This is a genomic window from Vibrio orientalis CIP 102891 = ATCC 33934 (assembly GCF_000176235.1).
Classification (GTDB): domain Bacteria; phylum Pseudomonadota; class Gammaproteobacteria; order Enterobacterales; family Vibrionaceae; genus Vibrio; species Vibrio orientalis.
Genome location: NZ_ACZV01000001.1, coordinates 115,343 through 162,342 on the forward strand (window position 1 = coordinate 115,343; position 47,000 = coordinate 162,342).

A 47,000-nucleotide genomic window follows, 5' to 3' on the forward strand; every position below is an offset into this window, starting at 1 on the left:
TCATTTCCAGTACTTGTTTAAGCGTCTCAGCAAACGAGTCTTTAGTTTGTTTTGGCAGGCCGTAAATCAAATCAAGGTTGGTTGAACGGAACCCCAGCTCTTTGGCTCGAGCAACCATGGCAACGATAAATTCTTCATCTTGCTCACGGTTAACCAACTTCTGCACTTCTTTATTGAAGTCTTGAACACCAATACTCAAACGGTTGAAGCCTTCACCACGTAGATGGTCCAGCATGTCTAGCTCTATTTCACGCGGGTCGACTTCGATACTGATTTCAGCATCGCCTTCGAAGTAGAACTCACCACGAAGAATTGCCATCACGCGACTAATTTGCGCTTTGGTTAGGAAGGTTGGTGTACCGCCGCCAAAGTGAAGCTGTGTCACTTTACGACCTTGTAGTAGTGCCGCACGAGTACGGATTTCTAGCTCTAGCACATCAAGGTACTCGTCCGCTTTATGGGCATGGCGAGTGATGACCTTATTACAACCACAGTAGTAGCAAAGCTTGTGGCAGAAAGGGATGTGGATATAGAGAGAAAGCGGTCGCTCTGGATACTGAGTACACGCCATGTCGTAGTCTGCGACAGTAAACGCTTCATGGAACTCTAAAGCTGTTGGGTACGAGGTATAACGAGGACCTGAATAGTTGTACTTATCAAGAACCGCTTGATCCCAGACAATTTGTTGGCTTGCGACGACTGGCTGCGACATGATGGTATTTCCGTTTGGGCTTTAATGCTTATGTGGCCGATTGGGCCATTGTAATTAGCAGGCTATTTTGCCACACCTAAGAGTGAGTCGTTGGTGCACAAGCTGCTTTTTGAGTAGCAATACTCAGAATTGATAACTCGATCACTACCCTTTTAGTGTAAGCGATCGAGTTATAAAAGTTAGGCGCTAGATCATTTGAATGTTGATCTGGTTATTTAGCGGTTTCACTTTTTTCTGCAGACGTTTTAGTTCTTCAGTAATATCTTGCTGAAGACGTGACTCTGCTTTATGGCGCTCAAGATTTTGCTTCATGCGCTGTTGCTTAGCCAACTCCTGACGAGCTTCACCGCGCGCCATATCTTTAACGATATGGAACAGTTCTGAAGTCGCTGGGTATTCTTGGTCGAAGTCGACACGCTCTTCACCTTGGACATAGTCCATGATGTTATAAAGACGAATACTGATCTCAGATAGGTCACACTGCTCTTGAATGCCGGCTAAGCAAAGGACGTTGACGCTTTCAAAGATGTTGGCATTACGCTTTTCAATTGCCAGCTTTTGTTGCTGTAATTGCAATTCCTTTTGCTTCTTGAGCTGGAGCAGAAGGTAACCAGCATAAGAGGCTAAACCCAGAACAATTACACTGCCTGCGATAGCTAATAAGGTTACATTCATCGTGCTCTTTACCCTTTAAATTGGTTCAGATCCAAACCTTCAAACTGAGAAAGAAGCTCATCATCTGAATTCGCTTTCTTGCTCGGTTTCTGTTTTGCTACTGGCTCAACAACTTCTTCTTCCTCGAACTCTTCTTCAGGTTCTTCGTAGATACCAAGTTGCTTCATCAGTATTTCAATACGTGCAAGTTTCTCATCAACGTACTTTTGTAGACCTGCACCTAGGTTGTCACCGTTATCTAGGCGATCCAACAGCACATTCAATTGCGCGTCATTCTCAAGCATTTCAAGCTCTTTCTCAGCGCTAATACGACGCTCAGCTTTGCTCGGTTTTTTCGCTGCTTCAACAACTAAAGGAATCTTCTTCTTGCTGCCTAAGCGTGGGTCACGCTTTTGGCCTGCAGTCTGTTGCTTGTGCGTTTTTGCTTCAGAGTTGCGCCCGCCAGTCTTTAGACCTTTGCGCTTTTTGTCTTTTTTACGTAGACGTCCTTCAACGTCTGATTCAGTGCGGTTACGAACAACGATTACTTCGCTATTACCGCCTGATCTTGCTTTCTTACTACGGCTCATTACTGGGCTTTCCTCAGTAAAATTACATCATTACCAATAAATTCAAGCTCGAGCTGATCCCGCTCTGCCAAGTATTGAAACGTTTTACGACTGAAAAAGACCACATGGGTCAGATCGTTTTTATAGTGCCATGAGGCAAACGCTTCAACATCAATGACCATCTTAGTCATAAGACCAATCCAGCCACCCGGCTTAACTAAATTCAACCATTGCTGCCACACTTCATTGGGCTCATAAAGATGCTCAATGACTTCTGTGGCAGTGATAAAGTCATATGACGTGTCTAACACCGAGATATCAGGGTGATAGTAAAGGTCATACAAACTCATGGTGTGTCCTTGCTCTTCCAACATTAATGACAACGTTGGTCCTGGGCCACAACCAAAATCTAACCCGTGAGAGTTCGGTGCTATACGCGTTAATATCGGGTCAGAAACCCGCGATAAAAAGCGTCGATATCCTTCGTCATTTGGATCATTCTCATGCAGATCGTAGTGGGCTTTTTCCGCTTTTGCATCCAAACGCTGGTCTGGATTGACAAACACAAGCTCACATTGCTGGCACTGAAGATACTCTCTATGCTTATCTTCATAATAGTGCTTGATGTCTAAGCTCTGACAAAGGGGGCAATTATGCATATCGACTGCGTAAACTCATCCTCAAACAGGGATGCGAAACATACCAGAAACTGGCGTTAGAGTGGAGCACTATTGCGCAAATAATCAGCGATTTTTGAAAATTAGGAATAAAAAAAGCGATAGAGTGTCTCTATCGCTTTCTAAATGCCTTACGGCAAAACTGTGTTGCACTGATTTCAGTACACCAATAATCCATTTGTTTTTAGCGCTTTCCCTGCCAAAAGTGTTGTTTGCCACCATCCTGGTGAATTTTGGCTTTCCTTTTACTTCCTGATTTCTGGGCTAGTCCTTAGCCTGATCCTTTCCGTTGTCTTAAACCATTAGACAAATCGACCATCCGTATCAAGTAGGTGTCCTACCTACCCTGATTCCATCCTTAAACAACCAAGCATCCTTTGCTTGCGTCCTTGGAGACCTCCTGGTCTGAAATCCTTCATCAGCGCCCTGCCGATAACGATACTTTACCTTGATGGCGGGTTTGGACAATCCTCAAAACCAAATATTTACCGTTAATTTCTCGCCTCTAAATCATAGCTTTAAATTTCAACACCTTGCGGAGTCCTCACAGAAGATGGATGAGTAATGTATGGACGATCTCTTACAAACAGAGTGGCGAGAAAGAACATTGGCCCCGATTGGCGAGAGTGATCGCGATCATACGAAAAAGCCCAGACCGAAGTCTGGGCTTTTTCAATACAACTTATGCTCGAACAAATTCAAAGGGCTTAGTGTAGGCCACCAACATATTTTGAAAGAGTATCGATATCTTCATCCGTTAGCTTCTTAGCGATATCACGCATCATTTCGTTCATATCGTTGGCACGAGAACCGTCACGGAATTTTTCTAGCTGAGCTTTAATGTAATCAGCATGTTGACCTGAAACTTTCGGGAAGCCAGATAGCTCAGTACCATCACCACGAGGACCGTGACATGCGATACAAGCTGTTAAACCACGTTCAGCGTCACCAGCGGTATAAAGAACCTTACCAGCTTCAACAACATTTTCAGGTGTTGTGTTGTCCGAGATAGGTAGAGATGCGTAGTAAACCGCAAGATCTTTCATATCTTGCTCAGACAGTGGCATAGCCATACCGCCCATCACTGGGTCTACACGACCTTGTTTACCACCACTAGTCATACCCAACTTGAATTCTTTCAGCTGCTTTTCAATATATTTAGCATGCTGACCAGCAATTTTCGGGTACATTGCGAGTTGACTGTTGCCGTCAGCACCGTGGCAGGCAACACAGGTTTGAGATTTTGCTTTACCAGCTTCTATGCTGCCTTGGGCCCATACGGAGCAGCTGGCTAAAAGACTCAATATTAGCGCTAATTTCTTCATGACATTCCATTTATAATTATCAAGCTTCCAGTACCACTCATGGTACAATAGGCGACCTTATGCCGAGCACGGTTATTTTACACAATTTCACAAAAAAGTAATCAATCGACTACACAAAGTCGAGATGGAGTTAACAGTGAGCGTAAAAATTCATTATCAAAACACTCATTTCATCACAAGTGCGCCGGATATCCGCGCCTTGCCAGCAGATGAAGGTATCGAAGTTGCGTTTGCAGGACGCTCCAATGCGGGCAAATCAAGCTCTCTAAATCGCTTGACCAACCAGCGTAGCCTAGCAAAAACCAGTAAAACACCTGGTCGTACACAACTTATTAACTTATTTAAAGTGACTGACGGCTGTCACATTGTCGACCTACCTGGGTACGGCTTTGCACAAGTCCCGTTAGAAATGAAAAAGAAATGGCAAAAGTCACTAGGTGAATACCTGCAAAAACGTACATGTCTGAAAGGTCTTGTGGTACTGATGGATATCCGTCACCCGATGAAAGACCTCGACCAGCAGTTGATTTTCTGGGCAGTGGACAGCGGTATTCCAGTCCAAGTATTGCTTACGAAGGCCGACAAACTGAAAAGCGGCGCACGTAAGGCGCAAGTCTTGAAGATTAAGAAAGATGCGGTTGGCTTTGGTGGCGATGTCAGCGTTGCTGCTTTCTCTTCTCTAAAAGGCTTAGGTGTTGATGTACTGCGCAACAAGCTAGATGAATGGTTTGCACCAGCATTGGCAGAGTCAGTGGTTAAAGAGATCATTGCAGAAGAAAATATCGACGACGAACAGCAATAATAGCGATTCGATAAATCACTTCTATATAGAGAGGCCCTGCAGCAATGCGGGGCTTTTTTTATACTTGGCTTTTAATTAAGAAGGCGCAGAAACAAAACGCCCCACCATCCTGGCGGGACAACGGGAGAGAAATAGTTGTTATAAATTATTATGCGCCCTAGCTTACGAATATCTCAGTTGAGGTCAAATCGGCCTACCTCTCACTAGCGTCTAGATAAATAAAGTCATTTGTTGATATAAAACAAAACCTTAAAACAAAAAACAGCCAGCAACATCAAAGATAAATGGATTGATTTTCTATCCAAAATAACCAAACTGTGAATGGAGTAAAGTTACAAAACTCTGTGTGATGACAGAGTGGTGAATCAATGGCTTGCCATGACTAAATTATTGATAAAGAGATGGAAAAATCGAGAGAAATGCTGAAGATTAAAGCTAAGGAATTGAGTTTATTGAATTTTTCTTTGGCACAATAAAAAACGCCCCAGTCAAAAACTGACTGGGGCGGCTGAATCAGCCTAATCCAATAACGTGAAACAAAAGGTCTGAAAGATAGAACATCTTACCTCTGTACCCTACGCAGATTAATGTACAACAATTGGTCAGAAATGAAAACTACTTTTGTAAGTTTTTTTCATTAAATTTTTGTTAAACAACATTTTAACAAAATCATCAGACACTTATTTCTTGATAAAAAAAAGCCAGTGTTTGTGCACTGGCTCATACTATTTAGCCAAATCTGGCTATTTTTTGTCTAGTGCGCCTGATCCCAGTTATCACCATGACCAGCTTCAGCAACAAGAGGGACATCTAGCTCTGCAGCCGATTCCATCAATTCTTGTACTTTACTTTCAATTTCGGTCAAAGCTGACTCTTGAACTTCAAATACCAATTCATCGTGTACTTGCATCAACAGCTTAACGCGACCATCACCTTCGGTTTGGATCCATTCATCAACCAATAGCATCGCTTTCTTAATGATATCTGCCGCGGTGCCCTGCATTGGCGCGTTGATCGCCGCACGCTCAGCGGCTTTACGACGCATACCATTACGTGATTGGATTTCAGGTAGGTGTAGGCGACGACCATAGATGGTTTCAACATAGCCTTGTTCAGAGGCCGTGCTACGCGTGTCTTCCATGTATTGCATCACACCAGGGTAACGCTCAAAGTATTTGTTCATGTAATCTTGAGCTTCACCACGAGGAATGCCTAATTGTTTCGCTAGACCAAACGCACTCATACCGTAGATTAAGCCAAAGTTTACCGCTTTAGCGCGGCGACGCTGCTCTGAACTCACTTGGTCAATCGTGGTGCCCATGATTTCAGCCGCCGTTGCAGCGTGGATATCTTTACCTTGCTGGAAAGCCTCTAGGAGCGCTTTGTCTCCTGATAGGTGCGCCATAATACGTAATTCAATCTGAGAGTAATCGACCGCCATGATTTTATAACCATGTGGGGCAATAAACGCTTGGCGAATACGACGGCCTTCTTCATTACGGATTGGGATATTCTGTAAGTTTGGATCAGTCGAAGATAGGCGACCTGTCGCCGTAACTGCTTGGTGATAAGACGTATGTACACGACCCGTTTCAGGGTTAATCATCTTCGGTAACTTATCGGTGTAGGTCGATTTGAGTTTCGCCAAACCACGATATTCCAAAATCAGTTTTGGTAATGGATAATCTAACGCAAGTTCTTGCAACACTTCTTCATTGGTAGAAGGTGTACCTGATGGCGTCTTCTTAATAACCGGTAAGCCCATCTTTTCAAACAGTAGTGCTTGCAGCTGCTTCGGTGAATTCATATTGAACTCTTGCTCGGCAATTTCGTACGCCTGCTGTTCAAGCTCATCCAATCGCTGAGCAATCTCTTGCGACTGAGCGCCTAGCTTCATGTCATCAATCAAAACACCAGTACGTTCAATGCGAGAAAGAACAGGAACCAATGGTACTTCTATCTCTTGATAGATAGCTTTAAGCTTCTCGTCTTGATCGATATTTTCCATCAAACGATTGTGTAGGCGAAGCGTCACATCCGCATCTTCTGCAGCATATGGTGATGCTTCATCCAGCTCAATTTGATTGAAGGTCAGTTGCTTCTTACCTTTACCGGCAATCTGCTCAAATGAGATGCAGCTATGTTGCAAGAAGCGCAGTGCCAAGCTATCCATATCATGCTTACCACCTACGCTGTTATATACATACGAAGCCAACATGGTATCGTGCTTGATACCCTTCATTTCAATGCCGTAGCGCGCTAATACACTGGCATCATATTTGAGGTTTTGACCCACCTTCGCTTGAGCATCATCTTCTAGAATTGGTTTTAGCTGCTCTAGCACCCAATCGCGCTCAAGCTGAGCAGGCGCATCTAGGTAGTCATGAGCAACAGGAACGTACGCTGCGACCCCCTCTTCAGTTGCAAACGAAAGACCCACAAGGTTTGCGACCATGTAATCTAAGCTGTCAGTTTCAGTATCAAAAGCGAATACCTCTGCCGCTTTGAGCTTCTCTAGCCACGCGTTAAAACTCGCTTCATCTAGAATGGTGTCGTAGTGACTGCGATCAATGGTCACTGCTGAAGTGTCCATCTCTGCGCCACTTGATGCTTTCGACGCACCCGCAGCCCCGCCAGATTTTTCATCTGCCTCAACAACGCCATTGCCACCATCTAAAAGTTCATTAAGCCATGACTTAAACACCAATTGACCGTATAGCTTGATCAGTTCATCCTTGTTTGGCTCTGCTTTCAGCAGAGATTCAGGCGTTTCTTCTAGCGCAACATCCAACTTAATGGTCGCGAGTTCATAAGACAGTTTGGCATTGTCTTGGTTGTCGATAAGCTTCTTGGCCATGGTTTTAGAACCGCGGAAACCAAGTGGCGCGATATCATCGAGGTTTTCATACAGCTTATCTAAACCACCAATGCCTTGTAGCAGTGCGGTTGCTGTCTTATCGCCCACACCAGGAACACCTGGGATGTTATCGACTTTATCACCCATCAGCGCTAGGTAATCGATGATCAGTTCCGGTGGAATACCAAACTTCTCAATCACACCCTCACGATCCATCACCACGTTGGTCATGGTGTTGATCAGAGTTACGTTATCATCCACCAGCTGAGCCATATCTTTATCACCAGTACTGATCAGCACTGGCATACCCGCTTGGGAGGCTTGATACGCTAAGGTACCGATCACGTCATCGGCTTCTACGCCAGGAATACAGATCAGCGGTAAACCCATTGCACGAATCACATTGTGTAGTGGCTCGATCTGACAACGAAGATCATCAGGCATAGGTGGTCGGTTTGCCTTGTACTCTGGATACATGTCATCGCGGAAGGTTTTTCCTTTCGCATCAAAGACCACTGCAATACGATCCGACGCAAATTGACGCATCATGCTACGTAGCATGTTAACCACACCGTAGACCGCATTAGTTGGAATATCGCCATTACTCATCGTGCCAGGGTAGGCATGAAATGCGCGATATAGGTAAGAAGAACCATCGATAAGAATCAACGGATTATCAGGAATATTGGCCATAGTCTTTACGTATCCAAAGAAAATGCAAAAAAGATCTGCTTAGGATGCCATGAGTCCGTCAGTGAATCCATTTTAACTCTCTTAACTCGACTCACACATTTGATTATTCTTATACCAACGGCTAGCCCCACCTGTGGATAACTCTGTTTATATTATTTATACACAGGATATAAAAATGGAATAGAAGCACGATAAAAACTTCATAAAGCGCTGTAATAAAAGAACATTAACAGAGATCGATCATATACAGATCGATCTTGAAACGATCTTGCGTTGTGGAAAAGACTATTGGTGTCCTTTTATTCGATCCTAAATTGCAGGCATAAAAAAAGCGACATCTTTCGATGTCGCCTAGCAAAAAGGGGTCAAAGCAATTCAGGTGAATGAGGTGCTTTGCCATAAAGCTATAAATTACACTGGAAGCAATGTGAGCAATGTCGTGTCAAAAAGAATTCGTGCAAGTTCGATTAAATTCAGTGTCATCACCGTCTCCATATTGAATCTGGTAACTCAACGTCCTTGTGAACTTCTCTCATTCCCTAAGACGAGATAAATAATAACCATTCTCATTTAATGCGTCAACAGTTAAATGAGAAAAAATCTCATTTAATTTTTATGACAATGCTATATCGACTTTACGAAGTGAATTCGACTTTCAATAATAGGCTGCTTTTGTTCAAAACTTTCAATCAGGTAACCATTTCTAATCAGCAGTCTTAACATCGCAGGAAACTGATTTCGCGATTTAACTTTCAGTTGCTTATAACCCTGCTCTGCTGCCCACTTTTCTTGGATTTCCAATAACGTTTGCGCCACCCCCTTATTACGCGCTAACGGTGAAACACCACCAAACCAGCTATAGAACGTTTCCTCTGTTAGTTGATAACCAATCTTGAATCCCAGCAGGTTATCTTCCTCTTGCGCTACTTGAATCAAGAAACACGCTTTACCCTCTAAGCGTGCGGCTAAGCTCTCAACCGTTTCTTTGTGGGCAAACTCTTGGATCTGTTCTACTACTTGGACACACTCTTCTAGTGTCCCCTGACGATAAACTATGCTCACGATACAGCTCCTAAACGAAAAAAGGCTGACATCCGCCAGCCTTTTCTAATCATTAACTCGTCACGACTACTCTTGTTCTTCTCGTAAGAAGGTCGCTGCTTGAGCATTTTCTTCCGCTAGCCACTCTGCCACGTCTTTGGCAAAGTAAGTCAGAATGCCATCCGCACCTGCACGCTTAAAGCACAGCAGTGATTCCATCACAGTCTCGCGCTCTTTTAACCAACCATTGGCAAACGCAGCTTTGTGCATCGCATACTCACCAGAAACTTGGTAAGCAAAAGTCGGTACTTCTAGCTCAGACTTAACGCGACGAACAATATCCAGATATGGCATACCTGGTTTAACCATCACCATATCCGCGCCTTCGTTGACGTCCATCGCCACTTCATGGATCGCTTCATCACTGTTAGCAGGATCCATTTGGTAGTTCTTCTTGTTGCCGCCTTTGAGGTTGCTCGCGCTGCCGACTGCATCACGGAACGGGCCGTAGTAGCAAGACGCGTATTTGGCAGAGTAAGCCATAATTTGGGTATTAATATGACCCGCTTGCTCTAACGCTTTGCGAATCTCACCAATTCGGCCATCCATCATATCTGAAGGTGCGACAACATCAGCGCCCGCTTCAGCATGAGACAACGCCTGCTTAACCAAAACCTTAGTGGTTTCATCATTAAGCACGTAACCCTCTTCATCAATGATGCCATCTTGACCATGGGTAGTGAATGGGTCGAGTGCCACATCAGTAATCACGCCGATTTCTGGTACATGCTCTTTCAATGAACGTACTGCACGCTGAACCAAACCTTCTGGGTTGTAAGCTTCAGCAGCACATAGACTTTTCGCATCTTGGTTTACGACAGGGAATAGAGCGATCGCTGGCACACCTAGCTGAGCCAAGTATTGCGCTTCTTCCAACATCAAGTCGATCGATAAGCGTTCGATACCCGGCATAGAATCCACGGTTTCGCGGCGATCTTTACCCATCAGGATAAACATTGGGTAGATAAGATCGTTAACAGAGAGTTGGTTTTCAGCCATTAGGCGACGGCTAAAGTCATGTTTACGCAAACGGCGCATACGACGGCCAGGGAATTGACCTTGAATCGAAACTGACACTCTATTCTCCTTGTGTGGTGAAAGTGCTTGAATTGAATAATATCACTCAATGGAAGTGACGCTAGCAACAAAACGTAAAAATGCAGAAAATGACCAAAGGCTCACACTGCCGTATACTGGGGCCAACTAGTTAAGCCCAGAATCATTTTGCCCAGAGAACAACCATGATTGATACCCACGCCCATATCTATGCCAGTGAATTTGATGCAGACCGTGACGACGTTGTTCAGCGCGCCCTCGCCCAAGGCATTGATAAGATTCTCCTGCCTAACATTGACCTAGAATCGATTGAGCCAATGTTAAAAACAGAGGCGAGCTACCCTGATGTTTGTCGCTCAATGATGGGCCTTCACCCATGCTATGTCGACGGCAACGTCAAACAGACTCTCGATGTGATCCATTCTTGGTTCGATAAGCATAACTTTATTGCCGTGGGTGAAATTGGCATCGACCTCTACTGGGATAAGACCTATAAAGCTGAGCAGGAAATGGCCTTCATCACTCAGTTAAACTGGGCCAAAGAAATGAACCTTCCGGTGGTAATTCATACTCGTGATTCGATTGAAGAAACTCTTGCCCTACTTCGCCAAGAACAAGATGGTTCACTGTCGGGGGTATTCCACTGTTTTGGTGGCAGCATTGAAGAAGCGAAGGCGATCAATGACCTCGGATTCCACTTAGGCTTAGGCGGCGTATCAACATTTAAGAATGGCGGCATGGATAAAGTGATTCCACACCTTAATATGGACTATGTCATTCTAGAGACAGATTGCCCATACCTTGCGCCAGTACCACATCGTGGTAAACGCAATGAGCCGGCCTATACTTCTCTTGTCGCTCAGCGTGTTGCAGAGCTAAGAGAGATCAGCCTTACTGAGGTTGATAACCTAACCACGGCCAATGCGTTGCAGCTATTCAAACTCTAAGCTGAGCAGATAAACAAAAAGGGGTTGATGCTTACACATCAACCCCTTGTTCATTCAAACCGCTCAGAGCTACTCTTCCACTTCTTCTTCGTCTTCATTCTTGCGTACATAGAAGCGTGCAAAGAACAAACCAACTTCAAACAGCAGACACATTGGAATCGCCAAAAGCGTCTGAGAAATCATGTCTGGTGGCGTTAGCATCATACCAACAATAAAGGCACCGACGATGATATATGGTCGCTTCTCGCTCAAGCTCTTAGGGTTCGTCGCCCCAGTCCAACAGAGCAAAATGATGGCTACTGGCACTTCAAACGCGATACCAAACGCTAAGAACAGCGCCAACACAAAGTCGAGGTAACTGGAGATGTCGGTTGCAAACTCTACCCCGCCAAGAGAAATGGCAGTAAAGAAGCCAAATACCAACGGGAATACCACAAAGTAGGCGAAAGCCACACCACAATAAAACAGCAGTGAGCTTGAGAACATCAGTGGCATGATCAAGCGACGTTCATGCTTATACAAGCCCGGCGCCACAAACGCCCACACTTGGTACAAGATAAACGGCACCGCTAGAAAAATGGCCGCGATTAAGGTCAGCTTTAACGGTGTGAAAAACGGAGACGCGACATCGGTAGCAATCATGGTTGCCCCTTCTGGTAGACGCTCTACCAAAGGTGCGGAGACAAACTCATAGATGTCATTGGAAAAATAGATCAGACCAAGAAACACCACTAGTACGGCAACAATGGCACGTAGCAAGCGGTTACGAAGTTCCAATAAGTGGCTGATCAAAGGCTGTGTCTGCTCAACAGAAGACATGGAAACCTCTACTCAAAAAGATAGAAAAAGAGCTACGGACTCTATACTTCAAGTCGTAGCTCCTCTAAATACGAGACTATTCGGCTTTTTTATCTGCCTGTGGTGTTGGTTGAGTGTTTAAACTTTCAACCTCACCAGCGGAGTCATTGGCGCTGTGAACGGATGCAGCTTGGTCATCCACAGTCTCAGTACTGTTCGTTGCTGAGTCGCTTTTGCTCGCGTAAGGACGTTGGACGTCTTGCGCAGCTTGCTTCAATTGTTCTACTGAAGACTTAAGCTCAGGAGAGAGATCTTCCATCCCCATTTGCTCTGCTTTACGCAAGTTGTCTTGCAGTTCTTGAACCTTAAGCTCGTGAGAAAGTTCATCTTTCACACTGTTTGCCATGTTTTTCGCCGCACCAACAAATTTGGAGACACTGCGAATTGCATGTGGCAAACGCTCAGGACCAAGTACTACTAGCCCAACAACAGATATTAATACCAGTTCCCAAAAACCGATATCAAACACGAGTTACGCCTGCTCTTTGTCTTTCTTAGTTTCAGCAGTTGCTTCTGTTTTCTGCTGCTCTACGCTCTTTTGCTGATCAACAGCTTTTGGCTCGAAATCTGCGTCTTTTTTGTCTTTGTCCGCATCATCTTCGCTCATTGCTTTCTTGAAGCCTTTTACTGCGCCACCAAGATCGCCACCAATACCACGTAGTTTCTTCGTACCAAATAGTAGAACCACAATGACAGCAATGATAAGAAGTTGCCAAATACTAATACCACCCATTCTTTTTACCTCGGGTCTTATTAAACAAATTTATTTTCAAGAGTTTAACGTCTATTGACGGTAAGCTCGCCAACTAAGCAACCAAAATGTGACCCCGCCGATGGCGCTGGCCAATGAAAGCTGCTCATAAGTGCTGTTTACCAATATTGCCGAGCATACGACTAATGTGGCACCAACACCAAATAAAAATTTACCCGTCGCCTGCTGACGCTTACTTGAACGATAACCTTGGTAGAGCTGATCCATACGTTGGTTCATCATCTTACCTTGGCGCAAGCTGTCATAGAGCAACTCTGGCAGTTCTGGTAGTTTCTCTGCCCAGAACGGCGCGCGATCTTTTACCGCGTTGATCACCGCTTGCGGGCCAACTTGGTTCATCATCCACTCTTCAAGGAATGGCTTAGCCGTCTCCCACAAATCAAGCTGTGGGTATAACTGACGCCCTAGCCCCTCGACATAAAGCAGTGTCTTTTGTAGCAACACCAATTGCGGTTGCACTTCCATATTGAAGCGACGCGCAGTGTTAAACAAGTTTAAAAGCACATGACCAAACGAGATCTCGCACAGCGGCTTAGCAAAAATCGGCTCACACACAATGCGAATCGCAAACTCAAACTCATCGATGTTGGTTTCACGTGGAACCCAACCCGAGTCAACATGCAGTTCAGCGACACGTCGATAGTCACGATTAAAAAACGCTAAGAAGTTTTCCGCTAAATAACGCTTATCTTCACTGTTTAACGTACCAACAATGCCGCAATCTAGACCAATCCAACGCGGATTTTCTGGATGTTCTGGTTCAACAAATACGTTGCCAGGGTGCATATCGGCATGGAAGAAGCTATCGCGAAAAACCTGAGTGAAGAACACGCTCACACCACGTTCCGCTAGGAGCTTCATGTTGGTGCCGTTGGCCTTCAAGCCTTCAATATCAGAAACTTGAATGCCGTATATTCGCTCAGAAACCATGACAGTTTGATTACTAACGTCAGTAATGACCTCTGGTACATACAATTCTTCGCTACCTTCGAAGTTGCGACGCAATTGAATTGCATTGGCCGCTTCACGACGTAGGTCGAGCTCATCCAATAATGTCTTTTCGTATTCACGTACCACTTCGACTGGTTTCAATCGACGTGCTTCAGGAAGTGCTTTGGCGACTATACGTGCCATTCGGTACATAAGTTTTAGATCTGCATCAATGACCGGGCGAATATCTGGCCTGATGACCTTTAATACCACTTCTTGGTTAGTCTGTTTCAGCTTAGCGGTATGCACCTGAGCAATCGACGCCGACGCTAGCGGTTCAATCTCAAAATCATCAAACCAAGTTTCCAGCGGACCACCTAACGCTTGCTCCATTTGCGCTTTTGCTAGCTTGCCATCAAATGGTGACACTTGGTCTTGTAGCAACGCTAATGGGTCTGCGATATGAGGTGGGAATAGATCACGACGAGTCGACATCATCTGACCAAACTTAATCCACACTGGACCAAGTTCTTGTAGCGCTAAACGCAGTCGGTCACCAAGTGGCTTTTCTGGATGTTGATTCTTAATCCAGAACAGGCTTTTTCTTAGCAGAAGAGGCGCTTTAGTTAGCTGATGTTCAGGGAGCAGTTCATCAAGCCCATATTCAAGCTGGACTCGAACGATATGATATAAACGGCGCAGCTCAGTTGGGGTCATGCAAGCTCCAACAATTTATTGAGCTTCGCTTCCACGCGCGCTGCCTGACTTTTCACATCATCAACCTGATCACAGAAATGCGCCACTTCTAGCGGTGCTGGCGCAATTTTCCACTCTTCTGTTAACACTTGCGCGAGGTGGTTTTGATGCTTACTCGCCTGAGCTTTGAGCATGTTGCCAACTCCACTAACACCTTGCACAACCGTATGCGCAACGACATCACCAGTCAGCTTAGATAACCACTCTTCAAGATCTGGTTTGCAATCGGTCATCAACTGCGAAAACTTCTGCGCCAGTTGGATATCGCCTTCTAGCACCAACTTATCTTGTTTGATCAGCTTAGTGATATTGGATTGATCACGCAGCTCAGGCAAAACTGATAGGTTGAGCGATAGATAACAATCTGGTTGCCCTTCGTAATTCGCCAGTACATCAATCTGCTGACTAAAAATGAACGTTAGGGTCTTATTGAGTTCTTTGAGGTTAACTTGAATCACTTGCCCTTTAAGGCGAGCAAGTCGACGACCCAATTCTGGATCGTCTTTAACCAATGTATTGAGCGTGGTCTCAATGACCGCAGTAACAAGAGGTTCAAATGGCATCGTCAGCAACCTTAGAACTTATAACCACGGTGCAGCGCGACAATACCACCGGTTAAGTTATAGTAACTGGTGTTATCAAAGCCCGCTTCATCCATCATGCCTTTCAAGGTTTCTTGATTCGGGTGCATACGGATAGACTCAGCAAGGTAACGGTAGCTTTCTGCATCGTTCGCCACCAGCTCACCCATCTTAGGTAACAGGTGGAATGAGTAGGTATCGTAAATTTTTGATAGCGGCTCTAGGATTGGCTTAGAAAATTCCAGCACAAGGAGACGACCACCAGGCTTTAGCACACGGTACATAGAACGCAGTGCTTTATCTTTATCTGTTACGTTACGTAGACAGAAGCTGATCGTGATGGCATCAAAGTAGTCATCTGGGAATGGCAGCTCTTCAGCGTTGGCTTGTACATAGTGAACGTTGCCAACAATGCCGTTGTCGCGCAGTTTATCACGACCAACATTGAGCATAGAGTTATTGATATCAGCCAGAATCACATGGCCTTTTTCACCTACGATGCGTGAAAACTTAGCAGTAAGGTCACCAGTACCACCACCAAGGTCTAGAATACGCTGACCAGGACGAACACCACTACAATCGATAGTGAAACGCTTCCACAGGCGGTGAATACCACCCGACATTAAGTCATTCATAATGTCGTACTTAGCCGCCACAGAGTGGAAAACTTCAGCAACTTTCGTTACTTTCTCGTCTTTTGCTACGGTTGTGAAACCAAAATGCGTGGTTTCATTTGATTCTAAAGCTGTATTCGATTGCACGCTTGTATCCGTCATGATGATTCCTCTTCGAGCAGCGCTACTAATTAATACGACCTAAGCGCTGCGGGCGATTAGTTTACTTTATCCTCATCCGGATGTCTTTCGGCGAAAGAATCATTTTTATCCAATACACTCTTTTCTGTGAGGCCATCGTGTTGAGCAAGTTGGACCAAATCACTTGAAATTGGCTTTTTCACCTCAACCCCGAGCTGTTTAAAGCTTTCAGCTTGGCGAATCACATTGCCTCGGCCACTAGCCAGCTTGTTCATCGCGCCTTGATAATTCTGGTTAGCTTTATCTAACGCGCCACCCAAACTTTCCATATCATCAACAAACAGGCGCAGCTTGTCATAAAGCTTGCTCGCTCGCTCGGCGATGATTTGTGCATTCTGGTTTTGACGTTCATTGCGCCATAAATTGTCGATAGTGCGTAGTGCCACCAGCAAAGTGGTTGGGCTGACCAAAATGATGTTTTGCTCCATCGCATCTTTGACCAAACTCGGGTCAGCTTGAATCGCCACTTGAAAGGCAGGTTCAACCGGAATAAACATCAGTACATAGTCGAGGCTTTGGATACCTTTCAGCTGATGGTAATCCTTATTGGATAAGCCTTTAATATGCGCACGCAATGCAAGTAAGTGGTCACTTAGGGCGCATTCCCTTTCTGCATCAGTTTCGGCGTTAAAGTAGCGTTCATAAGCGACCAAGGCCATCTTCGAGTCGACCACCACCTGTTTATCTTGCGGTAAGTGAACAATCACATCAGGCTGGTAACGCTTACCCGCTTCGTTTTGCAAGCTGACTTGAGTTTGATACTCATGACCTTCACGCAGACCGGATTCGGCGAGTACTCGCGCTAGAACCACTTCACCCCAGTTACCCTGCTGCTTGTTATCCCCTTTGAGCGCTTGCGTTAGGTTAAGCGCTTCTTTGGTCATCTGCTCGTTCAAACGCTGGAGGTTTTTCAGCTCATGGACTAGCGTATGACGCTCTTTGGCTTCTTGGTTAAAGCTGTCATTGACCTGCTTCTTGAAGCCTTCTAACTGTTCACGCAATGGTGATAGCAAGCCATCTAGGCTTTGGCGGTTTTGCTGATCAACTTTAGCGGTTTTCGCCTCAAACAGTTGATTGGCTAGATGCTCAAACTGCTGCTTGAGACGCTCTTCAGCTTTTTCTAGCAGTTGCAGCTTTTCTTGATTGGCTTTGTTTTGTTGTTCATGACGCGCTTCTTGCTCACGCAGTTGCGCCTCAAGCTGAGACTTATGCTCACGCACTTGGTTAAGATCGTCGGCATATTGCTGGCGCTCTTGCTTGACTGCATCGAAATAGCGCAGTTTCTCTAGTACGGCCATCAGCTTGCCATGAGATTGCTTGAGTTCATAAGCGGCTTTATCTCGCTCAGTATCAAGCTCATCCAGCTCGCTTTGCGCCTCAGCTAACTCTTTGTGTAACTGAGCGATTTGGCTAGTGGCCAACTGCTGATTTGATTCTAACTGCTGCTCTAAAAGCTGATTATCAAAGCGCATTTTCTGTTTGACCCACCAGCCAACAGCGACACCACTGGTAATTGCGCCCGCTACACCGCTGACCAACACACTTTGATGCTCAAGAATCCATTGCATAATAACGATTTAACTCTTCTTTATTTGGTATTGATAATGGTATTTTACCACTGGATAAATGTCCAGTTTGTCGGTTAGATATCGAACAGCTAGACTAGGCGCTCCGTACTCTGTACCTCTCTTGTGACCACTACACTATAAGTCGTTGGTTTTATTAAAGGAATATCATGAACGAGCGTCGCGCTTTAGGATTAGGTTTATCCGCTGTACTACTCTGGTCGACGGTAGCCACTGCTTTTAAACTCACACTGGCTGAGTTCTCTCCAATTCAAATGCTCACTGTCGCGAGTATTGTTTCTGCCATTGCTCTGATCATCATCTGTGCGGTGTCAGGCAAGTTAAAGTTACTCTCAAGTACTTTTCTTTCTAACCCTTGGTACTACCTATTACTAGGTCTTATCAACCCACTCGCTTATTACATTATTTTGTTTAAAGCCTACGATTTGTTACCCGCTTCTCAGGCACAAGCGATTAACTACAGTTGGGCGATCACCTTAACCTTAATGGCAGCGGTATTCCTCGGGCAAAAGATCCGAACCAAGGATTGGATAGCGTGTACGTTTAGCTACCTAGGCGTGATTGTGATTGCGACTAAAGGTGATGTGTTAGGACTGAACTTCGATAGCCCACTAGGTGTTGGCCTAGCGCTGTTATCGACGCTGCTTTGGGCGGGCTACTGGATTTTAAATGCTAAGAACAAGGCTGATCCAGTCGTCGGAGTCCTTCTGGGCTTTTTAGTTGCGATCCCATTTGCGATTGGTTTAACCCTTTATGAAGGGGAAAGTTTTGCTCAGATAACCACTCAAGGTTGGTTAGCGGTCACTTACGTTGGTCTGTTTGAAATGGGGGTGACGTTTGTCCTGTGGCTCAGCGCCTTAAAAGCGACGCAAAACACGGCTCGAATCAGCAACCTAATTTTTGCTTCACCCTTCATTTCATTGATGTTGCTCGCCACCATCATCGGCGAGCAGATTCATCCAGCGACGCTGGTTGGTTTGGTGTTGATAATTACCGGCCTAGTGATCCAGCAGATCAAAATCGGCAAAAAAGATCAGCCAAAGCAAGCTGCTTAACAACTTGATAACTTGGTCTATCAGCCATCAAATAGCTGGTAGGCCAATTCACTTCCCTGTCCTCTCACTCCATCAATTTTAGCCACCAGTTCTGGCGATGCGTGCAGTGCCTGCGCCGCCTTACTGTTAGCTAAATAACGCTGCTTTTCCGCCTCATCAAACATATTGTCCCAACGTTGGTGGGCATCGCGCGCTAAATACATCAAGCAAGCCAGGCGTTTCGACTCAACCGCTTTGGCTGGGTGGTTCACATTTGCAATCGCATCGACCAGTTGGTTGGGAAACATCCAGCTTTCCGCTAAAGCTGCGCCTAACTGCTGCGCATCCACCCCTAACAGCTCTCGCTGCACTTGCGCAGGGTTTTCTCCACTAGCCAGTCGGTGACTGATGATGACCGCTTTTTCTGGTTCTAACGTATGAATCATCAGCTCGCCGATATTATGCAGTATACCGGTACTGAAGGCTTCATTAGGGTCAAGCTTGATGTCTTTGGCGATAGTACTGGCAATGGTGGCGACTTCAAACGTCCCTGCCCAGTAGTCTTTAATATTTAGCGTTTCGATTTTGGGGAAAGTAGAAGCGAGAATTGAAGAAGAGATCAGATTGCGGATGGCGCCGATACCAATACGAACAATGGCATCATTGATGTTAGACACACCTTTAACGCCACCAAACTGAGCTGAGTTAGCCATCCTGAGCACTCGCGCCAACAACACCTGATCCATCGCCATTTTATGGGCTAAATCACCGAAATCGATTGATTCTCGATTGACCATTTCCAGCAGCTCTTGCAGCACACTTTCAATGCGTGGTAGCTCGTTAATGCGTGAGATTAGTGCTTGTTGGCTCATAGAGTTCACTCCTTCGATACCCTCTTAACTAGAATAAGTGTAGTACGATCGAATGAACTCCAATTAAATTTTCTTGTGCGGAATTATACCCACTGTCCGGCAACAAAACCGGAACTCCAACACCATTGGAAGTTGTAACCACCGAGCCAGCCCGTCACATCCATAACTTCACCAACAAAGTATAACCCTTTGATTTCTTTACACTCCATGGTTTTTGAAGAAAGATGATTCGTGTCGACACCTCCCAGTGTCACCTCAGCAGTACGGTAGCCTTCAGTGCCATTTGGCACAATTTGCCAGTTTTCTAAGCTGTGAGTTATCTCACTCAGTTGCTTAGCATTAAACTGCTTGAGAGGCTTATCTTGCAGCACTTTTCGATCGATGAGTACTTCGACCAAGCGTTTCGGTAATACTTTGGCTAAGGTGTTTTTGAGGCTCTGATTGGGATGTTTCTCAAGTGAGCGTTGTAGTAGCTCATCAATATCCGCTTCTGGTACCAGATTGATCGTGACCTTTTCGCCCGCTTTCCAGAATGAAGAGATCTGCAGCACCGAAGGACCAGACAGGCCACGGTGCGTAAACAGCAGTGCTTCTTTAAATACCGTACCATCTTGCGCCGTGATCTCGGCAGGAACCGCGATCCCAGACAACTCAGCAAAGGCTTCTTTGTCTTCTTTGTGCAGGGTAAATGGCACAAGTCCCGCAGTGGTCGAAATAATATCGAGACCAAATTGCTCAGCAATCTTATAACCAAATGGCGTTGCACCCAGTTTTGGCATTGATAAGCCACCTGTCGCCACAACCAAAGAATCACATTCAATCACGCTCGTATTGGTACGCAGAGTAAAGCCAGTCTCACTCTTTTCAATTTGATGGATATCTTGCTGGTAGCGCTGACTCACACTTGGGTAGTCACACTCAGCCAACATCATCTTGACGATATCTTTAGAGTCGTAGTCTCCAACACAAAACAGCTGCCCGTGGTCACGCTCTTCAAACTCGATGCCATGCTTGCTCACCATAGAGATAAAATCCCAGTTGGTGTATTGCGACAATGCCGATTTCACAAAGTGTGGGTTTTGACACAGGTAGTTGTTGGCAGAGACATCATAGTTGGTGAAGTTACAACGCCCACCACCAGCGATCAGAATTTTTCGCCCCGGCTTTTTCGCATGATCGAGTACTAATGTTTTACGACCGCGCTTACCCGCTTCTGCCGCACACATTAAACCTGCCGCGCCCGCACCGATGATGACAACATCAAACTTTTCTGTCATGAACAACTACTCATAAAAAACCAATAAAAAAGGATGTGCTTTACGCACATCCTTTGCAATTTGAAGCGATATTCTAGCGATATTTATCTAGATTGCCAATTCACTGCTTAAAGAATCATCGCCGCTAGTAACGTCACAGCCAGTAAAGAGGTCGATAAAATAAACAGCTCTCGAACCCGATCGCATTTACCGGTAAACACTTCATCATGATGATGGTGATACTCTTTACTCTTGATGTAGTGGAAAAGACGGACTTGCTTGGTCACATTACCATGGGTGGTAAAAAAACCATTACCATCAACTTGTTGATATAACAGCGGGTGAGCTTCTCGCATAATATAAATGAGAGAACGCAGTGCAGTCAGGTAACGAGCCATGTTAACTACAGTTACCATCATTAGCGCAAATAGAATGGTGTCAGCATTGATCATCTTTTCCTCCCTACATCTTCATGTTTGCCCAGAGAAAAAGACGATCTAAATTAGAGAGTCTTGCGCTGAAAATTACTCAGCAGGGGCATCCATTATTGAAGATGAACCTTCTTTTGCCAAAGCTGCCAGGTCTTTATCAATGAAGAACAGCGCTTTGCCATCTTCACCAACAAGATCCAGCTTATCTAAGATCCCTTTAAATAACTTCTCTTCCTCGTGCTGCTCTGCAACGTACCACTGTAAGAAGTTGAATGTAGAATAGTCTTGTGATGTAAACGCAACATGAGCCAGCTTATTGATTTTCTCAGTAATCATTTGCTCATGTTCAAATGTCTCGCGGAATACATCGCCTAGGCTATTGAACTCGTGCTTTGGTGCTTCGATCGCACCCAAAATTGGCATTGCACCGGTTTCACTGACGTAAGTGAATAAACGCTGCATGTGCTCCATTTCTTCTACGGCGTGTGCACGTAAAAACTCAGCTGCGCCTTCGAATCCTTTGTCTTCACACCAAGCACTCATTTGTAAGTATAGATTGGATGAGAAAAATTCGAGATTAATTTGCTCATTCAATTGTTCAACCATTGCTTGAGAAAGCATTTGCTACTCCTACTAAGTCTCTGAAGTTAAATTGACTATATCATGTTGGCAACCATAACACTTTGTCTAACAAATGTGGATCTGAGATCACTCTTGCAAAATTTATTCAACCAAGGTGCTAATCTTTAAACAGATACTTACAAGGAGATAGCATTATGAGTTATCAGCATATTCTGGTTGCCATCGACCTCTCTGAAGACAGTAAATTGTTGGTCAACAAGGCGGTATCCTTGGCCAAACCTCTCGATGCCAATATTTCGTTTGTCCATATCGATGTCAATTACGCAGAGCTCTACACAGGGCTGATTGATATCAATCTAGCAGAGACCCAACACCAGGCCATTGAAGCCTCGCAAAAGCAGCTGCAAAACCTCGCAGAACATGCAAACTATCCAATCAAACACACCTTAGTCGGCAGCGGTGACTTAAATAACGAATTGTGTGACACCATCAAGGAGTTCAATATCGACTTAGTGGTTTGTGGGCATCATCAGGATTTTTGGAGCAAACTGCTCTCTTCTACTCGACAGCTGATTAACTGCTCACCAGTCGATATGTTGGTAGTACCTCTTAAAGACTGATTCGAAATCCATATTGGTATAAACTGCGCCCATAGCTTTTGATAATGAGTCTTAATTATGGGGTATTTATCCGCTGTCACTTTATTGTGGGCATTCTCTTTTAGCCTGATCGGCGTTTATCTTGCCGGTCAGGTTGATTCGTGGTTTTCTGTATTTATCCGAGTTGCTCTCGCAAGCTTGGTGTTCCTGCCATTTTTGAAGTTCAAAGGCGTTGATAAGGGCCTAATCGCCAAGTTAATGACCGTCGGTGGCTTCCAGCTTGGTTTGATGTATTGCTTCTACTATCAGTCGTTCTTGCTGCTCTCAGTTCCGGAAGTTTTACTCTTCACTATCTTCACCCCTATTTATGTCACCTTGATCTATGACTTGCTTAAGCGTCGCTTTTCCCCTTGGTACTTAGTGACCGCCGCAATTGCCGTCGCGGGTGCAGCCGTGATCAAGTTTGCCGATATCAATGAGAATTTTATTGCCGGCTTCCTAGTGGTTCAAGGGGCCAACATCTGCTTTGCCATTGGCCAGGTCGGCTACAAATATCTTATGGAGCAATATGAGGTTGAGCTGCCACAACACGCCATCTTTGGTTACTTCTATCTAGGGGCATTGTGTGTCGCAACGGTCGCGTTCGCTCTGATGGGTAACCTAGATAAAATGCCAACCACCAGCACTCAGTGGGGAGTTCTCATTTATCTTGGCTTGATCGCGTCGGGTATCGGCTATTTTGCTTGGAATAAAGGCGCGACCATGGTCAATGCAGGCGCACTGGCGGTAATGAACAATGCGTTAGTACCTGCGGGGCTTATCGTTAACATCCTGATTTGGAATCGCGACGTCGAGCTTGTGCCACTTATGATTGGTGGGGCAATTATTTTGCTTTCACTGTGGGTCAACGAGACTTGGGTGAAACGTAAGGTCGAGCAAAGTTATCAATCGGCGTAAACGAAAAAAGCTCTCCAAGTGGAGAGCTTTTTTATATCTAGTGAATACTTGATTGATTCTGCGCTGACCTTGCTTCAGGTATTAGCGCTGCCAACTCTTTTGAGTACTCAATGCTGGCTTCAAGTTTCTTTTGACGTTTCAGCAGCTTGTTTTGCTTTTTAGCCAATTTAAGCAATTTCTTTTGCTGCTTAAATTGCTTCTTCAACGCTTTGTTGGCTTTCTTTACCGCCTTCTCATCACTTAAGTCCAGCGTGTTCAGCTCAATAGCCTCGGTAGACTTCTCTGCAATGGCGACTTTTTGCAACTGTGCTTTCTGTTTTACTTTTTCAACAACGCGACGTACAGCCTGAGTTTGTTGCTCTGTGCGTTGTGTCGGTGGCAGCGCTTCCGCTAGCAGACCACAACCCTTTTGTTCGGCCAGAGGCTTATTCTGGCAAGCTTGAGGGGGAATCGCCGCAGGTTTGCATAGTGAAGCATTATCAGCAGAAGAGCGTGCACATGAACGGCAGACAAATTTAGGCTCTACCACCAAACGATGGATATCACCTAAGTTTTCAGCAATTTGCTTGCGATTCATCTTACAAAGTCGTTTAGCCACTCTACTACTCCAGCTAATAATACGAATAGTTCTTAGTAAGATATACCCGCTAATTAACCAATAGGCAAGCTTTAAAAGTGGCTAGCAAATACAGTGTGCGCTAAGTCATTGATGCATTGACATAAACATCAAATCGATTCTTTTTGGTCTCTATTGCCATCGACGGTTTTTGCTCATTGAGCCAACTTGCGTAGTCTGGGCGCTTAACCACAACCCTTTTAGTAGCAAGGGCTAACGCGGGTTCTAGTAAACCATCTGCATCCAAATCAGCGCCAACTAACGACTGAAAAACACGCATTTCCTTTTTCACTAAGGCGCTTTTCTTTTTACTCTCTGGGTGTGGGTACATTGGGTCTAAATAGACCACATCTGGTTTCACAAAGCTTGTATCACTGGCAAGGTCATGCAGCGCATTCAGGCTTGAAGCATGAATCAGAGACATACGCTCACTCACCCACTGACCAATCTCCGCATCTTGCTTTGCGCGCTCTAAACCATCATCCAGCAACGCCGCAACCACTGGGTGTCGCTCAACCATTTGCACTTTACAGCCCAAGGAAGCCAATACAAACGCGTCGCGCCCTAGCCCAGCCGTGCCATCAAGAATCGTTGGTGTCGTACCTTTATTTAGCCCCGCCGCTTTCGCGATCGCTTGACCTTTACCGCCCCCAAACTTACGGCGGTGTGCCACAGCTCCACTAACAAGATCGACAAAAATAGCACCTAGCTTTGGCTCATCCAGCTTACGTAACTCCAATTGCTGCTCAGTCAATACCAAAGCAAACGGGCTATCTTCGCTGTGGATTAATCCCCAGCGCTGTGTGAGCTGTTGAAAACGGTCTAATTGGGTTGAGTCTTCACAATGAAGTTGTAGTTGCACGGAGTGCTCCAAAGCCTTGTAACAATATAGGGTACGCAGTGTACTGGATTTTCGATTATGGTACTAAGATTTCTGCTGGTGCATCAGCTCTTCAACTAGCTCTGCCAACGGTTTAGGTTTACCGATGATATAACCTTGCGCGTAATCGACCTGAAGCTCCATTAGCTGCTCAATAATACGGGTGTTCTCAACAAATTCCGCCACGGTTTTCTTACCCATTTGACGAGCTAAATCATTGATTGAGCGTACCATCAGGTGGTCCATTTCATTGACATCTATATCGCGTACGAACAAGCCATCAATTTTGACTATATCGACCGGTAACTTTTTAAGGTAACCAAACGAAGACAGACCAGAGCCAAAGTCATCTAGGGCGATACGACAACCGAGCTCTTTAAGTTGAGTAAAGAACTCTATCGCTTGATTCATATTACTCATCGCCGCAGTTTCAGTGATTTCCAAGCAGATTTTCTCACACGGCACAGTGCTGGTTTCGAGCTTGTTTAATAAGAAGGCGATAAACTCTTTGTTGCCCATTGAGTGGCCCGATAGGTTAATCGAACATAGGCTAAGTTGCTCTAAGGCTTTATCATTTTCGGCCAACCAATCTAAGGTCTGAGTAACGACCTGTTTATCTAGCAAATGGGCGATGTTATAGCGCTCTGATGCGGGCATAAAAATCCCCGGAGAGATGTACTCTCCTTGCGCATTTTTAATTCGAATCAAGATTTCAAAGTGCATACCTGATTCTGAATCGGTCAAACTTAAAATCTGTTGAGCAAACAGTTCAATACGCTGATTAGCTAATGCATCATGAACGAGATTGACGCTTTCCATCTCCTGCTCACGACGACGAAGTTCTTTATCATCTAGGCAGTATAAGTTGTAGCGGTTGCGTCCCTCTTCTTTGGCCACGTGACACGCGGTATCAGCCTGAGCATGGACCATTTGTGGTGAAAGCGCAGTATGGTCAATCAATCGAATACCAATCGAGCAATTTAGATTGAGGCGAATATCTTCCCATATAAAAGGATGTTCACTGAGGGTATTGATGATCGTTGATGCCAACTTCTTTGCATCGACTTCGGTACAATCTCTCAGCAGAATCGCGAATTCATCCCCACCTAGACGAGCTAAGATGGTGTTATATGGCAGTACTTCTTCTAGCATGCTGGCACAAAACTGGATCGCGGCATCGCCCGCTTCATGCCCAGCGGTATCATTGAGTACTTTGAGCTGATCAAGGTCGATATACAGCATCGCATGAGTGCGTGTATAACTTTCAACTTCGGCTAACGCTTTGACTAGCTCTGTTTCGAAATAGTTGCGACTGTAAGTTCCCGTCAATAGGTCGTGTTCTGCCTGGTATTGCAGCTGATCTGATAGCTGTCGAGTCGCCGTCACATCTTCACCGACGATAAGCAAGTGGCCTGTTTCCACCAGCGGGCGGATGTTTTCTCGAATCCATACTGTATGGCCATCACAATGACGATATTCGATCTCTCTGCGCCAAACGCCTTTTAGCGCCTGCTTAGGTTGTAACAGCACCTGCCGAGGGATAATTGCGTCATCATGAAGATAGAAGTCTCGCAGTCGATGACCGAGTAGTTGGTCCGATGTATAACCCAACAGTTGCTCAGCAAATTGATTCACCTGCTGAATTCGATTCTGGTCATCAAGTGTCAACATCATGATCGGTTGCTGATCATAGTAGTGGCTTAAATTCGCTTCGCGTTGAAACAGTCTTTCTTCTGTGATTTTTCGTGAGGTTATATCACGCGCTTCAAGTAGGAACTGTTTACCACTGTTAAGCGATGGAATCGGTTTAAACGACAGCTCTAATACCATAGAGCCAAGTTCTGCGTGCCAAATTTCCGCTTCAAACTGAGTAATGATGTCGTGAGCACCGTCAGTAAAAAACTGCTCAATCTGCTGCGCGGTATCCACTTCCCAATGATGATGCTGCCAGATTGGCCGCTCTACGGAGAAGTTGTGGTCATAGAGTAATTCTTGTAGCTTACGGTTGCTCGATACAACGGTACCTTGCTCATCCAGAACGCCGATAAAGTGATAGCTCTGATCAAAGACCATTTCAATCAAAGTTTGGCTCTCTTTTGCTAACTGTTCGCTGCGTTTAATTCGGCTGAGGTAGTAGATAAGAACAAGAATAATAACCGAAAGCACAGACACCATGCTGCCTACAATTTTAAGCTCATTCTTATAGCGCTGAGAAAAGCTGAGCGGTTTATTGAAGATAACTGAGGCCGCCTCCCCTTCAATACCTAGCCCCCATTTAAGCACCGCTTGATAGTCGAGCTTAATTTCAGGTGTGCCGACTTCTATATTTGGTAATGGTCCATCTGGGTTTTCGAGCACCTCCACCAAGATATTCGCAGCTTGCTTACCGTGCGTCTTGCCACTCTGAATAACCCCGCCAACGGCACCATAGCCAAGCCCTAAATCGTGCACCATATAGATGGGCGCGTTGGAGGTTTCATTGAGCTTTTTCCATTGATTCACATCGGTTCTCACCGTGCCATCTTTATCACGGTAATAAACCCCAAATAGAATACTACTCTTAGTATCTAGCCTTGTAACAATCTCTAGCAATTGGTTGTAGCTATCTGGTACGACTGAGGTAACAATCTCTCGATATTTGGGGTTGTTAGTTAAGAAGGCATCCATCTGAGCTCTAACCGCCTCTCCCGTGACCGAATGATCACTGATGATATAGATAGAGTCTACTTCGCCTTGAAGACGTTCAATAAGCGAGATATTACTTAATAGATCAATATCTTCAATCACCCCTGTCGCGGAGATATCTTGGTGCAGTTCAGGTGTGTAATTATTGATCCCACCAAAAATGACTGGCGTCTGTCCGAGCTCAGAGGAAAGTTTATTCATCAGCGCCAGAGCATTGTTGTCACTGACCACAATTGCGCGAAACTTCTCTTGCTCAAACTTAGTTTTATAGAGATGGTACAACTGCTGTAGATATTCATCGCTCTGTAGGCGTTTGGTATCAAGATAGAGCACACGAGTAGAAATACCCGTGGCTTTTAATTCCACATCGAGACCCCTTTGAAAGGAATCTGTCCAAAAAAAACCTTGATGGTAAGAGTGTACAACCAGTACATCTCTATTATCAGCAACAGCAAACATGCTGGTAATAGCAGACAGAAAAAGAAGGCAAAAGCGCACTAAATTTGAGTCTCGATATCTGAGGAGTGTTAGTATAATTGTATCACCAATGGTGATTATTTGTACTTATTCCATAGTGTTAACGTGAGCAATAAGGAGTTCTATGCACACGCAAAACGTAAAGCTCGATGATCTTGATAAGGCGATACTCAAAACGTTGATGGAGGATGCTCGTACTCCGTATGCCGAAATGGCCAAACAGTTCGAGGTCAGCCCTGCGACGATTCACGTCCGAATAGAGAAAATGAAGTCAGCCGATATTATCCAAGGGACGGAGGTCATCGTCGATACCAAAAAGCTTGGCTACGACGTATGTTGCTTTATTGGTATCAACCTTAACGCGGCTCGTGATTATCACTCTGCGCTAGAAAAACTAAATGCTTTGGAAGAAGTGGTTGAAGCGTATTACACCACTGGAGCATACAACATTTTCGTCAAGTTAATGTGTCGCTCGATTGAAGAACTGCAATACGTCCTAATCGATAAGCTGCAAGCAATTGATGAAGTCCAATCAACAGAAACCCTCATCTCATTGCAAAACCCGATTAACCGTAACGTTAACCCATAAAAAAACTCGCCGTAGCGAGCTTTTTTATCAGATTAGAAATCTATTTTGAGGCCAAGTACTGCTTTAAATCCTCAACAGAAATACCTTGTTGAGCGATCTCTTTAGCTAATGATTCAACTTGCTCGTCTTTGCGCGACTCAATCACCTGTTGAAACTGATAAACCATATCACGTAAAACTGGTAAAGGAACTTGCTTAGCGGCGCTTTGAATACGCTCAGCGCTTTGGTTGCCTAGCTCATTAAGAACCTTACCAAACATGAGTTTTTCTGGAGCGTCGTCTAGTTGCTCCATAACACGAGCCATCTCGTATGCTGTCATTGACATCGTTGTGATTTATCCACAGATTTCGATATAAGAAGCTCAAATATACAGCGTTTCATTTAATTAGCAAAGCGCATTTCCGCTTTGTTAGGCCGTTGCGTGATGCCATGTCTTACCTGACTTCGACCATAAGATCATCAAGGCTGGAGTCACAATGAGCATCAAGGTTGCAATCATCACTTGTGGTTCCATACCTAAGCGTTGGACACTACCAACCACCAGTCCTGAACCACTCATTTGAAATAGGCCCAATAGTGCCGCTGCAGTGCCCGCTTTGTCACCAAATGGTGCAAGCGCTTTACCTGCCGCAGCTCCTAAAATCCATGCAAAGCCAATTGACGACATAAAGATTGGTAGCATAAAGGCAAGTGGCGTCGCTTGCGTCGCTAGTGACAACATAGCCATACCAGCTAATGCTAAAGTCACGATTCCGACTGTTAGCGCCCAATGGGTGCCAAACTTGTCCATAAACTTAGGCGCACTCATACATGCTACGATATTGATTGCCGCATTAATCCCAAACCAGAAGGTGAACTCATTCATGCTTAGGCCTAAGTTTTCCATCAGAACTACTGGCGCAGAGGTCACGTAGCCAAGGATTACCGCCATTGCCAACATACATAGCGATGCATGGAACACGAACGAAGGCGTTTTAACGACATCTAAGTAACGATGAAGTTTGAAAACTGGCTCTTTACTCAATTGCGGATTGGTCTCTTTCAAACCTAGCCATAAGAACACCAACACGACCACCGCAAAGCCGGCCATAAAGCTGAAATTGGAACGCCAGCCAAATTGTTGAGTCAACCAACTACCAAGAATAGGAGCTAACGCGGGTATAAAGCAGATTGCCCCGTTGAGGTAGCTAATCATCTTGCCACTTTTTTGTGGTCCAAAAATATCGCGAACTGTTGCAAAGGCTGCTACTGATGTCGCGCATGCACCTAAGCCTTGTAGCAGTCGAGACACCAACATCCATTCAATATTTTGAGCACTCCACGCCAATAAAGCGCTCACTGCATAGATGCTGACACCGCCCAATGCAACAGTTCGACGTCCGAGTTTATCTGCTAAAGGTCCAGCAAATAGCTGGCCAACACCCATAGCAAATAGAAACCATGTGATCGTATCTTGTGCTAACGCGTGTTCCACGTGAAACGTTGATGAGATCATAGGCAATGCAGGCAGATAAATATCAATCGCTAATGGACTGAATAAAACCAACAGTGTCAGTAACACCAGTTGCGATTTCTTTGGAACATATTGGTTTGCCGTTTGCACTTACTACTCCGCTGCACAAGATGAATTTGGCGACATAGTAAGCTAAACTAGATATGCCATCCAATGACGAATAGTCATCAAAGTTATTCTATATGGGAATTTCTAATGAATATTGAAAAGCTCGCACGCCTCGACCTCAATTTGCTGGTATGTTTACGTGTCCTGCTTGAAGAACTCAATGTCACTCGGGCTGCTCACCGACTCTGCTTAAGCCAATCAGCCGTCAGTAAAAACCTCGCTAAGTTGCGTACACAATTCGATGATCCGCTGTTTGTCCGACACGCACACGGTTTGAAACCTACACCTAAAGCGCTGTTTCTCAAACCTAAGCTTGAAGTGCTCATCCATCAACTTGAGCAACTGACTCAACCTGAAGAGTTTTCACCTAGCTCAAGTGATTACCGCTATCAAATTGCCGCTGTAGAAAGTGTCTATCCGTTAATCTTGCCGCACTTTTTGCCACAGATATTTAAACGTGCACCACAAGTAACCATCGCCACCCATGCTTGGTCCGAAGAGACGTTTCGTCAGATACAACGAGGTGAAATAGATCTCGGCATCACAGGTAAAGATATCGATATTAATGATGCCAAGTTGACCATGCTGCCACCCAGCGATATTTGCGAGCAAGAGATCTATCGTGATAATCAAATGTGTTTAGTCCGAAAAGACCACCCAGCATTAGGCCAAAACTGGAATTTAGAGAACTATCTAGCTCAACGTCATGTTCAAGTGCGTTGTGATGGCAATGAACGTTGGCTGTTGGATTATCGTCTCGCGGACTACGGCAAAGAGCGTGACATTGCGATCACGGTGCCTGACTTTAATAGCGCGGCAAGCCTCTGTTCCTATACGGATTTCGTTTTCACTGCGCCAAGCCACTTCGTTAAATTGGCGTCTAAACAACTCGACCTAACCGTACTGCCATTGCCAATGGAGTTTCCTCCGATGGCTTACACGCTATTCTGGCACAGAGACCGAGAAAATGATCCCGCACTCTCTTGGTTACGTCAGATAATTAAAGATAAAACCACCGCACTGAGATAGTTTGCAGCCCGCCGGTAAAAAGAGTAGCTTATTGACATCGTCCAGGTGGCATAACGTTGTAATGGACGCCATAACCATAATGAAGGATTAACACAGATGCTAACTAATACTGAGCAGCGCCTAGCCGCAATTCGCGAGTGGCTTGCAAACAACAATATTGATGCCCTGCTTGTTCCCCATGAAGACGAGTATTTAGGTGAATACGTACCAGCGCATAACGAGCGTTTACACTGGCTAACAGGTTTTACTGGTTCTGCCGGAGCGGCCGTTATCACGCAAGATAAAGCAGCAATTTTTGTTGATGGTCGCTACACAGTACAAGTAACAAAGCAAGTTCCTGCCGATCTATTCGAGTACCGTCACCTGATTGAAGAACCTGCATTAGATTGGATTAAGGACACTCTTGAAAGCGGCGCATCTGTTGCAATCGACCCACGTATGCATAACTCAGCCTGGCTCGATATCGCGCAAGCCAAACTAGCTAGTTCACTTGAGCTAAAGATTCTAGACAGTAACCCTATAGACGAACTGTGGCACGATCGCCCTGCACCTGTGGTTTCTGATGTTCGTTTGATGGCAACCGAAGCCGTAGGTCAATCAAGCGACAGTAAACGCCAAGAAATCGCACAGCTGGTTAAAAAAGCTGGCGCAGACAGCGCAGTGATCACCGCGCTTGATTCTATCTGCTGGCTGCTCAACGTTCGTGGTCTTGATGTATCACGTCTACCAGTACTGCTTTCTCACGCGATTCTGCATTCAGATTCAACTGTTGAATATTTCTTGGATCCCGCTCGCCTACCAACAGAGTTCGATACTCACGTAGGTGCGGGTGTAACAGTACATCACCCAGAAGCATTGCAAGCACGACTTGAAACCCTAACCGGTAAAAAAGTGCTAGTTGACCCTACGACAAGCAACGCATGGTTTAAGCTGGTTCTACAAAACGCCGGAGCATCTGTAGTAAGTAAAGCGGACCCATGTCTAATGCCAAAAGCGGCGAAGAACTCAGTTGAAATCGCAGGCATGAAAGCATGTCATATCCGCGATGGCGTTGCGATGAGTAAGTTCCTGTGTTGGTTAGATGCAGAGGTCGTTGCAGGTAATCTGCATGATGAAGCAACACTGGCTGACAAACTGGAAGCATTCCGTAGCGAAGACCCTACGCTAATGGATCTCAGCTTCGATACCATTTCAGCAGCGGGCGGAAACGCCGCAATGTGTCACTACAATCACGAGAACCAACCTGAGCCAGGTCAGCTCGAGCTGAACACGCTTTACCTAGTTGATTCAGGCGGTCAATACCTAGATGGTACTACCGACATCACACGTACTATCGCGATCGGTCAGCCTTCACAAGAAATGATTAAGCAGTTCACTCTTGCTCTAAAAGGTCATATTGGGGTTGCTCGTGCACGCTTCCCGAAAGGCACTCGTGGTTACCAAATCGATACGCTAGCTCGTCAGCACCTATGGGCTGAAGGTTACGACTATGACCACGGCACGGGGCATGGCGTTGGTCACTTCCTAAGTGTTCATGAAGGCCCAGCGAGCATTTCGAAGAAGCAAATCGACGTGCCTCTAACAGAAGGTATGGTGCTGTCCAACGAGCCAGGTTACTACCGTGCAGATGCGTTTGGTATCCGTATTGAAAACCTAGAGCTTGTTGTCGAAACACCAACAAATGGTGACTTCCCTGTTCTGTCGTTTGAGTCGCTAACACGCTGCCCAATCGACAAGCGCAACATTAATGTGGATATGCTCACTCGTCCAGAGCTTGCTTGGCTGAATGATTACCATCAAAAAGTATGGGATGAAATCAGCCCACTTGTAGAAAGTGAAGTGAAAGAGTGGCTGCGTCAAGCAACACTACCTTTAGCACACAGCTAGAAGCTAGAAGCTAGAAGCTAGAAGCTAGAAGCTAGAAGCTAGAAGCTAGAAGCTAGAAAAAGTAGAGGGTTGATGTTTTACATCAACCCTCTTTTCTTTGTTTATGTTTCACGTGAAACATCGAGTTTGTCTAACCCAATATATTTTAGCCAGAATATGCCGAATGCCAATCGCGCCATACCGGGTCAAACCCTTTTGCGCGAATCATACCTTCCACTGAGCCAGCGCTGCGCTCATCACTGATTTCAAATTGCTCTAGTTCAACATCATCCATCGCGTACCCACCAGGCTGAGTTTTCGATGCAGCCGACATACTGGTCACCCCCAAAGGAAGAACATTGTCCCTAAATGTTGCCGACTCGCGAGTCGATAGTGACAGTTCAACTTCAGGGTTTAATAAGCGATAGGCGCAAATCAATTGTACCAGCTGTTTGTCACTCATGACCGACTTTGGTTGAAGACCACCTTCGCAAGGACGTAAACGCGGAAAAGAAATTGAGTAACGCGTTTGCCAATAGGTTCGTTCAAGATAATCCAAATGAGCGGCGACGTAAAAGCAGTCAGCGCGCCACTCTTCCAGTCCAATCAAGGCACCTATACCAATCTTATCAATACCTGCTTTTGCTAAACGATCTGGCGTATCCAAGCGGTATTCAAAATCCATCTTATTACCACGAAGATGGTGCTCGGCATAAGTCGAGGGGTGATAGGTTTCTTGATACACCATCACCGCATCCAAACCGAGAGTCTTAAGCTCTGCGTAATCGCTTTGGTCTAGAGGTTGAACCTCCATCGCCAAATAATTAAAACGTTGCTTAATCGTTGGCACCATGTCGCGGAAATACTTCATCCCAACTTTGGTTTCATGCTCCCCAGTTACCAATAGCACACTATCAAACTTCATGCGTTTAATGGCTTCTACTTCAGCAATAACTTCGTCTTTATTAAGCGTGCGGCGTTTGATTCTATTCTCCATCGAAAAGCCACAATACGTACAAGCGTTAGCGCACAAGTTAGAAAGGTACAATGGAATATAAAGCGACATGGTATTACCAAAACGCTTGCGAGTTGCCGAGTATGACAACTGCGCCATTTGCTCCAAGTAAGGTTCCGCAGCAGGTGAAATTAGTGCTTTAAAATCTTCCAAGTCACGCTTGGGTTTATTCAATGCGCGCACGACGTCTTGCTCGGTTTTGGCGTAAATCGACATCGAGATATCGTCCCAATTGAGCTGTTTAAACTGTTCGACGAAACTCATGAACACCTCACTTATAGCTCATCCAAAAAGGAAGTCAGTGGGCTCGATGCAACAGCGTGAGACACCTTACCAGCAAGACCCGCTTCATACGCCATACGACCTGATTCTACCGCCATCTTAAATGCCTTCGCCATCGCTACGGGATCGCTCGACGCAGCAATTGCGGTATTTACCAGTACGGCATCTGCGCCCATTTCCATCGCACGCGCCGCATGAGAAGGTGCACCAATGCCCGCATCTACAACTACTGGAACATTGGCTTGGTCGATGATGATCTCTAGGAAGTCGTGAGAAACAACGCCTTTGTTGGATCCGATAGGCGCGCCCAACGGCATTACTGCTGCACAGCCAACTTCTTCTAAGCGCTTACACAAAACTGGGTCTGCATGACAGTAAGGAAGTACAATAAACCCCTGAAGTACCAGTTGTTCTGCCGCGGCAAGAGTCTCTATTGGATCGGGCATTAAATATTTCGGATCTGGGTGAATTTCAAGTTTTAGCCAGTTGGTACCCAATGCCTCGCGCGCAAGCTGAGCAGCAAATACTGCGTCCTTGGCATTCTTTGCACCTGATGTATTGGGTAGCAAGTTAACGCCGGATTCAACTAGTGGCCGCAAAATATCATCTTGTTGGTCATTAATATCTACACGCTTCAAAGCCATGGTAGCCAGTTGCGACCCTGACACTTGAATCGCTTTAGCCATCAACTGGCTATTAGCAAATTTTCCTGTGCCCGTGAACAGTCGCGATTTGAATTGTTTATCTCCAATTTTTAGCATCGACGTTAGCCCCCTGCGATCGCTTGAAACAGAGAGATACTATCTCCCTGTGAAAGTACTGTGCTCGCCCACTCACTGCGCGGCACAACATTATTGTTGATTGCAAAAACACAGCCAATTTCAGGAAGTTCAAATTGACTGATGATTTGCTGTAGATTCGAACCAGTTGCAACTTGGTGTGATTGCTCGTTAATAGCAATGGTTATCACACCTGTATCAGCAGCAAACTCTGGTGTAGTTGATTGTTGTAACGATGATGTCATTGCTTGCGACTCTCATATTGTTCGATATTAGGTAAAGATGGATGCGGCCCTATGGCTAAGCGCAAACTTGGCATTGCTTATCTTTCTGTATCTGCATGGTTTGCCACTGCATTCGTAGCCCATCAAATAGATGCAATTGAAATGGTTTCACGTGAAACATTCCTGTCGATAGCCTTTGAATAGCAGCGAGAGCTTGGTAATTACCAAGAGTACCTACCACCGGACCAACAACACCACTATCAGTGCAACTGTTAACTTGTTTGAGCTCATCAAAAGGATAAAGGCAGCGATAACACGCCTTGTCCTCATCAGCCCCTTGATAATCAAACACAGCAAACTGCCCTTGCCAGCCAATTGCAGCAGCGGAAACTAATGGTGTACTACTTTCAAAGCAGACTTGATTGATAAGCTGTCTAGTCTGCATATTGTCACTGCAGTCGAGAACCACATCTGCCAGCATAACCTCCAATTTAAGTTGAGCTTTTTCCAGCCGTTTAGTTATCGCACGTACTCGAACCATAGGGTTGAGCTCAGCGAGATGCCTTACTGTCGCCTCGGTTTTCGCTACTTGGAGGTCTTGTTCACGATAGATCACTTGCCTCTGTAAGTTGCTGCTATCTACCTCGTCATCATCAACGACCACTAGCTTGCCGATACCAGCCGCAGCTAAATACAAACTCGCTGCGCTACCTAGCCCACCACAACCAATGATCAGCACATGCGACTTGCTCAACTGCTCTTGTCCATTTTCAGCTATTTCTGGCAAAGCTATTTGACGTCGGTATCGGAGAAATTGCTTATCCGTGAGCATGCTAGCCTCTCTTGGTATCCGCCAATTCACTATTCTGATCAGTAAACGTTAGCTGTCTTTCCTTCATCAGTTGTGCAAAAAACTCGATAACGGACTGAGCTGATTCTGCCAACGTAATAGCACGCACGACTGCCAAGCTAGAAACGCCCGTTTGCCAAACTTGGTCAGCATTAGATTGGTCAATGCCACCAATTGCGACCGTCGGAAAACCGAGTAAATCGCCACTCACTGCTTTGTCTTTTGAAGAACGGAAAGCACGCTCTGTGTTTCCATAAGGAATGCTATCAATTAACTTTTGGTACAACGCCAAGCGAACTAAACCTTGTGGTTTAGATGGCATCTGTTTTGTGGTGGTTGGGAAAATATGCCCTAGCGCGATGTAGCTAGGGTGAATTTGTACGATGCGCAGTAGCTCGTAATAACCATGAGTAGAAAGACCGAGACAGATACCGGCTTTGGTTAGCTGAGCTAAATTCGATTCTTCTATGTCTTCTTGTCCTAGGTGAACACCGTAAGCCCCATGTTTAATCGCTAACTGCCAATAGTCATTGATAAACACTTGCGCCTTGTACTGCCGACCTAGCTCAATTGCTCGAATGATCTGTTGTTCTAAATCGGCTCGCAGAGGGTTCTTGATTCGCAGTTGAATGGTACTAATACCTAAAGGTAGCAAACTCTCGATCCAAGCAACATCATCAACAACTGGGTAGAGCCCTAGACCTTGTTTGGTTAGGGTTGGAAAGTTGACGTCCTCTCCTTGTGCAGACCATCCTACTTGAATGCCAAGTCGGTTATCTTCCAATACTGGGGTTGGGAAATCATCAAATTGGTCAGCCCATAATGTAGACCTTCCTTCGTCAAGGCTGTCACTCAATAATGTTTCACGTGAAACATTCGCTTGTTGAGTTAGCATTCCTCGAGCAAGTGTTAACGCATCTTCGATAGGAAAATCGAGTACTATCAGCGTTACTATCCAAGCAAGGTGATGTTCAGGATCGAACATTGCGTTGACTTTGAACTTAACAGAAAGCGCTCTCACTTCATCATTAATTGGGTGACGCCAGATATCTAGATAAAGCGCTTCGTCCTTTTCACCGGAAACCTGGCTATCAGCAATACCAATAAAAATTGTTTTCGATGGTTGCCTTGCACACGCTTCCACCGACAACGCTGAGCGATAATAAAGCGCAAGTGAACACTCAGGTTCAGAATCATACCCATCGATAAGATCAGTCGTTATGTGTGTAATCTGTTGGTCGCGAACAAGCTGAATAGATTGAGTTGGGCTAACACCCAACTCAAAATCTTCGATGCAAAAACCCTGCTCTTTCGCCAACAACAAGCATTGTTGAACTAAACCGGTTAGTTCAATCAATGATGACGGAATAAGGATTTTGCTCATTAATCACTGACCTCGGCATGTGCTGCTGGGTGGTATAGCTCAGAGCCCGTTTCTCTAAATTCTTGCGATTTTTGACGCATACCTTCAAGTGGGTCATCAAGCATTTTGATTGAGATTGCTTGGTCCGCAGCAACTTGCTCAGTGTCTTTCGCATACTCTCTAACTTCTTGAGAGATCTTCATTGAACAGAACTTAGGACCACACATCGAACAAAAATGGGCAACCTTACCCGACTCTTGCGGTAGGGTTTCATCATGGAAAGTACGAGCGGTTTCAGGGTCGAGTGACAAGTTGAATTGATCTTCCCAACGGAACTCGAAGCGAGCTTTAGAAAGCGCGTTATCTCGAACTTGTGCACCAGGGTGTCCCTTAGCTAAATCAGCAGCGTGTGCAGCAAGCTTGTAGGTGATCATGCCTACCTTCACGTCTTCTTTGTTTGGTAAGCCTAGGTGCTCTTTTGGTGTTACATAACAAAGCATCGCACAGCCATACCAACCAATCATGGCGGCACCAATACCTGAAGTAATATGATCGTAGCCAGGAGCGACGTCTGTCGTCAGTGGACCAAGCGTGTAGAACGGTGCTTCATGACAATGCTCTAATTGCTCTTCCATGTTCTCTTTGATCATGTGCATTGGAACATGGCCAGGACCTTCGATAATGACTTGTACGTCGTATTCCCAAGCAATCTTGGTCAACTCACCAAGGGTGCGAAGCTCAGCAAATTGCGCTTCATCGTTAGCATCGGCAACCGAACCAGGACGCAGACCATCACCGAGAGAAAGTGCCACATCATACTTAGCACAGATTTCACAGATCTCTCGAAAGTGGGTGTATAAGAAGCTTTCTTGGTGATGCGCTAAACACCATTTCGCAATGATAGAACCACCACGAGAAACGATACCAGTAACGCGTTTTGCAGTCATTGGCACATAGCGAAGTAGTAAACCGGCATGGATAGTGAAATAGTCAACACCCTGCTCAGCTTGCTCAATCAGAGTATCGCGCATCACTTCCCAGTTAAGGTTTTCGGCAACACCATTCACTTTCTCAAGCGCTTGGTACATAGGTACAGTACCAATCGGAACTGGACTATTACGCAGAATCCACTCGCGAGTTTCGTGAATATTACGTCCAGTAGAAAGGTCCATAACGGTATCCCCACCCCAACGCGTCGCCCACACGAGCTTCTCTACTTCTTCCTCAATCGAAGAAGTGACCGATGAGTTACCGATGTTGGCGTTCACTTTGACCAAAAAGTTACGCCCAATGATCATTGGTTCGGATTCTGGGTGGTTAATATTAGAAGGGATAATCGCGCGACCTTCGGCGACTTCTTTACGCACAAACTCAGCGGTAATGTCTTTTGGAAGATTCGCTCCGAAGCTTTGACCCGGATGCTGTTGATTCAGCACTTCATCACGGTATTGAGCGCGCCCCATATTTTCACGCAGGGCGATATATTCCATTTCTGGGGTGATTATACCTTTGCGAGCATAGTGCAATTGAGTCACGCACTGCCCATCTTTGGCACGTCGAATACGAGGTAGATTTCCGTAACGAAGCTCGTCTAGCGTTTCATCTTCTAAGCGCTCCTTGGTGTATACCGAGCTTACCTCATCAAGTAACTCAGTATCGGCACGCTCTTCAATCCACCCTTCTCTTAGCTTAGGTAGGCCCTTGTAAAGGTCAATGGTGTGTTCTGGGTCTGTGTATACCCCAGAGGTATCGTAAACGCGTACGGGCTCATTAGGCTCGAAAATAGGCGCTTCTTTTGTGCCTCCAATAAGGCTATCAGCGAGTGATATTTCGCGCATCGGTACGCGAATATCAGAACGTGAGCCTTCAACATAGACTTTGCTTGAATTTGGGTACGGTTGTACCGAAAGAGTATCAATAAACTGTTTTGCTTCCAGTCTCGCTTGCTTGCGACTCGACATAGCATTTTTCCTTGCTTTGTTATTCTTAGATAAAAAGTAACGGGATAAAAATGCTTGGCGGAAAGATGCGACAAGAGGAATCGAATTATGAGCTAGGTTAGCTTGCGCTAATGACCCCATAACGGTATTCGATTATTTGATAGGTAAACTAGATAGAATTCTAGTGTAGATATCTTCTCTTGTTCCCTTCGCAGATATTAATCTGATCAGGTTCAACGGATCCCGAATTAACGGTCTCAGCCCTATGGCACTCCGACAAGTAGAACCAGTATATAAAATCGGCTTGGTTAAACCAAGCCGACCTGATTAAAAAAGTGTCACTTTTTAACAGTGCTAACTTTTGAGTAGCAATTGAAAGCCAATCCAAGCAGCAGAAATGCTGAGGACGACATTAAGTAGAACGTTAAGTCCCATCTTAAAAAATGCACCTTGCTGCATAAGGAGCACGTTATCCATAGAGAACGTAGAGAAGGTGGTTAAAGCGCCTAGAAAGCCAAGACCAATAATCTGACGCCAAGGTTCTGTGGCGAGCATTTCATTTTCAAAAGCTGCAATCAAAAGCCCCATAATAAATGAACCGACGACATTAACCGTTAGAGTTCCGTATGGGAATCCGCGTCCTAGTAGTAATGCGCATAGTTCAGCAACCAAATATCGTGAACACGCGCCAAAAGCTCCACCAATCGCAATGAAGCCTAATATAGAAAGCTGTCCCATCATTTTCTCCAGTTAATATTTTTGTACATCTTAGCCGTCTGCCAGCCTATTTTTACAAGTTTAAATCAACAACTAGCCCAATAAACTAATGAAAATTTAAAACGTTACAGGAGTCACTTTACTTCGATGTACCCCATAAGCCCTGTTTTCATATGCTCTATGACATGACAATGATACATCCAGCGCCCTGGGTTATCAGCAACAAATGCGGCTTTCGCACTGCCATTCTTACCAAGTAGGACAGTGTCGGTATGAAACGGCTCAGTCACTTTTCTACCATCTAACTCAAGTACAGTGAACGTATGACCATGAAGATGAATGGGATGATGGTATTGAGTGACGTTCTTGAGATTAAATATATAGGTCTTTCCGAGATCAAGCGTCGCTAGAGGTGCAGGAATATTATCTTTACTCATCCCCTCCCAAGCGCGTTTATTGGTCAGCCAGAATTTAGGTATCACTTTACCATCTTTGCCTACTGGGCTTACTGCACCTTCCCATTCAAAAACAAAGTCTATTTCTTCAGCACGATCGAGAGCTAACGCAGGAACCGGATTAAGAGGCAATATTGGGATCGGTTGCTGATCTGGAAGATCCGAGGCGATCACTTGAAAGTCGCACAAAGAAAATGGAAAGCGCCCTTTCATTTGACGTACGTATACACGCTCTCCTGCTTTCGGAGCAGTAAAAGCAATATCAACCCTCATTCCTGGTCCTATCTTGTGCTGTATGAGCTTATCGGGCGTTTTAATAGGGTTTCCATCAATTGCTATCACCCAGGCATTAACACCTTCTATAGCAATAGGGTAAGTGATTGTATTATCGACATTAGCAATTCTAAGCCGCGTTGTAGCGTTGGCCTTAAGAGTATACGTCGGCTCATGAGTGCCATTGACACTACTCCACTCACCCGGCGTTCCCATACGAGCGCTAAGACGTGGGATCATTAAGTCTTTCCACTGACCTTGCTTATCTAGGTGCCAATGTTTGAGCATCAACTCATGCTCCTCATCAAACTCAACAGGAACAACTTCTTCGACGATAATTAAACCAACTAAGCCCATACCAAGCTGCTTTACGCTATTCATATGTGGGTGGTACCAAAATGTGCCAGCGTCAGGAGGCGTAAAGCGATAGACAAAGGTTTCACCTGGCATTATCGGGGGTTGACTAAGAAATGGCACTCCATCCATTTCTATTGGGATTCTAAGTCCATGCCAGTGAATCGTCGTAGACTCAGATAGCTTATTGGTAAACCTAATCGTAACCTCTTGTCCCTGACGACAACGGATAGTTGGAGCGGGTATTTGCCCATTAAAGCCTAAGACATTGGTTTGAAAACCTGGTACGAGCTCTGCCGTTGTAGGCTCAGCGGTAAGATCATATACCAAGGAGCCATTACTACTTTCTGTTCGAGTTACTGAACACGCTGGTAAGATACTCATCGCTGAAATAGCCAAGCTAGATTTGATGAAATGACGACGTGAAATATTCATAAACTTAGAGGTTACTGAGTAGGTTATACTCGTAACTGTAACACCTTGATATTAATAATTCTCAATAAGATTAAAGTTTGAGGAGTGCCAGATCCTTAAACAAAAAAAGCCTTAGTCGAAAGACTAAGGCTTTTAATATGGTAGAGATGAAGCAACTCAATCTCCCAACACGCGCTGTTTTTTGGTAAGTCGCGGAATCCGCTGCTCTGCCAGTTGAATACTTCAACACCAGAAAGCAAAAAAGGCTCCAGCCTTTCGACTAGAGCCTTAAATATGGCAGGGGTGGAGAGATTCGAACTCCCAACACGCGGATTTGGAATCCGCTGCTCTGCCAATTGGAGCTACACCCCTGTAGAATCTTTTCAAATTGTAGATTCAAAAAAACCTCGCTATAAGCGAGGTCTTCAAATAAGTGGCGGAGCGGACGGGACTCGAACCCGCGACCCCCGGCGTGACAGGCCGGTATTCTAACCAACTGAACTACCGCTCCGCACTGGTTAGACTCTAGAGTCTAAATTTAAAGCCTGGCGATGTCCTACTCTCACATGGGGAAACCCCACACTACCATCGGCGCTAATTCGTTTCACTTCTGAGTTCGGCATGGAAGTCAGGTGGGTCCAAATCGCTATGGTCGCCAAGCAAATTCTTAAAATTCGGAAAGCTGTTTAAGTTCTTAACACATTCAATATTCTTGTATTGAGTCCATCAAAACCCTTTGGGTGTTGTATGGTTAAGCCTCACGGGCAATTAGTACAGGTTAGCTCAATGCCTCGCAGCACTTACACACCCTGCCTATCAACGTTCTAGTCTCGAACAACCCTTTAGGACCCTCAAGGGGTCAGGGAAGACTCATCTCAGGGCTCGCTTCCCGCTTAGATGCTTTCAGCGGTTATCGATTCCGAACTTAGCTACCGGGCAATGCGTCTGGCGACACAACCCGAACACCAGAGGTTCGTCCACTCCGGTCCTCTCGTACTAGGAGCAGCCCCCTTCAATCTTCCAACGCCCACGGCAGATAGGGACCGAACTGTCTCACGACGTTCTAAACCCAGCTCGCGTACCACTTTAAATGGCGAACAGCCATACCCTTGGGACCGACTTCAGCCCCAGGATGTGATGAGCCGACATCGAGGTGCCAAACACCGCCGTCGATATGAACTCTTGGGCGGTATCAGCCTGTTATCCCCGGAGTACCTTTTATCCGTTGAGCGATGGCCCTTCCATACAGAACCACCGGATCACTATGACCTGCTTTCGCACCTGCTCGAATTGTCATTCTCGCAGTCAAGCGGGCTTATGCCATTGCACTAACCACACGATGTCCAACCGTGTTTAGCCCACCTTCGTGCTCCTCCGTTACTCTTTGGGAGGAGACCGCCCCAGTCAAACTACCCACCAGGCACTGTCCACAACCCCGATTCAGGGGTCAATGTTAGAACATCAACACTACAAGGGTGGTATTTCAAGGACGGCTCCAACGATACTGGCGTACCGTCTTCAAAGCCTCCCACCTATCCTACACATGTAGGGTCAATGTTCAGTGCCAAGCTGTAGTAAAGGTTCACGGGGTCTTTCCGTCTAGCCGCGGGTACACTGCATCTTCACAGCGATTTCAATTTCACTGAGTCTCGGGTGGAGACAGCGTGGCCATCATTACGCCATTCGTGCAGGTCGGAACTTACCCGACAAGGAATTTCGCTACCTTAGGACCGTTATAGTTACGGCCGCCGTTTACCGGGGCTTCGATCAAGAGCTTCGACCGAAGTCTAACCCCATCAATTAACCTTCCGGCACCGGGCAGGCGTCACACCGTATACGTCATCTTACGATTTTGCACAGTGCTGTGTTTTTAATAAACAGTTGCAGCCACCTGGTATCTGCGACTCTCGTTAGCTCCATCCGCAAGGGACTTCACCGACAAGAGCGTACCTTCTCCCGAAGTTACGGTACCATTTTGCCTAGTTCCTTCACCCGAGTTCTCTCAAGCGCCTTGGTATTCTCTACCCGACCACCTGTGTCGGTTTGGGGTACGATTCCTTATAATCTGAAGCTTAGAGGCTTTTCCTGGAAGCATGGCATCAATGACTTCACACCCGTAGGTGCTCGACGTCGTGTCTCAGCCTTAAAAAGAGCCGGATTTACCTAACTCTTAAGCCTACGCACTTGAACCTGGACAACCGTCGCCAGGCCCACCTAGCCTTCTCCGTCCCCCCATCGCAATTATAAGAAGTACGGGAATATTAACCCGTTTCCCATCGACTACGCCTTTCGGCCTCGCCTTAGGGGTCGACTTACCCTGCCCCGATTAACGTTGGACAGGAACCCTTGGTCTTCCGGCGAGGGGGTTTTTCACCCCCTTTATCGTTACTCATGTCAGCATTCGCACTTCTGATACCTCCAGCATGCTTTACAACACACCTTCAACGGCTTACAGAACGCTCCCCTACCCAATGTAGTAAACTACATTGCCGCAGCTTCGGTTTATTACTTAGCCCCGTTACATCTTCCGCGCAGGCCGACTCGACTAGTGAGCTATTACGCTTTCTTTAAATGATGGCTGCTTCTAAGCCAACATCCTAGCTGTCTAAGCCTTCCCACATCGTTTCCCACTTAGTAATAATTTGGGACCTTAGCTGGCGGTCTGGGTTGTTTCCCTCTCCACGACGGACGTTAGCACCCGCCGTGTGTCTCCCGGATAGTACTTACTGGTATTCGGAGTTTGCAAAGGGTTGGTAAGTCGGGATGACCCCCTAGCCTTAACAGTGCTCTACCCCCAGTAGTATTCGTCCGAGGCTCTACCTAAATAGATTTCGGGGAGAACCAGCTATCTCCAGGTTTGATTGGCCTTTCACCCCTAGCCACAAGTCATCCGCTAATTTTTCAACATTAGTCGGTTCGGTCCTCCAGTTGATGTTACTCAACCTTCAACCTGCCCATGGCTAGATCACCTGGTTTCGGGTCTATATCCAGCAACTCGACGCCCAGTTAAGACTCGATTTCTCTACGGCTCCCCTAGATGGTTAACCTTGCTACTGAATATAAGTCGCTGACCCATTATACAAAAGGTACGCAGTCACACCACGAAGGTGCTCCTACTGCTTGTACGTACACGGTTTCAGGTTCTATTTCACTCCCCTCACAGGGGTTCTTTTCGCCTTTCCCTCACGGTACTGGTTCACTATCGGTCAGTCAGTAGTATTTAGCCTTGGAGGATGGTCCCCCCATATTCAGACAGGATATCACGTGTCCCGCCCTACTCGATTTCACTGAATGTGCGTTGTCGACTACGGGGCTATCACCCTGTATCGCCGGACTTTCCAGACCGTTCGTCTAACGCATATAAAGCTTAAGGGCTAGTCCAATTTCGCTCGCCGCTACTTTCGGAATCTCGGTTGATTTCTTTTCCTCGGGGTACTTAGATGTTTCAGTTCCCCCGGTTCGCCTCATTAACCTATGTATTCAGTTAATGATACGTGCTTATGCACGTGGGTTTCCCCATTCGGAAATCCCAGACTCAAGTGGTTTTTACTACCTAATCTGGGCTTATCGCAAGTTAATACGTCCTTCATCGCCTCTGACTGCCAAGGCATCCACCGTGTACGCTTAGTCACTTAACCATACAACCCCAAAGAGTTTCGCGAAGCGAATCTTGAGGATGTTGTTTAAACAACCAAAGTTGTCTGCATTTTTATACATGTGCAGACTCGATTTTGCCGGACTCAATTTTGAATAGTCACTAAAAGTGACATTCCCAAGAACACTTGAATGTGTTGTATTGGTGTTTGTCATAAAGACAAACATTGAGAACTTTACAATCAACAAATAATTTGTTGATTTGTCAGCTTTCCAAATTGTTAAAGAGCTAGATTTCTAATGAAACCATTTTTAAACACACTCGTAAGAATGCTTAAAGATGGTGGGCGATACCGGGCTCGAACCAGTGACCCCCTGCTTGTAAGGCAGGTGCTCTCCCAACTGAGCTAATCGCCCATATTAGTTTTACTTCTTATAGGAAGAAGCTTCTCGAATGGTGGAGCTATGCGGGATCGAACCGCAGACCTCCTGCGTGCAAGGCAGGCGCTCTCCCAGCTGAGCTATAGCCCCATCGAGAAAATGGTGGGTCGTGCAGGATTCGAACCTGCGACCAATTGATTAAAAGTCAACTGCTCTACCAACTGAGCTAACGACCCAATGGTATCCCGTAGGGGAGTCGAACCCCTGTTACCGCCGTGAAAGGGCGGTGTCCTAGGCCTCTAGACGAACGGGACACTAGTTGAACACCTTGGGGGGTGTTCCATCTCTTAAACTACATAAACCATCAATCTGTGTGGACACTCATCGTGAGTAATCATCGTATAAGGAGGTGATCCAGCCCCAGGTTCCCCTAGGGCTACCTTGTTACGACTTCACCCCAGTCATGAACCACAAAGTGGTAAGCGTTCTCCCGAAGGTTAAACTACCTACTTCTTTTGCAGCCCACTCCCATGGTGTGACGGGCGGTGTGTACAAGGCCCGGGAACGTATTCACCGTGGCATTCTGATCCACGATTACTAGCGATTCCGACTTCATGGAGTCGAGTTGCAGACTCCAATCCGGACTACGACGCACTTTTTGGGATTCGCTCACTCTCGCAAGTTGGCTGCCCTCTGTATGCGCCATTGTAGCACGTGTGTAGCCCTACTCGTAAGGGCCATGATGACTTGACGTCGTCCCCACCTTCCTCCGGTTTATCACCGGCAGTCTCCCTGGAGTTCCCGACATTACTCGCTGGCAAACAAGGATAAGGGTTGCGCTCGTTGCGGGACTTAACCCAACATTTCACAACACGAGCTGACGACAGCCATGCAGCACCTGTCTCAGAGTTCCCGAAGGCACACCAGAATCTCTTCCGGCTTCTCTGGATGTCAAGAGTAGGTAAGGTTCTTCGCGTTGCATCGAATTAAACCACATGCTCCACCGCTTGTGCGGGCCCCCGTCAATTCATTTGAGTTTTAATCTTGCGACCGTACTCCCCAGGCGGTCTACTTAACGCGTTAGCTCCGAAAGCCACGGCTCAAGGCCACAACCTCCAAGTAGACATCGTTTACGGCGTGGACTACCAGGGTATCTAATCCTGTTTGCTCCCCA

Annotated in this window: 41 protein-coding genes, 6 tRNA genes, 3 rRNA genes and 1 riboswitch (1 of these 51 cut by a window edge); of the genes, 8 read left to right on the plus strand and 42 right to left on the minus strand. The window is 45.8% G+C overall.

All coding sequences use genetic code 11. The features are described from left to right. The 5 genes from hemN to VIA_RS00580 form a co-directional block, all read right to left on the minus strand. A protein-coding gene (gene hemN, locus VIA_RS00560) for an oxygen-independent coproporphyrinogen III oxidase (protein WP_004409686.1) crosses the window boundary here: on the minus strand, positions 1 to 712 show its 5' portion. The gene continues 677 nt to the left of window position 1, outside the view; the window shows 712 of its 1,389 coding nt (coding positions 1–712); it begins with the start codon at positions 710 to 712; the stop codon falls past the left edge of the window. Between the two features lie 186 nt (positions 713 to 898). Continuing rightward, positions 899 to 1,387, minus strand: coding sequence for a DUF2489 domain-containing protein (locus tag VIA_RS00565; RefSeq protein WP_004409687.1), 489 nt, complete (start codon positions 1,385 to 1,387; stop codon positions 899 to 901). 8 nt (positions 1,388 to 1,395) lie between these two features. Further along, positions 1,396 to 1,956: a Der GTPase-activating protein YihI gene (yihI, locus tag VIA_RS00570; RefSeq protein WP_004409688.1), complete on the minus strand. Its 561-nt coding sequence runs from the start codon at positions 1,954 to 1,956 to the stop codon at positions 1,396 to 1,398. Beyond that, complete coding sequence (locus VIA_RS00575; protein WP_004409690.1) at positions 1,956 to 2,594, minus strand: class I SAM-dependent methyltransferase; 639 nt, start codon at positions 2,592 to 2,594, stop codon at positions 1,956 to 1,958. Before VIA_RS00575 ends, yihI begins: the two co-directional genes overlap by 1 nt. A gap of 725 nt (positions 2,595 to 3,319) precedes the next feature. Continuing rightward, the gene (locus VIA_RS00580; protein WP_004409692.1) at positions 3,320 to 3,937 is read right to left on the minus strand and encodes a c-type cytochrome; all 618 of its coding nucleotides are present in this window, start codon (positions 3,935 to 3,937) and stop codon (positions 3,320 to 3,322) included. Positions 3,938 to 4,073: 136 nt separating this feature from the next. On the opposite strand from VIA_RS00580, the gene yihA reads away from it, so the two are divergent. Beyond that, positions 4,074 to 4,739 carry a ribosome biogenesis GTP-binding protein YihA/YsxC gene (gene yihA / locus VIA_RS00585; protein WP_004409693.1) on the plus strand — a complete coding sequence of 222 codons (666 nt, stop codon included), beginning with the start codon at positions 4,074 to 4,076 and terminating at the stop codon, positions 4,737 to 4,739. A 513-nt stretch (positions 4,740 to 5,252) separates the two neighbouring features. Here the strand turns inward: yihA and spfP are convergent. From spfP to hemB, 4 genes are all read right to left on the minus strand, one after another. Next, the gene (gene spfP, locus VIA_RS22665; RefSeq protein WP_438356636.1) at positions 5,253 to 5,300 is read right to left on the minus strand and encodes a small protein SpfP; all 48 of its coding nucleotides are present in this window, start codon (positions 5,298 to 5,300) and stop codon (positions 5,253 to 5,255) included. A gap of 193 nt (positions 5,301 to 5,493) precedes the next feature. Continuing rightward, a complete protein-coding gene (gene polA / locus VIA_RS00590; RefSeq protein ID WP_004409694.1) occupies positions 5,494 to 8,289 on the minus strand; it encodes a DNA polymerase I in 2,796 nt (931 codons plus the stop codon). A gap of 624 nt (positions 8,290 to 8,913) precedes the next feature. Continuing rightward, positions 8,914 to 9,351 carry a GNAT family N-acetyltransferase gene (locus VIA_RS00595; protein ID WP_004409695.1) on the minus strand — a complete coding sequence of 146 codons (438 nt, stop codon included), beginning with the start codon at positions 9,349 to 9,351 and terminating at the stop codon, positions 8,914 to 8,916. 66 nt (positions 9,352 to 9,417) lie between these two features. Next, on the minus strand, positions 9,418 to 10,467 hold the full coding sequence (gene hemB, locus VIA_RS00600) for a porphobilinogen synthase (RefSeq protein WP_004409698.1): 1,050 nt from the start codon (positions 10,465 to 10,467) through the stop codon (positions 9,418 to 9,420). A 164-nt stretch (positions 10,468 to 10,631) separates the two neighbouring features. On the opposite strand from hemB, the gene VIA_RS00605 reads away from it, so the two are divergent. After that, entirely contained in the window at positions 10,632 to 11,393 is a 762-nt protein-coding gene (locus tag VIA_RS00605) for a TatD family hydrolase (RefSeq protein ID WP_004409700.1), read from the plus strand. Between the two features lie 69 nt (positions 11,394 to 11,462). Here the strand turns inward: VIA_RS00605 and tatC are convergent, their stop codons facing one another. The 7 genes from tatC to rmuC all read right to left on the minus strand — a co-directional run bounded on the left by tatC (position 11,463) and on the right by rmuC (position 17,673). Continuing rightward, entirely contained in the window at positions 11,463 to 12,212 is a 750-nt protein-coding gene (gene tatC / locus VIA_RS00610; protein ID WP_004409702.1) for a twin-arginine translocase subunit TatC, read from the minus strand. Between the two features lie 76 nt (positions 12,213 to 12,288). Next, on the minus strand, positions 12,289 to 12,720 hold the full coding sequence (gene tatB, locus VIA_RS00615) for a Sec-independent protein translocase protein TatB (protein WP_004409704.1): 432 nt from the start codon (positions 12,718 to 12,720) through the stop codon (positions 12,289 to 12,291). Positions 12,721 to 12,723: 3 nt separating this feature from the next. After that, positions 12,724 to 12,984, minus strand: a complete 261-nt coding sequence (gene tatA, locus VIA_RS00620; RefSeq protein ID WP_004409706.1) for a Sec-independent protein translocase subunit TatA — start codon at positions 12,982 to 12,984, stop codon at positions 12,724 to 12,726. Positions 12,985 to 13,035: 51 nt separating this feature from the next. Next, positions 13,036 to 14,670, minus strand: coding sequence for a ubiquinone biosynthesis regulatory protein kinase UbiB (ubiB, locus tag VIA_RS00625; protein ID WP_004409708.1), 1,635 nt, complete (start codon positions 14,668 to 14,670; stop codon positions 13,036 to 13,038). After that, positions 14,667 to 15,272, minus strand: coding sequence for a ubiquinone biosynthesis accessory factor UbiJ (locus VIA_RS00630; protein ID WP_004409710.1), 606 nt, complete (start codon positions 15,270 to 15,272; stop codon positions 14,667 to 14,669). Before VIA_RS00630 ends, ubiB begins: the two co-directional genes overlap by 4 nt. Before the next feature lie 11 nt (positions 15,273 to 15,283). Continuing rightward, positions 15,284 to 16,066: a bifunctional demethylmenaquinone methyltransferase/2-methoxy-6-polyprenyl-1,4-benzoquinol methylase UbiE gene (gene ubiE, locus VIA_RS00635; protein ID WP_004409713.1), complete on the minus strand. Its 783-nt coding sequence runs from the start codon at positions 16,064 to 16,066 to the stop codon at positions 15,284 to 15,286. A gap of 56 nt (positions 16,067 to 16,122) precedes the next feature. After that, positions 16,123 to 17,673: a DNA recombination protein RmuC gene (rmuC, locus tag VIA_RS00640; protein ID WP_004409714.1), complete on the minus strand. Its 1,551-nt coding sequence runs from the start codon at positions 17,671 to 17,673 to the stop codon at positions 16,123 to 16,125. A 167-nt stretch (positions 17,674 to 17,840) separates the two neighbouring features. Between rmuC and VIA_RS00645 the strand changes: the two genes are divergently transcribed. Continuing rightward, the gene (locus tag VIA_RS00645) at positions 17,841 to 18,746 is read left to right on the plus strand and encodes a DMT family transporter (protein ID WP_004409715.1); all 906 of its coding nucleotides are present in this window, start codon (positions 17,841 to 17,843) and stop codon (positions 18,744 to 18,746) included. Between the two features lie 20 nt (positions 18,747 to 18,766). Here VIA_RS00645 and VIA_RS00650 read toward each other — a convergent pair whose 3' ends face one another. The 4 genes from VIA_RS00650 to ftnA all read right to left on the minus strand — a co-directional run bounded on the left by VIA_RS00650 (position 18,767) and on the right by ftnA (position 21,905). Next, a complete protein-coding gene (locus VIA_RS00650; protein WP_004409717.1) occupies positions 18,767 to 19,597 on the minus strand; it encodes an HDOD domain-containing protein in 831 nt (276 codons plus the stop codon). Positions 19,598 to 19,680: 83 nt separating this feature from the next. Further along, positions 19,681 to 20,874, minus strand: coding sequence for a BaiN/RdsA family NAD(P)/FAD-dependent oxidoreductase (locus VIA_RS00655; RefSeq protein ID WP_004409718.1), 1,194 nt, complete (start codon positions 20,872 to 20,874; stop codon positions 19,681 to 19,683). Positions 20,875 to 20,981: 107 nt separating this feature from the next. Continuing rightward, complete coding sequence (gene uspB / locus VIA_RS00660) at positions 20,982 to 21,305, minus strand: universal stress protein UspB (RefSeq protein WP_004409720.1); 324 nt, start codon at positions 21,303 to 21,305, stop codon at positions 20,982 to 20,984. Between the two features lie 72 nt (positions 21,306 to 21,377). After that, entirely contained in the window at positions 21,378 to 21,905 is a 528-nt protein-coding gene (gene ftnA / locus VIA_RS00665; protein ID WP_004409725.1) for a non-heme ferritin, read from the minus strand. Between the two features lie 155 nt (positions 21,906 to 22,060). On the opposite strand from ftnA, the gene uspA reads away from it, so the two are divergent. Both uspA and VIA_RS00675 read left to right on the plus strand, forming a co-directional pair. Then, positions 22,061 to 22,486 (plus strand): universal stress protein UspA, encoded by a 426-nt coding sequence (gene uspA / locus VIA_RS00670; protein WP_004409727.1) that lies wholly within the window; start codon positions 22,061 to 22,063, stop codon positions 22,484 to 22,486. Positions 22,487 to 22,543: 57 nt separating this feature from the next. Next, positions 22,544 to 23,422, plus strand: coding sequence for a carboxylate/amino acid/amine transporter (locus tag VIA_RS00675; protein ID WP_004409730.1), 879 nt, complete (start codon positions 22,544 to 22,546; stop codon positions 23,420 to 23,422). 37 nt (positions 23,423 to 23,459) lie between these two features. Here the strand turns inward: VIA_RS00675 and VIA_RS00680 are convergent, their stop codons facing one another. From VIA_RS00680 to VIA_RS00690, 3 genes are all read right to left on the minus strand, one after another. Next, positions 23,460 to 24,020, minus strand: a complete 561-nt coding sequence (locus tag VIA_RS00680) for a hypothetical protein (RefSeq protein WP_174269830.1) — start codon at positions 24,018 to 24,020, stop codon at positions 23,460 to 23,462. Between the two features lie 100 nt (positions 24,021 to 24,120). Continuing rightward, the gene (locus VIA_RS00685) at positions 24,121 to 24,900 is read right to left on the minus strand and encodes a class I SAM-dependent methyltransferase (protein WP_004409734.1); all 780 of its coding nucleotides are present in this window, start codon (positions 24,898 to 24,900) and stop codon (positions 24,121 to 24,123) included. A gap of 63 nt (positions 24,901 to 24,963) precedes the next feature. Further along, positions 24,964 to 28,101 (minus strand): EAL domain-containing protein, encoded by a 3,138-nt coding sequence (locus VIA_RS00690; protein ID WP_038211260.1) that lies wholly within the window; start codon positions 28,099 to 28,101, stop codon positions 24,964 to 24,966. 103 nt (positions 28,102 to 28,204) lie between these two features. On the opposite strand from VIA_RS00690, the gene asnC reads away from it, so the two are divergent. Further along, the gene (gene asnC / locus VIA_RS00695) at positions 28,205 to 28,669 is read left to right on the plus strand and encodes a transcriptional regulator AsnC (RefSeq protein WP_004409740.1); all 465 of its coding nucleotides are present in this window, start codon (positions 28,205 to 28,207) and stop codon (positions 28,667 to 28,669) included. A gap of 40 nt (positions 28,670 to 28,709) precedes the next feature. On the opposite strand, the gene tsrA is transcribed toward asnC, so the two are convergent. Beyond that, entirely contained in the window at positions 28,710 to 28,994 is a 285-nt protein-coding gene (gene tsrA / locus VIA_RS00700) for an H-NS-like global regulator TsrA (RefSeq protein ID WP_004409741.1), read from the minus strand. Between the two features lie 84 nt (positions 28,995 to 29,078). After that, on the minus strand, positions 29,079 to 30,272 hold the full coding sequence (locus VIA_RS00705; RefSeq protein ID WP_004409742.1) for a multidrug effflux MFS transporter: 1,194 nt from the start codon (positions 30,270 to 30,272) through the stop codon (positions 29,079 to 29,081). 105 nt (positions 30,273 to 30,377) lie between these two features. On the opposite strand from VIA_RS00705, the gene VIA_RS00710 reads away from it, so the two are divergent. Continuing rightward, positions 30,378 to 31,319 carry a LysR substrate-binding domain-containing protein gene (locus tag VIA_RS00710; protein ID WP_004409744.1) on the plus strand — a complete coding sequence of 314 codons (942 nt, stop codon included), beginning with the start codon at positions 30,378 to 30,380 and terminating at the stop codon, positions 31,317 to 31,319. Between the two features lie 96 nt (positions 31,320 to 31,415). Continuing rightward, entirely contained in the window at positions 31,416 to 33,206 is a 1,791-nt protein-coding gene (locus VIA_RS00715) for an aminopeptidase P family protein (protein ID WP_004409755.1), read from the plus strand. A gap of 145 nt (positions 33,207 to 33,351) precedes the next feature. On the opposite strand, the gene thiH is transcribed toward VIA_RS00715, so the two are convergent. The 17 genes from thiH to VIA_RS00800 all read right to left on the minus strand — a co-directional run. After that, the gene (gene thiH, locus VIA_RS00720) at positions 33,352 to 34,464 is read right to left on the minus strand and encodes a 2-iminoacetate synthase ThiH (protein WP_004409758.1); all 1,113 of its coding nucleotides are present in this window, start codon (positions 34,462 to 34,464) and stop codon (positions 33,352 to 33,354) included. A gap of 11 nt (positions 34,465 to 34,475) precedes the next feature. Then, positions 34,476 to 35,243: a thiazole synthase gene (locus VIA_RS00725; protein WP_004409759.1), complete on the minus strand. Its 768-nt coding sequence runs from the start codon at positions 35,241 to 35,243 to the stop codon at positions 34,476 to 34,478. A 5-nt stretch (positions 35,244 to 35,248) separates the two neighbouring features. Continuing rightward, positions 35,249 to 35,506, minus strand: a complete 258-nt coding sequence (gene thiS, locus VIA_RS00730) for a sulfur carrier protein ThiS (protein ID WP_004409761.1) — start codon at positions 35,504 to 35,506, stop codon at positions 35,249 to 35,251. Positions 35,507 to 35,561: 55 nt separating this feature from the next. Further along, positions 35,562 to 36,317 (minus strand): HesA/MoeB/ThiF family protein, encoded by a 756-nt coding sequence (locus VIA_RS00735; protein WP_004409762.1) that lies wholly within the window; start codon positions 36,315 to 36,317, stop codon positions 35,562 to 35,564. A 1-nt stretch (position 36,318) separates the two neighbouring features. Further along, positions 36,319 to 37,719: a thiamine phosphate synthase gene (locus VIA_RS00740; RefSeq protein WP_004409764.1), complete on the minus strand. Its 1,401-nt coding sequence runs from the start codon at positions 37,717 to 37,719 to the stop codon at positions 36,319 to 36,321. After that, positions 37,719 to 39,659 (minus strand): phosphomethylpyrimidine synthase ThiC, encoded by a 1,941-nt coding sequence (gene thiC, locus VIA_RS00745; protein ID WP_004417616.1) that lies wholly within the window; start codon positions 39,657 to 39,659, stop codon positions 37,719 to 37,721. Before thiC ends, VIA_RS00740 begins: the two co-directional genes overlap by 1 nt. A 166-nt stretch (positions 39,660 to 39,825) precedes the next feature. Continuing rightward, positions 39,826 to 39,924: riboswitch (TPP riboswitch) on the minus strand. Positions 39,925 to 39,992: 68 nt separating this feature from the next. Beyond that, positions 39,993 to 40,376: a fluoride efflux transporter CrcB gene (gene crcB / locus VIA_RS00750; RefSeq protein WP_004409779.1), complete on the minus strand. Its 384-nt coding sequence runs from the start codon at positions 40,374 to 40,376 to the stop codon at positions 39,993 to 39,995. A 113-nt stretch (positions 40,377 to 40,489) separates the two neighbouring features. After that, positions 40,490 to 41,872: a multicopper oxidase domain-containing protein gene (locus VIA_RS00755; protein ID WP_004409782.1), complete on the minus strand. Its 1,383-nt coding sequence runs from the start codon at positions 41,870 to 41,872 to the stop codon at positions 40,490 to 40,492. A gap of 274 nt (positions 41,873 to 42,146) precedes the next feature. Beyond that, positions 42,147 to 42,223: transfer RNA gene (locus VIA_RS00760), tRNA-Trp, on the minus strand. A 62-nt stretch (positions 42,224 to 42,285) separates the two neighbouring features. Continuing rightward, positions 42,286 to 42,362: transfer RNA gene (locus VIA_RS00765), tRNA-Asp, on the minus strand. Positions 42,363 to 42,394: 32 nt separating this feature from the next. Beyond that, a 5S ribosomal RNA gene (gene rrf, locus VIA_RS00770) occupies positions 42,395 to 42,511 on the minus strand. A gap of 87 nt (positions 42,512 to 42,598) precedes the next feature. Next, a 23S ribosomal RNA gene (locus VIA_RS00775) occupies positions 42,599 to 45,489 on the minus strand. Between the two features lie 297 nt (positions 45,490 to 45,786). After that, positions 45,787 to 45,862, minus strand: a tRNA-Val gene (locus tag VIA_RS00780). Positions 45,863 to 45,900: 38 nt separating this feature from the next. Next, a tRNA-Ala gene (locus tag VIA_RS00785) sits at positions 45,901 to 45,976 on the minus strand. A 10-nt stretch (positions 45,977 to 45,986) separates the two neighbouring features. Then, positions 45,987 to 46,062: transfer RNA gene (locus tag VIA_RS00790), tRNA-Lys, on the minus strand. Between the two features lie 2 nt (positions 46,063 to 46,064). Beyond that, positions 46,065 to 46,140 (minus strand) — tRNA-Glu (locus VIA_RS00795). An 88-nt stretch (positions 46,141 to 46,228) separates the two neighbouring features. Continuing rightward, positions 46,229 to 47,000: ribosomal RNA gene (locus VIA_RS00800) — 16S ribosomal RNA — on the minus strand; the annotation flags it as partial.

Excerpts from the sequence above, each read along its gene's own strand:
- VIA_RS00565 (WP_004409687.1), bottom strand. The coding sequence starts at position 1,387 with ATGAATGTAACCTTATTAGCTATCGCAGGCAGTGTAATTGTTCTGGGT.
- yihI (WP_004409688.1), bottom strand. The coding sequence starts at position 1,956 with ATGAGCCGTAGTAAGAAAGCAAGATCAGGCGGTAATAGCGAAGTAATC.
- VIA_RS00575 (WP_004409690.1), bottom strand. The coding sequence starts at position 2,594 with ATGCATAATTGCCCCCTTTGTCAGAGCTTAGACATCAAGCACTATTAT.
- VIA_RS00580 (WP_004409692.1), bottom strand. The coding sequence starts at position 3,937 with ATGAAGAAATTAGCGCTAATATTGAGTCTTTTAGCCAGCTGCTCCGTA.
- polA (WP_004409694.1), bottom strand. The coding sequence starts at position 8,289 with ATGGCCAATATTCCTGATAATCCGTTGATTCTTATCGATGGTTCTTCT.
- VIA_RS00605 (WP_004409700.1), top strand. The coding sequence starts at position 10,632 with ATGATTGATACCCACGCCCATATCTATGCCAGTGAATTTGATGCAGAC.
- tatC (WP_004409702.1), bottom strand. The coding sequence starts at position 12,212 with ATGTCTTCTGTTGAGCAGACACAGCCTTTGATCAGCCACTTATTGGAA.
- tatA (WP_004409706.1), bottom strand. The coding sequence starts at position 12,984 with ATGGGTGGTATTAGTATTTGGCAACTTCTTATCATTGCTGTCATTGTG.
- ubiB (WP_004409708.1), bottom strand. The coding sequence starts at position 14,670 with ATGACCCCAACTGAGCTGCGCCGTTTATATCATATCGTTCGAGTCCAG.
- VIA_RS00630 (WP_004409710.1), bottom strand. The coding sequence starts at position 15,272 with ATGCCATTTGAACCTCTTGTTACTGCGGTCATTGAGACCACGCTCAAT.
- ubiE (WP_004409713.1), bottom strand. The coding sequence starts at position 16,066 with ATGACGGATACAAGCGTGCAATCGAATACAGCTTTAGAATCAAATGAA.
- rmuC (WP_004409714.1), bottom strand. The coding sequence starts at position 17,673 with ATGCAATGGATTCTTGAGCATCAAAGTGTGTTGGTCAGCGGTGTAGCG.
- VIA_RS00645 (WP_004409715.1), top strand. The coding sequence starts at position 17,841 with ATGAACGAGCGTCGCGCTTTAGGATTAGGTTTATCCGCTGTACTACTC.
- VIA_RS00650 (WP_004409717.1), bottom strand. The coding sequence starts at position 19,597 with ATGAGCCAACAAGCACTAATCTCACGCATTAACGAGCTACCACGCATT.
- VIA_RS00655 (WP_004409718.1), bottom strand. The coding sequence starts at position 20,874 with ATGACAGAAAAGTTTGATGTTGTCATCATCGGTGCGGGCGCGGCAGGT.
- uspB (WP_004409720.1), bottom strand. The coding sequence starts at position 21,305 with ATGATCAATGCTGACACCATTCTATTTGCGCTAATGATGGTAACTGTA.
- ftnA (WP_004409725.1), bottom strand. The coding sequence starts at position 21,905 with ATGCTTTCTCAAGCAATGGTTGAACAATTGAATGAGCAAATTAATCTC.
- uspA (WP_004409727.1), top strand. The coding sequence starts at position 22,061 with ATGAGTTATCAGCATATTCTGGTTGCCATCGACCTCTCTGAAGACAGT.
- VIA_RS00675 (WP_004409730.1), top strand. The coding sequence starts at position 22,544 with ATGGGGTATTTATCCGCTGTCACTTTATTGTGGGCATTCTCTTTTAGC.
- asnC (WP_004409740.1), top strand. The coding sequence starts at position 28,205 with ATGCACACGCAAAACGTAAAGCTCGATGATCTTGATAAGGCGATACTC.
- tsrA (WP_004409741.1), bottom strand. The coding sequence starts at position 28,994 with ATGTCAATGACAGCATACGAGATGGCTCGTGTTATGGAGCAACTAGAC.
- VIA_RS00710 (WP_004409744.1), top strand. The coding sequence starts at position 30,378 with ATGAATATTGAAAAGCTCGCACGCCTCGACCTCAATTTGCTGGTATGT.
- VIA_RS00715 (WP_004409755.1), top strand. The coding sequence starts at position 31,416 with ATGCTAACTAATACTGAGCAGCGCCTAGCCGCAATTCGCGAGTGGCTT.
- thiH (WP_004409758.1), bottom strand. The coding sequence starts at position 34,464 with ATGAGTTTCGTCGAACAGTTTAAACAGCTCAATTGGGACGATATCTCG.
- VIA_RS00725 (WP_004409759.1), bottom strand. The coding sequence starts at position 35,243 with ATGCTAAAAATTGGAGATAAACAATTCAAATCGCGACTGTTCACGGGC.
- thiS (WP_004409761.1), bottom strand. The coding sequence starts at position 35,506 with ATGACATCATCGTTACAACAATCAACTACACCAGAGTTTGCTGCTGAT.
- VIA_RS00735 (WP_004409762.1), bottom strand. The coding sequence starts at position 36,317 with ATGCTCACGGATAAGCAATTTCTCCGATACCGACGTCAAATAGCTTTG.
- VIA_RS00740 (WP_004409764.1), bottom strand. The coding sequence starts at position 37,719 with ATGAGCAAAATCCTTATTCCGTCATCATTGATTGAACTAACCGGTTTA.
- thiC (WP_004417616.1), bottom strand. The coding sequence starts at position 39,659 with ATGTCGAGTCGCAAGCAAGCGAGACTGGAAGCAAAACAGTTTATTGAT.
- crcB (WP_004409779.1), bottom strand. The coding sequence starts at position 40,376 with ATGGGACAGCTTTCTATATTAGGCTTCATTGCGATTGGTGGAGCTTTT.
- VIA_RS00755 (WP_004409782.1), bottom strand. The coding sequence starts at position 41,872 with ATGAATATTTCACGTCGTCATTTCATCAAATCTAGCTTGGCTATTTCA.